Origin of the sequence: Bacteroides pyogenes (assembly GCF_014196225.1) — a bacterium.
Taxonomy (GTDB): Bacteria; Bacteroidota; Bacteroidia; order Bacteroidales; family Bacteroidaceae; genus Bacteroides; species Bacteroides pyogenes_A.
Map to the genome: position 1 here is coordinate 1 of NZ_JACIDI010000017.1, position 57,671 is coordinate 57,671.

Consider the following 57,671-nt stretch of genomic DNA (forward strand, 5'->3'; position numbering starts at 1 on the left):
GGTACTGCGTCACAGTGGGAGAGTAGGTCGCCGCCTTTTTTTGCTTGTATTCCCCTCTTTTCCCTTCAAAAGGAAGAGAGGGGAATCTTGTTTTTGGGGGGTGCCTTTTTCTTTTTGGGGCTTTGCTTAACTCTCCCGATAAACTATGGAAACTATGCATAAACAGTATTGCACGATGTGCCCACAAAAAACTTGATGTGGAAATTCTTATTAACACTTCGGAAGAAGATTTTGATATCCCATCTGCATTAATATAATTTAGTTACAAAGAGCACCTTGTTGCTGTCTCAAGCGTTAAGAGTTTTGTATTGAAGTATCCACGGTCACGAACCACGATGTCTTCAGTTTTCAGGCTTACATGCCTTGCCGTACTGTTATATGTTCCAATATATACATATTCAGGAAGTATGGTCTCAATGTTGAGCTTTACGGTACCTTTGGAGAGAGTATAATGCGCTCAGTCGAAAGCTGTTGAACATAAAGTAATAGTCGTGGAGTTGATCGCATGATAGCATTACTAAAGTGGAACTTCCTGCCGGAAAACTTTACCTGCTGTCGAAAATATTGAAGTAAGCTGTAATAGTACTCACCGAAGAATTCGCACGAGCGTTTCTCGTTCTGATAGAAAGTGTTGACTTGCTTGGTTGGATGGATGGTTAAGATTACCGTTGCTAGAATGCAGACTGTTGCTTATCTCGCAAAGCGATGCACAGTCCGCAAACTGACAGAATAACATGCTTATCAATAAGACCATAAGTTAAAACCCTTAGCATGATGGTCAGTGTCATACTTTTTACTAACGATTTAATCAATTTTTTGGGTAAACGTTGAATTATTTAACTGAAAAGTTTTATTTTTGCTTTTGAAGGAGGTTGGGGTGTTTGCAAATACTAAGATAAGAATTATTTGTCTTAGTGACTTCACTTCCTTTATTTTTCTTGCAAAATTATTTTGGACACTATTGACTTAAATCATAATTTATACGAGATTACATATAAAAATATCAGTTACTGACAGACTGATTAATTTTAATTATCAGCCTTTACTTACAGGTTGTGTGCACAAATGGCTGAGTGGGAATAATAATGAGCACGGAAAAATAAGTTTGTATTCTTTTTCGTGGTTGCAAAATGTTGATATCACCAATAAAGGTGTCAAATTAAGAAATGGTTCTTATTTTACTTTAAACTTTTATGACGTTCAACAGGTGAAGAATGTTGTTAAAAATATTTTGGAACAGCCGGAAATGTTTGCCGACGCACGGGTTGTTGTAGATATTCGTATTCAATATACTCCTCTATTTTCAGAAAAAGAACCATTTGGAATTGAAATTTGCCCAGCGCACCGGTGAGCTTTTCGCTCATCTTTCTTTTAATTGAACCATTTGGAATTGAAATTTATGAATCGTACTTAAAGCGGAGTGACCGTTTGGCCTTTTAATTGAACCATTGGAATTGGAATGATGAAAGCAAAGCTATCGCACATTCGGCAAGATATACTCTTACATTATTCTTCTTTGTTTCTGATTTGAAATCCGGCCGTTACCAAATCCTGCCAATAATTAGGATACGATTTAGAGACAACATTAGGATCTGCTATTTTAATTTCTGGGAAATAAAAGCTGGCAGGGGCAAATGCCATTGCCATTCGGTGATCTTCGTAGGTTTGGATAATGGGATTTTTCTCTGCTTCAATGCGTGTACCGTCCCATCTTAAGCTACAGTCTTTTTCATCTGTAAGTATGTAACCTAACTTCCTGAGTTCTGTTTTTAAAGCTTCTATTCGGTCCGTTTCCTTTATTCTTAGACTTTGTAGTCCTGTGAAGTGAAAAGGAATGTTTAACAGGGCACAGGTTACTACAAAAGTTTGTGCCAAATCAGGGATATCTACAAAATTCTCTTCAAGGTATTGAGGATGGATACCTTCGTTTTTAATAGCCACTCCTTTAGAAATGAATTTTGTTGCAATTCCTAAGCGAGAGAATAACTTCGCTCCACGACTATCTCCTTGGAAACTATTTTGGAAGAGGCCTGGTAGCTCGATTTCTGCTTTACCTGATAAAATGGCTATCTGATACCAATAAGAAGCTGCACTCCAATCATTTTCTATTGTAAAAGGAGTACTGCAATAAGGCTGTGGAGACACGGTGATGCAATTAGAAGTTGTCCACTCTGCTTTTGCACCAAAATCATTCATTATTTGTAGAGTGAGATTGATATATGGACGAGAAATTATTTCTCCAGTCAAATATAGCGTTAATCCGTTTTCAAGAACGGGACCTATCATGAGTAGAGCAGATATGTATTGAGAACTTATATTTCCTTTCAGTGTGATTACACGACCTTTTAACTTTGTACCTTTTATGAGCAACGGGGGAAAACCATCTTTCTCTATATATTTGATATCGGCTCCTAATTCACGGAGGGCGTCTACCAGTACTTGGATAGGGCGTTGTTTCATCCTTTCTGTACCTGTGATAATGTGCTCTCCGGGATTAACACTTAAATAGGCTGTGAGAAAGCGCATAGCTGTCCCGGCTGCCATGATATCAATTATTTTTTCTTTTTCATCTAATGCTTTTATTATTACCCGTGTATCATCACAGTCGGATAAGTTTTCGGGAGGGTATATCCCTTTACTCAACGCATTGATTATCAGTGCACGATTGCTAATGCTCTTAGAAGGAGGTAATTGAATATTTGTTTTGATTTCCGATGGAGCGAAGAGTTGATAAATCATTTTCTATATTTTTATATCCGGTGACAAAGATAACAATTATATTGTTTTATAAAGGAAGCATGCGAAGATTGGTTTTAAAGATTTCGCCCCTGCCACAAAAGGCTGCGACAGGGGTGAAATGATTTTAGAGACAAACAACCGGAAGGCCTTTATTATAAAGGGTCTTCAGATAGCTTTACTGTCTGTGTACTTCTTACATTAAGAATCCGAGTAAGATACCTGCTGCGACAGCAGAGCCGATTACTCCTGCCACGTTTGGCCCCATTGCGTGCATAAGCAAGTAGTTCGTAGAGTCGTACTCCAGACCTACTACTTGTGAAATACGTGCGGAGTCGGGCACGGCAGATACACCGGAATTTCCGATCAGCGGGTTGATTTTGTTGTCTTTGCCCAGGAACAGGTTGAATATCTTCACGAATATAACCCCCGATGCTGTGGCGATGATGAACGATAAAGCACCCAAAGCAAATATTTTGATAGAGTCGAATTTCAGAAACTCCGAAGCTTGAGTAGAGGCACCTACGGTAAGTCCCAGCAAGATCGTTATGGTATCGATCAGAGGCCCACTTGCCGTATTTGCAAGGCGACGTGTCACGCCGCTTTCTTTCAGCAGGTTTCCGAAGAACAACATTCCCAATAGAGGCAGGCCCGAAGGAACCAAAAAGGTAGTCAGCAACAAACCGATAATTGGGAAGATAACTTTTTCCGTATGGGATACGGCTCGTGGCGGTCGCATGCGGATAAGCCGTTCATGTTTTGTGGTGAGCAGACGCATTATGGGCGGCTGTATCACCGGGACTAACGCCATATACGAGTAGGCTGATACGGCTATAGCCCCCATCAGATTGGGCGCTAATTTCGAAGAAAGGAAGATTGCCGTCGGACCATCCGCACCTCCGATAATGCCTATGGCACCGGCTTGCATCGGATCAAACCCTATTTCCAACGCAATCATGTATGCTCCGAAGATTCCGAATTGGGCGGCAGCACCGATCAGCATTAGCTTCGGGTTGGAGATTAGCGCCGAAAAATCGGTCATTGCTCCGATACCGAGGAAGATAAGCGGCGGATACCATCCCGAGGTTACTCCTTGATATAAAATATTCAAAACAGACCCTTCTTCATAAATGCCGACTTTCAATCCGGCTTCCATATTGAAAGGAATGTTGCCGATCAGGATACCGAACCCGATAGGAATCAGCAACATTGGTTCAAACTCTTTGTCAACGGCCAAGTAGATGAACACCAAGCCAATTAGGATCATGATAATATGCCCCGCAGTCGCATTGTAGAATCCTGTATAGGTCCAGAAATCGGCAAGGTTGTTTCCTAAAAAGTCAATAAAATCTCCCATATTATTCAATAATTACGAGGTCAGTACCTTCAAGGACGGAATCGCCCTTGCTTACATTGATAGCGGTAATCTTTCCGTCTTTATCCGCATTGATGTTATTCTCCATTTTCATTGCTTCGAGAATGATAATTGTCTGTCCCTTTTTCACAGTGTCACCCACATTTACTTTGATGTCGAGAATTACACCCGGTAGGGGAGACTTAACACCCGATTTGCCGGTAGATGGTGTTGCCGGTTTTACTACGGGCGTAGCCGGAGCTGCCGGGGCGGTAGTTGCCGGGCGTACGACCGGTTTTACAACAGCTTTAGGCTGCTTCTCCAATTCTACTTCATAAGGTGTGCCGTTTACCTCTACGTGGGCTATATTATCTTCAATGTCGCCAATGGTTACTTGATACAAGTTTCCGTTGATTTTATATTTATATTCTTTCATTGTTTTATTTTTTTATGGAATGACTTACTTCTTATGGGGAGTTTCACGCAAAGTATAGATTTTCGAACTCCATGGAGAGTAACTGCGTTTTACTCGCGTCATCGTTAGTACCATCTCTTCGACATCGTGTACTTCGTTCTGCATTTCGTGCAGTGCCATGGAAATAGCTGCGTAAACTTCTCCCGGAGCTTCTGTGAGTTCTTTCGCTTCTCGCTTGTCGATGCCTTTTGCTTTCATGGCATTCCGTTTACTGAGGTTTACAGCAATTCGTCCGACAATCTTGAAAGAAATAAACAAAAGAATCAATCCGACGAATACCACGCTCATTGCCGAGATCGACATGCCGATACCGCTGGCATCGTGTTTTCTGAACTTCTCCATCTTTGCATTGCCGCTGATGGTTTTGTTGTTCGTACTTGGAGTAACATATTTATCTTTACTTTTGCCTTTCACTTCCCATGCATCCGCTCCGTCACTGATGCGTGCATACGATTGGTTCGCATTCAGTGTTCTTGCCGGTATGGCGACCTGATCGATCAGCTTGCGCCCGGAGTCGTATAATCCGATCCAGTTATCGGTTTCAGTGTTCAATTTGAAACTTGTGTGAAAAGTTCCCCGGTTCGGTTCGCCATCGGCCCAAAACAGAGCGTGTTGGCGCGGTTTTACCAAGGTGAGCACATCTCCTTTGGGGATAAAGTAGGTAGCCGTATCGCCGGGTTGACTGCTTGCTTTCAGCAAATAACCCGCCAAATCTGCGCTGCCGTATGATTTGTTAAATATTTCGATCCATGCGCTGTGCAGACCGTAGTCGTCCTGAAAGTTTTCCTGATTGTCAATCAAAATTTCATTCAGTATCAACTTGTTGTTTGATTTTTCCTCTTCACAAGAAGACAAACCTACCAACAGCAGCAAAGAAAAGAATATTCCGATTTTGCTTTTATTCATAATCGTTCTTGTTTTTAGTGTGACAGTTTGATTACAATGGAATATTGCCATGTTTTTTGGCCGGGTTGGCAAGTTTTTTCGTTTGTAATTGCTGCAAGGCTCGAATAATGCGGAAGCGAGTGTTTCGTGGTTCAATCACGTCGTCGATATAACCGTATTTTGCAGCGTTATAAGGATTGGCAAACAGCTTGGTGTATTCGGCTTCTTTTTCGGTCATGAATGCAACCGGATCTGTCGCTTCTTTCGCTTCACGGGCATATAATACTTCTACTGCTCCGGCCCCGCCCATTACGGCAATTTCCGCTGTAGGCCATGCATAGTTCATATCGCCGCGAAGTTGCTTACAACTCATCACGATGTGAGAGCCTCCGTAAGATTTGCGTAAAGTGATTGTAACTTTAGGAACAGTGGCCTCTCCATAAGCGTACAATAGTTTGGCTCCGTGAAGGATTACACCGTTGTATTCCTGCCCTGTTCCCGGAAGGAATCCCGGAACGTCTACCAATGAAACGATAGGAATATTGAATGCGTCGCAGAAGCGTACGAAACGTGCGCCTTTACGAGAAGCATTGCTGTCGAGCACACCTGCCAGATATTTCGGCTGATTGGCTACGATACCTACCGATTGCCCGTTGAAGCGGGCGAAACCGATGATAATATTCTTGGCATAATCTTTTTGAACTTCGAGAAATTCGCCATTGTCTACAATGGCCCCGATCACTTCGTACATATCGTATGGCTTGTTCGGGCTATCGGGAATGATATCGTTCAACGAATCTTCCAGACGATCGATAGGGTCGGTGCAATCTATATAAGGAGCTTCTTCAAGATTGTTTTGAGGAATGTAGCTTAGCAGTTTGCGAATCAATGCCAAACCTTCTTCTTCTGTTTTAGCGGTGAAATGAGTTACACCTGATTTTGTAGAGTGAACGCTTGCGCCACCCAGATTTTCCTGGCTGACATCCTCACCGGTCACGGTTTTTACTACTTTTGGCCCTGTAAGAAACATATACGAAGTTCCTTCCATCATGAGCGTAAAGTCAGTCAATGCCGGAGAATAAACAGCACCTCCCGCGCAAGGGCCGAAAATGCCGGAGATTTGAGGAATTACACCCGAAGCCAGAATATTGCGTTGGAAGATTTCGGCATATCCTGCCAATGCATTGATACCTTCTTGGATACGTGCGCCGCCCGAGTCGTTGATACCGATGCAGGGAGCGCCCATTTTCATAGCCTGATCCATGATCTTGCAAATTTTCAAAGACATGGTTTCCGACAAAGATCCGGCAGAAACAGTAAAGTCTTGCGCAAATACGTATACCAGACGCCCTTCGATAGTGCCGCATCCTGTCACTACTCCGTCGCCCGGATAGTGTTTTTTCTCCATTCCGAAGTTTGTACATCTGTGTTCGACAAACATATCCATTTCTTCGAAGCTGCCTTCATCCAACAACATCGCTATGCGTTCACGCGCTGTATATTTGCCTTTTTCATGTTGTTTGGCAATTGCTTTTTCTCCACCTCCGATACGTGCAACGGCACGGCGTTCGATAAGCTCTTTAATTTTTTCAAGTTGATTACTCATGTTATTTACAATTTGACTATAATTACAATTTGCTGTTCTTTTAATATGTCATTTGTTATCCGCCGTTTATCTCTTTATAATTTACATCTTTTTATTCCCGGATTGTCGATTCTTGTTTTGGATGAATTGAAATGAGAAATCCGTAAACCGGTAAGCAGCGGTTGTAAATTAAAAAGGTAATGGATTAATGCTCGCAAAGTTCTGTCAGCACACCCATTGTAGATTTCGGATGCAGGAATGCGATATTCAAACCTTCGGCACCTTTGCGGGGAGCTTTGTCGATGAGACGGATTTCTTTTGCTTCTGCTTCTGCCAAAGCATTGGCTACTCCATCCTCGACCGCAAATGCGATGTGGTGAACCCCTATGCCTTTGTTCTCGATAAATTTAGCGATGGTGCTTTCGGGACAAGTAGGCTCTAACAGTTCGATTTTCGTATCGCCTACTTTCAAGAAAGCGGTTCTTACTTTCTGATCTTCTACTGTTTCAATGTTGTAGCATTTCAAACCTAACACGTTTTCGTAGTAAGGAAGGGCTTCTTCGATGCTTTTTACAGCAATTCCCAAATGCTCGATGTGCGAAATTTTCATAAGAATATTTTTAATTGGGTTATTAATCTGTTTTTGCATGGTACAAAACATCCACAAAGAAAATCAATTATTGTATAATAATGAAATATTTCTCAATTTAATTGTAGGGGTAAAAAAGAGAAAAAGTAGGAATGAAGGAGAGAGTAAAAGAGTTTTGTAATGTCAACATTGCATTTTACGCATAGATTTTAATTAGCAAATTGTTCAGCCATGTCCACCGGACGCGTATCCAGCGTCTTGTACTGCTTTGTTTTCCGCCAAATCGCAGGACGAAATCGCGGTAGCCGTGTTTGCGGAAGGGAAGTCCCACATCCATGAATTCCATGTGGCGGAACCCCTCTTCGTGTGCGTTGTCCAGTGCTTTCCATACAGCCAGTATTCCGGGATATTGCAAGGCATAAGTCTTACGCATCCCTCCGGAGAACCAAAGATATGCGTTTTCTTCGGAATAGATGCAAACAGATCCTCCGATGATTTTCTTTTTGTATTTTACGATAAAGATTTTGGCTTTTTTCTTCTTAATGAGCAGGCGCTCCATGTGGTGAAAGAAATCGTTGCCGGGGAAGTAGCGGCGGATGCGGGAAGAATAAACTTTGTGAAGCATGCGCGAAAACTCCTTTATGTCTTTTTCCGCATGGGTTTCTTCTACCTTTGCTCCGTTTTTGATTCCTTTCTTTATCTGGCGGATGCGGGAAGGGCTAAAACGTTCTTCCACCCGCTCCATACTGTGAAGAGAATTCCTGACACGCAGCCAATTGACCGGAAAAAACAGGTTTGCCCGGAAGAATTTGTATCCGAACATGGGATTGTTCAGGTTGCGAAATTCAATAAGAAAGCAGGAGCGGGAAGCCTCCTGAGTGAGATGCTCCAACATTTCGCCGAATATTTCTTCTGCCTTTTCTTTGTCTGCGAGAATTGATTGATCCGTTATCTCGCCTGTGCCGTATACGACGCATTGCCTGGCAACAGATCCGGGCAACCATCTTTTGGCTTTATGTATAGCTGCCAGTAAACGGGCAACCGGCTGGCCGTTTTCGGTTGCTACAATTAATAAAGGCGTGTATCCGTGAGTTACTTCGTAGATTTGAAACAACTCTTTGGAGTGGAAAGTGTTGATGCCCGGCAGATCGGGAATATCTTTCCCTTCATAATATGTGGTCAGCTTGAGTGGCATTTTGAGAACAAAATTATTCTTTTGTTTCTTATTTCAACAAAAAATACGGGGATTTGTTTCCGCGACTGTTTATCCTTCGGTTTTTTGCTTTTTCTTGCTCTTCCCGAAGCGGAGTCTCGGGAAACTGTCCTGCATTGGTCATATGGGGCATCTGTTTCTTCAATCGCTGCCAGAGAGATGTAACGCTATTTGGCTTGCGTCGGCAGATAGCTGTCTCTCATTGCTTTCTGTGATGTGTCTGGATGTAACGTTATTTGGCTTGCGTCGGCAGGAAGTGTGAGACCGGTCTTCAAAACAACTGTTTAACCAGTGGAAAAAAACAATGAGATGATTGAAAAAAAAGGCGGCGGGCTTTGAAAAAAACACGGCGGGCTTTGAAATCAAACACGGCGGGCTTTGAAAAAAAGGCGGCGGGCTTTTTTTCGAACGTGGCGATGATTGCAATCGGGCAGTAAAGACGTTTTTTAATTGGCGAGATATTTTCTAAAAGGACGAAATGTGCGTATATTTGCATACGTAAATTAAACGAAACGAAAAACGGAATGGAAAACTTTAGTGAATTGATCAGAAACCGCCGAAGCATGCGTAAGTTTACCGATGAAGAGTTGTCGCAGGACGAAGTCGTTGCGTTGATGAAAGCGGCGTTGATGTCGCCCACATCGAAACGGACGAATAGCTGGCAGTTTATTGTGGTTGATGACAAAGAGACACTGAAAGAGTTGTCGCGCTGTAAAGAGCATTCGTCTTCTTTCATTGCCGATGCAGCATTGGCAATCGTTGTCATGGCCGATCCGCTGGAGAGCGATGTGTGGATTGAAGACGCGTCCGTCGCTTCCATCATGATACAGTTGCAGGCGGAAGATTTAGGCTTGGGAAGCTGCTGGGTTCAGGTCAGAGAACGGTTCACGGCAACGGGAATTCCGTCGGATGAATTTATTCACGGGCTTCTCGATATCCCTTTGCAACTTCAGGTGCTTTCGGTGATTGCCATCGGGCATAAAGGTATGGAACGCAAGCCTTTCGATGAATCGCATCTGCAATGGGAAAAAATTCATATCAATAGATTCGGAGGGAAGTAAGCTATGGTTGCTGCAAAGGCGAACAATAAAAAAGATACTTACAGGGCGACGGCCGTCTCTTTTATCGTGATCGGCCTGCTTTTTCTGATCGATAAGCTGGTACATTTCGCGTCGGTCGGGTTGCCTTGGGTGATGTATAAAGACAACTTGCTGTTGTACGTTTCCGTCTGTTTCCTGATTTTCAAACGCGACAAATCGGTCGGATTGGTGCTGCTCGGACTTTGGCTGGTGATCAACATCGGTTTGGTGACTTCATGGCTCGGTTCTATTTCCGGTTATCTGCTGCCGTTGGCATTGCTCGTGGCGGGCGGGATACTCTTGCTTGCTTCCAAACGATAAGAGGAGGGTGACGGATGAAGAGAAGTATTGAAGATACGCCGATTGTTTTTATCGGTGCGGGAAATCTGGCGGTGAATCTTGCAAAAGCGCTTTACCGCAAAGGTTTTCGCATCGTGCAAGTATATAGCCGTACCGAAGAGTCGGCTTTCGCTTTGGCAAAGGAAGTCGAAGCGAAACACACGACGGAGTTATCGGAGGTGGTGAACGATGCGGAGCTGTACATTGTTTCTCTGCGAGACGATGCTTTCGTGAGCCTTTTGCCCCGCATTGCCTGCGGAAAGGAGCGGGGGTTGCTGGTGCATACGGCGGGAAGCATCCCGATGGATGTGTGGAAGGGATATGCCCGGCGCTATGGAGTGCTTTATCCTATGCAGACCTTCAGCAAGAAGCGTGAAGTCGATTTCCGCGAAGTTCCTTTCTTTATCGAAGCGGGTGCTCCGGAAGATGCCGAATTGCTGAAGAAGGTTGCCACTGTGCTTTCGACCAAAGTGTACGACGCTACTTCCGAACAGCGGAAGAGCCTTCATCTGGCGGCTGTTTTTACCTGCAATTTTACCAATCACATGTATGCGTTGGCAGCCGCATTGCTCGAGAAGTATCATCTTCCGTTCGAGGTCATGCTGCCGTTGATCGATGAAACTGCCCGGAAAGTGCATGCGTTGTCGCCTCACGATGCCCAGACAGGGCCTGCGGTGCGCTACGACGAGAACGTAATGAACCGGCATTTGTCTCTTCTGTCCGATTCTCCGGAGTTGCAGGAGATTTATAAACTAATTAGCAAAAGTATCCATGAGCACCATTAATTACGATTTAGCCCGGATCAGGGCATTGGCTTTCGATGTAGACGGCGTACTTAGCTCCACTACCATACCGTTGCACCCTTCGGGCGAACCGATGCGTACGGTGAATATCAAAGACGGATATGCCATCCAACTGGCGGTTAAAAAAGGATTTCCCATTGCCATCATCACGGGCGGGCGGACAGAGGCCGTAAGGATTCGTTTTGCCGCTTTGGGCGTAACCGATATCTATATGGGTTCTTCTGTGAAGATACATGATTATCGGGCTTTTCGTAGCAAATACGGGTTGAAGGACGAAGAAATTCTTTATATGGGTGATGACGTCCCCGACATAGAAGTGATGCGCGAATGCGGATTGCCTTGTTGTCCCAAAGATGCCGTGTCCGAAGTTAAAGCGGTTTCCCGTTACATCTCTTATGCCGATGGAGGTCGCGGATGCGGTCGCGATGTGATAGAGCAGGTGTTGAAAGCGCATGGAAAATGGATGGCGGCCGATGCGTTCGGCTGGTGATTGTAAATAACGAATTCGTATTTTGATTATGCCTCTTGAAAACCTGAAGAAATATCAGATTATATTGGCTTCCAATTCGCCCCGTCGTAGAGAATTGATGTCCGGGCTGGGAGTCGATTACACGGTGCGCACTCTACCCGATGTGGATGAGTCTTATCCGGAACATCTTAAGGGCTGCGAAATTCCCGAATACATAGCCCGTGAAAAAGCGGCGGCTTACCGCGCTTCCATGAAGCCGGGAGAACTGTTGATTACCGCCGATACGATTGTCTGGCTCGACGGCAAACTGCTTGGAAAGCCTGAAGGCGGGGAAGGAGCGGCAGAAATGCTGCGTTCGCTTTCGGGAAAGGCGCATCAGGTCTTCACCGGTGTCTGTCTTACTACGACAGAATGGCAGAAAAGCTTCACCTCTTCTTCAGACGTCGTGTTCGATGAACTCTCCGAAGACGAGATTCAATATTACGTCGACGCATACCGGCCGATGGATAAGGCAGGAGCGTATGGCGTGCAGGAATGGATCGGATATATCGGTGTGAAGTCTATATCAGGGAGTTTTTATAATATTATGGGACTTCCCATACAGAGATTGTACGGAGAGCTGAAGCGTTTGTAAAAAAAAGGCCGGTGCCGGGAATACCGGAGGCAATGCCTTTGGAAACAGCCTGTGGTATGCGGCCCATCGCTTTTGAGTAATTTTCGATTGTCATGGATGAAACTTACAACAAATCGAGCATCAGCGGAATATCTTCTGCGCGGATGCCTTGTTCGAGAAGCGCGGCTTCATCTTTCCGGAACATAATAATAAATTGTTCTTTGCTTCCGCCCGCCGCAATCGCTTCCTTATAAAGGCCGGCCGCTTTCCGGATATTTCCCATTGCCCATGCCACATGCCCTGCATTCATGTAATCGATCGCCAACGGCTTTCTGTCGATAATTTTTTCATAATACTTCATTGCCTGCTCGTGTTTGCGCCCGATAAACGAACACCACCCGATTCCTCTCCAGGCTTTTATGCTGTTGTTTTGAATGAAGTCGAGCTTGAAGAAGTAGTTTAACGCTTCTTCGTTTTGTCCGAGTTCTGCCAGACAGTTGCCGATGTGAAAAATAATGTTCGCGTCTTCCGGGCTTACTTCTTCCGTTTTCTTATAATACGTCAACGCCTTCCGGTAATCTCTGTTCAGTCGATAGCAAACAGCTAAGTGCCTGTTGTTCCATATGTTGTCCGGCTTGAGCGTATCCGCTTTCAGGTAAGCTTCAATTGCTTCGGCATATTTTTTCTGTTTTTGCCGGGCATATCCCAGTTTTTGGTAACATTCGGCGGCATTTTCGGCGAACAGTCCGGCGGCTTCCATCTCTTTGTAAGCTTCGGTGGCTTCTTCCCACCGTTCTTTCTTCAGGTAAAAGTCGGCAATAGGGAGCAGCACGTCTTTTTGAGAAAGCATATTGCCGAGCGCAGGGATATGGTGCAAGTCGAGCTTCTCCTTGAAGAAATCTCTGAATTCCTGTCGCCGTGTGCTGAGTTTGAAGAAACGATACAAGTCTTGCAGGTATTGATTGCTGATGGTTCCGGGACGTTCGTTGAATTGTTTGATATTCTCCGCATTCGACTGTTCCGCCATTTCCGAGATCTGTTCCTGCTGGCTGCTCAGCTGGCTTAGCAACATCTCTTTTTGCACTTTGGGAAGTTGGTGGATTATGAATAAAAAGGAATATTTGTCGCTGTTGCTGAAGAAACCTGTTTCGAGAATGAAGTCCAGCGTGCCCTTCTTTTCTTTCGCCTCTTTCAATATCCGGTAAACATCCGGTTGTTGTTTGCTGAACGGATAGAACCAGTTGTGAATCTCGCTGAAGAATGGAAAGCTCTTCAATGCGGAAAATGTACTCATATATACATCGGCCCCCTCCATTTGCAATTCGCTCATCTCCCGAAGCTTGTCGCCAAGTCCGCTTTGTTCGAAAGCGTCCATCCAATCCGGGTTTTTATCATCGCTTTCATCATCGTTTTCTTCCAGGCCGAACCGCATGTCACGCATGGAGGAGACGCTTTTCATCATTTCCGGTATAATCTCCTCTCTCATCTTCTTGTCGATCTTTTCCGTTTCCTGAGAGAGTAACAACTGACGGTAGATGCGGGCGGCGTCTTCTTTGAAAGAACCGGTGTCTCCCATAAGTACGATTCTTTGTGTCAGTTCGGGATAAAGATAAATCCTATTCCGGTATATGTGCAGGATAATGAGCAGACCGACCATTGCTCTTTGCGATACGCTTACGTTGGGGTGCGTGTAGGCATCCAGCAGCCACATGGCCTTGCTTAAGTCGAAACATTCCATCAGGCTTAACGTCACGGCGCTGACAAACAAGCACAGGTCGTTTGCGCCGGACAATTCGGATGTAAGCATAGCCTGTGCATTCTTCTCTTCATCGTTGCTCCATGCGCTATTTGTCCATGTAATCAGGAAAAGATTCTTCAGGGCGTTTTCGTGACGCTTCAGTGCCTCACTTGTTTCTTCGTCCGACTTTAGCCCGCTAACGGCCAAATCGTCATCAAATCCTTCGAGGATGCGGAGCAACTGTGTCGGATCGTTTGTAGCGGAATCTGCCGTTTGAGCAGTATGCCGCACGATGTGATAGTATTTGGAGGATACGCCGTCGAGTGTGGACAACCTCGCCCGATCGGCAATTTCCCATGCCTCTTTCAACAGTTTACTATATACTTCCGGGCGTTCGGGGTCGTCTGCACCCTGAAGCATGTAATCCAACATGTAGTTGTACGAAGTTTGCAGTTGCTCCAAATGCGTTCGCAATTTCCAGTCGGCACACTGCCAGAGTAAAGATTCCAGTTGCGTCAATGCTTCCTTGAGTCTTCTTTCCCGGAGCAAAGCACTTATGCAGGCATATTGTTCGTTTATTGTTTTTTCATTCATCATGACCCTTGTATTTCTACTTTTCTTTATTCATTAAAAAAGTATTCTGTTTCGGTTATAAAAGTACAAAAAGAATGCCAAATACCCATAGACAAAGAAGGTGAAATCGAAAAAAAACGATGGAGAAAAGGGATGAAATATCGCATGCTTCCGGAATGTTCATATGTTGAACGGGAGAGTCCGGTTCTTATGGAAGAGAGGAAAAAGTAAATTGGCGGATTATTGAAGAAACCGATAAGGTGGGGTGGGAAAAGAGAAGAAAGTCGATGAGTTATTCCTTGGGGATGTATGGTTGAACCACCCGGTTATGGCTTCTGATACGGGGCGGTTGAAAATGCAATTACGGATTAATTTGTATCTTGACTGAATGTGAAAGTGTATTATAATTGGTGTGGAATAACCTTCCCACCGCCCGTAAAAAGCAAACCGGAGATACCGTTTCAGCTCTGCTTGCACAGGCGAAATAGTATTTCCGGCTATGGCTGAAGCCGATTGTCTGTAAAATCTGAATGCCGAACCGATTTTCGGCGTTCAGATCCGGCTTCTCAATTTATTATCTTCCGAGAATGGATTATTCTTGGATGGCAGCAATACCCGGAAGAACCTTTCCTTCGATCGCTTCGAGCAATGCGCCGCCACCGGTAGACACGTAAGATACACCGCCTGCAAGGCCGAATTTATTGACACAAGCTACGGAGTCGCCGCCGCCAACGAGAGAGAACGCGCCGTTTTTCGTAGCTTCTACAATAGCTTCGCCTACCGCGCGCGAACCGTGCGTAAAGTTTTCAAATTCAAATACCCCTGTCGGACCGTTCCAAAGAATAGTCTTGGAGTCTTTGATTACTTTTGCGAAAATTTCTTCTGTTTTCGGGCCGATATCCAAGCCTTCCCATCCATCTGGAATTTCATTCACTGCGCAGAATTTAGTGTTGGCGTCGTTAGAGAAAGCGTCGGCAATCTTTGCGTCTACAGCCAAAACCAGATTAACGCCTTTTTCTTTGGCTTTTTTCATCAGGTCCAAAGCCAAATCGAGCTTGTCGTCTTCACAAATAGAGATACCGATTTTGCCGCCCATTGCTTTGGTAAAAGTATAGGTCATACCGCCGGCAATAATCAGGTTGTCTACTTTGTTCAGCAGGTTTTCGATGATTTCGATTTTCGAAGAAACTTTAGAACCACCCATGATGGCGGTAAACGGACGCTTGATGTCGTTCAAAACCTTATCTACCGCTTTTACTTCTTTCTCCATCAGATAGCCGAACATTTTGCTGTCGGTATCGAAGTGTTTAGCGATCAGTGCGGTAGAAGCATGAGCGCGGTGAGCGGTTCCGAAGGCGTCGTTCACGTAGCAGTCGGCATAAGAAGCCAGCTTCTTGGTGAACTCTTTTTGGCTTTCTTTCACAGCTTTCTTTGCAGCCGCTTTCTCTTCATCCGTAGCGTCTTCTGCCAAGCCTCTCGGTTTGCCTTCTTCCTCTGCGTAAAAACGGAGATTTTCGAGCAACAATACTTCTCCGGGTTTCAATGCCGCCGACTTCTTGACAGCTTCTTCGCCCATGCAATCGTTGGCGAACTGAACTTCAACACCCAACAATTCGGAAAGATGTTTCAGGATATGCTTTAAGGAAAATTTGTCAGTCACGCCTTTCGGGCGACCCAAGTGAGAACCGATGATAATGCTTCCGCCGTCTGCAAGAATCTTCTTTAAAGTAGGAAGAGCCGCGCGCATACGTGTATCGTCTGTAATATTGAAGTTTTCGTCCAGAGGTACATTGAAATCCACGCGAACAAATGCCTTTTTACCGGCAAAATTGAAATTGTCAATTGTTTGCATAATACTCTATTTTTATTTAAAAGTGTTTTAAAAATCTTCTTCGATAGTCCGCAAAGTTACTATTTATTTCTGTTTCTTCGCAATTAATTCTTTATTTATTCGCAGCTTTAGAACCCTCTTTGGTTACTTTATAGGTGTCTGAGAAATGTTTGCACATCAATTGCAAACCACATATATCACATTTCGGGGCACGTGCCTGACAGATGTAGCGACCGTGCAGAATGAGCCAATGATGAGCGATGGGGATCAGTTCTTCCGGAATGTTTTGGGTCAACTCTTTTTCTACGCTAAGCGGTGTGGTGCATCTTTTCGGCACCAGACCGATACGGTGGCTCACACGGAACACATGTGTGTCTACCGCCATGGCTGCTTTTTTGAATACTACCGACCGGATGACGTTCGCCGTCTTTCGTCCCACCCCCGGAAGTTTAGTCAAGTCTTCGAGATTGTCGGGGACTTCACTACCGAACTTCTCGACCAGCATGCGTGCCATCCCGACCAAATGTTTAGCTTTGTTGTTGGGATAAGACACACTGCGGATATATTCAAAAATCACTTCGGGAGTGGTCGCTGCCAACGCCTCCGGAGTAGGAAAATCACGAACCAGAGGGGGAGTAACTATGTTTACCCGTTTGTCGGTACATTGGGCGGAAAGAATCACTGCTATCAACAATTCGTACGGATTGTTGTAATGCAACTCCGTTTCGGCTATCGGTACATTTGCCTTGAACCAGGCGATTACTTTTTCATATCGTTCTTTTTTTCTCATCGCAGTTTGTTTTTATGGTAATGGGGCGTTACTTTCAGGTTGAAGTAAAGCATGGAGAGTACTGTGAGGCAAGCGCCGAACAGATATGCTTTGCCGAATGTGCTGATTTCTGCAATGTACCCTCCCGTTAACATGCCGATGCCGATGCCGACATCCCATGATGTCAGATAAGTGGACGTGGCGGTTCCGCGTTTGCTGTTCGGCGCAAGATTGACAAACAGTGTATTGAACGCCGGAAACATGATGCCGAATCCGATGCCCAGCAGTAGAGCAATGCCGAAGAATACCGTGCGGCAGACGTTCTCGTCCCATCTTATCAGATATACGCAGGCGGAAAGCAGAAAGAAGCTGAACACAACGATGTACAGCCCGGTGGTGATCACCTGGGTAATTTTCCCTTTATCTACCAGTTTACCCGAAAATATTCGCGATACAGCCATTCCCAGGGCCATGAAAGTGAAGAAAAATCCTGTTTTCGTGTCGAGTCCTATCTCGCGGGCGTACATCGCCACGTAATTGGTGGTCATTCCGTAGGGAATGGACAGCAAAAGCAAACTGAAACCCGCAGGAATTCCTCTCAGCAGGATGAAGCGGTCGAGTGAAATCGGCTCTCTCTCTACCGGTGGTTTATACGGTGTTTTAACGATGCATGCGGCCAGCATTCCCAGCATACAGGAGGTAAAAGCATAAACGAATATGGTGGAAAAATCAACACCTGCATCGTGCAGGAACAATCCGAACATGGGACCGACTGACATGGCTATATTATTGGTCAATCCATAGTATCCCAATCCTTCTCCTCTGCGTGAAGAAGGCATAATGTCTATCACCACCGTGTTGCCTGCTACGGTTACTGTTCCGAACGAAACACCGTGTATAATGCGGAATATGATAAAAAGAGTGAGTGAGCCGGCAATGAGGTAGCCGGCGAACATCATTGTAAAGATAAAGTAGGCGAACAGATAAAGTGGCTTTCGGGAAAACGTGTCGAGCAGATAGCCGGAAAAAGGACGGATACAAAGAGCTGCCACCGTATAACATGAGAGCACAATGCCGATTGTGGAGTTTCCTGCCCCGAAAGATTCGGAAAGATAGAACGGGAGTACGGGAATCAACAGCCAGAAGCCAAAATATAATAAGAAATTGGCTGCCAGGATGAAACAGTAGCTGTAAGTTATGAGTCTATCCTTTGCCACTTTTTAAAAGATTAGAACGTTTTGTAACCGGCAACCAGTCATGCCGTTTTTCGCTGGTCGCCGACAGGCTGGTAAAGCATGCTGATAAGGTCGTTCGGAGATTTATTGTACTCTCTGCTTTTCGGCCGTTTCTCTGCTTGTTTCAGCTTTTCAGTCTTTTTGCACCATATATTATTATGATGTAAATTTTGTCTGTTTATTATCATTGAAGGTGTGTCTGCAAAAAAGAGACACACCCTCATCGCATTTCTTAATATGCTGCTTCGAATTCTTTCAGGAAGCGAGTATCGTTTTCAGAGAACATGCGGAGGTCTTTTACCTGATATTTCAAGTTAGTGATTCGTTCTACACCCATTCCCAAAGCATATCCGCTGTATATTTTGCTGTCGATTCCGTTGGAGTCGAGCACGTTCGGATCCACCATGCCGCAACCGAGAATTTCCACCCATCCGGTATGTTTGCAGAACGGGCATCCTTTTCCGCCGCATATATTGCAACTGATGTCCATTTCCGCGCTCGGTTCCGTAAACGGGAAGTACGACGGACGCAAACGTATCTTTGTGTCGGCGCCGAACATCTCTTTGGCGAAAAGCAACAATACTTGTTTCAGGTCGGTAAACGATACGTTCTTGTCGATATAGAGCGCCTCCACCTGATGGAAGAAGCAGTGCGCGCGGTAGCTGATGGCTTCGTTGCGATACACACGCCCCGGACAGATGATGCGGATGGGAGGTTGTGAAGTCTCCATCACCCGGCTTTGTACGGAAGATGTATGCGTACGCAATACCACATCGGGGTAAGATTCGATAAAGAACGTATCTTGCATGTCGCGTGCGGGATGATCCTCCGCAAAGTTGAGGGCGGAGAACACATGCCAGTCGTCCTCTATTTCAGGGCCTTCGGCAATGCTGAATCCCAGACGGGCAAAAATATCGATGATTTCATTGCGTACGATAGAAAGCGGATGGCGAGTACCCAATTTAACGGCCGATGCCGTTCTTGTCAGATCCAATCCTTCGCTGTCGTTATTCTGGCATTCGAACTGTTCTTTCAATGCGCTGATCGTTTCTTGCGCTTTGTTTTTCAATTCGTTCAATTTCATCCCGACTTCTTTCTTCAGTTCGGCAGGAACGTTGCGGAAGTCTGCCATTAAAGCGTTTATGGCTCCTTTTTTACTGAGGTATTTGATGCGGAGCGCTTCAAGCTCTTCGGCATTGGAAGCGTGCAAAGCCGCCACTTCTTGCAGAAGTTGTTCAATCTTAGCTATCATCTTTCTATATATTGTATTTCAGTTCGTAGATAAAAACCTTGCAAAGATACAACTTTATCAGAAACCATCGAAATAATTTAGGGCTTTGTGCGGATATATTCTTTTTCCGGCGCTGCAATCGGTTTTAAAAAACGAAAAAATATTGCGGGATACCGGAGAAGTCGCCGTAGGAATAAGCTCGTTCTGTTCTGTCTTATTTCTTCTTATGCGGAAGGAAGCTTCCGCTCTTTCCGATGCAAAAAAGATTGTCGTTCGCCATTTGCCAAAGAGGCAGTGCAATTCTCCGGTATATACCGGGCCTTACACTGCCTCTTTAACCGCAACTGCCGAAGTTTGTCAGGATTAGCTGCAAGTTTATTGTGAGAATTCTAATTGCTTTAGCTCCAACTGTCGAAGCTTATCAGTTGCTGAATACTAATCCGTCTTCACCGGCATCGACCATGACAGGCTTGCTTCGGTCTACCTCCTGCGAGAGAATTTTTTTCGACAAGTCGTTCAGCAAGTAGCGTTGAATTGCTCTCTTCACGGGACGTGCGCCGAATTCGGGATCATATCCCACTTGCGACAGGAAGTCTACGGCGGGTTCCGAAAGTTTCAGTTCCACTCCATTATCGGCAAGCATCTTTTGCACACTCTTAATTTGGAGAAGAACAATCTTCCTGATTTCTTTCTCCGTCAGCGGCAGGAACATGATTGTTTCGTCGATACGGTTCAGAAATTCGGGACGAATCGTCTTTTTCAGCATATTCATCACTTCTCTTTTCGTCTCCTCGATGATTTCTTCTTTGTTGCCGCCGTTCATTTTTTCCATCTGGCTTTGTATATAGCCGCTTCCCATGTTCGAGGTCATGATGATGATGGTGTTTTTGAAGTTCACCAGCCGGCCTTTGTTGTCTGTCAGCCGTCCGTCGTCGAGCACCTGTAGCAAAATATTGAAAACATCGGGATGCGCTTTTTCGATTTCGTCGAACAGTACTACCGAATACGGCTTCCGGCGGATCGCTTCGGTCAGTTGTCCGCCCTCATCGTAGCCTACATATCCCGGAGGCGCGCCCACCAAACGCGAAACGCTATGCTTCTCCTGATATTCGCTCATGTCGATGCGGGTCATCATGCTTTCGTCGTCGAAGAGGAACTCCGCCAATGCTTTCGCCAGCTCCGTTTTTCCCACACCGGTGGTACCGAGGAAGATAAACGAACCGATGGGGCGTTTCGGATCCTGCAAGCCTGCGCGGCTCCGGCGCACGGCATCGGATACGGCCTCTATGGCTTCATCCTGTCCGATTACACGTTTGTGGAGTTCTTCTTCCAGATGCAGCAGTTTGTCCTTTTCACTTTGCAGCATCTTGCTTACGGGAATTCCGGTCCACCGCGAAACCACATCGGCGATGTCCTCCGCGTCCACTTCCTCTTTGATCATCGCTTTGTCTCCCTGCATTTCATGCAATTGTTTCTGTGTCTCTTCGATTTCCCGGTTCAATTCCTGAAGTTTTCCGTAACGTATTTCGGCCACTTTCCCGTAGTCGCCTTCGCGCTCGGCTTTATCCGCTTCGAATTTCAGATTCTCTATTTCCACCTTGTTCTGCTGTATCTTGTCCATCAGCGCTTTTTCGCTTTGCCATTTCGCTTTGTACGAGGTTTCCTGTTCTTTCAGTTCGGCAAGTTCTTTGCCTATAACTTCGAGTTTAGGTATGTCGTTCTCACGTTTGATGGCTTCTCGTTCAATCTCCAGTTGTTTGATTTTCCGGGAGATTTCGTCCAGCTCTTCCGGTACGGAGTCGACCTCCATACGCAACTTGGCTGCCGCTTCATCCATCAGGTCGATGGCCTTGTCGGGGAGGAAGCGGTCGGTAATGTATCGACTGCTCAGCTCTACGGCAGCAATGATGGCATCGTCTTTGATGCGCACGTGGTGATGATTTTCATAACGTTCTTTCAGTCCGCGAAGAATGGAGATGGTGCTGAGCGTATCCGGCTCGTCGACCATCACAATCTGGAAACGTCTTTCCAAAGCTTTGTCTTTTTCAAAATACTTCTGGTATTCGTCCAAAGTCGTTGCCCCGATAGAACGGAGTTCCCCACGCGCCAACGCAGGCTTGAGGATGTTGGCGGCATCCATCGCTCCTTCGCCTTTCCCGGCGCCTACCAGCGTATGAATCTCGTCGATGAACAGAATGATGTCGCCATTCGACTTCTTCACTTCGTTGATAACCGACTTCAATCGTTCCTCAAACTCTCCTTTGTATTTTGCGCCTGCCACGAGAGCGCCCATATCCAACGAGTAGACCTGTTTGTTTTTCAGGTTCTCCGGAACGTCGCCCCGCAGAATGCGGTGAGCCAACCCCTCGACAATGGCCGTTTTACCCGTACCCGGTTCACCTATTAATATAGGATTGTTTTTAGTACGCCGGCTCAGAATCTGAAGCACCCGCCGTATCTCTTCGTCACGCCCGATCACCGGATCGAGTTTTCCGCTGCGTGCGGCTTCGTTCAGGTTGATGGCATATTTTTCGAGCGACTGATAAGTGTCTTCACTCGATTGCGACGTTACTTTCTCGCCCTTTCTGAGTTCGTTGATGGCATTGCGCAGTTCGCTCTCCGTCATGCCCGCATCTTTCAGAATGGTGGAGACGCTGCTTCTGACCGTCAGTAATGCCAAAAGAATATGTTCCAGAGAAACAAACTCGTCGCCCATCTCTTTGGAATACTGTGTCGCTTTTTGCAGCACTTCGTTCGTTTCGCGGCTCAGGTATGGCTCTCCGCCCGATACTTTCGGCAAAGATTCCGTCTGTCGTTCTGCTACGAGCGCTACTTGCTGCCCGTTCATTCCCAACTTCTGAAAAAGGAAATTGGTGACGTTCTCGCCTGTTTTCATTACTCCCAGCAAAAGGTGTGCGGGGTCGATAGCCTGTTGCCCCCGGCTTTGCGCCAGATTTACGGCTGCCTGTACCGCTTCTTGCGATTTAATGGTAAAATTGTTGAAATTCATATCTTTATTTCTCCTTTCTTTTCTATTTTTAATAACACCCTTCAACGCTCAAAAGATTTGCCAAGCGGGGGAAAACTGCCAATATTGCACTGTAACCAACCAGTTTATGGACAGAATGTCTCGATTTAACTATTTGGTTATGACAAAATTACATATCTTTTGCCTGCCCCAATACAGCCCTTTCCCATCAAAGCCGTTTTGACTCCCAATGGAGCTAAGACGGTGCGGAGGTGTTTTTCTCTTTCTTATAGATAAACAATTTCGATTCGAAACGATAAAAAATGGTGGGAATACACCATGTCATCAAACTATAAATAGTATCTTTACACTTTGTAATCAAAATAAGACTATGTGTATGACAGAGAAACCTCAGATAAAACTTTCGGAAACAGTGGTGCTGATAGACGCCGCTTTCTTGAATTTCGTAATCACCGATATGAAAGCCTATTTTGAAGCTCATTTACAACGTAGCTTGCAAGAGATTGATCTTTCCGCATTGGCCATTTACCTGACTTTGGACGCCGGAATTGCAGAAGGGGATAACGATGTGCAATTCATATTCGTGTACGATAAAGATTCCGACCGCCTGGTTCATTGCCAACCCTCCGACTTGAAGGAAGAACTGAACGGGGTTGCTTTCCGATGTCCGTACGGGGAATACAGTTTTGCCGGTGTCTCTTCCGAAGGAATGGTATCGCGCGAAGAATTGTTTATGGATATTCTGGCGATAATTTCCGATTCTGCCGAAGTGAAAAAGATGATTGTAGTTTCGTTCAACGAGGAATATGGCGACAGAGTAAGTGCAGCTTTGGATGAAGTAAAGAAAAAGGAGGTGATTCAGTTGCGGATGAACGAGCCGGAAAATACGTTGGAATACAAGTGGGATATGCTGGCTTTCTCTGTGATGCAGGCGATGGGAATCAGGGCCGAAGAACTTTAGGGCAGACTATCGTCTCGATGTGCTGTTGCAGCGTGGGGGCGGAATCAGGGCCGAAAAACTTTAGGGCAGTCGGCAGGCGAGACTTTCAAAAAGAAAACGTGAAAACGTTAATACAGGCTTGCCGGGATGCTCTTTTACAGAATATGCTTAAGAATAACCCCCACAAACATTTGTTTTTTAGTCATGCGGTAGCTGAATGCCCAAGCGTGAACCGCAAAACACCCCCACAAATAATTATTTTTTAACCACCCGATTACCAAAATTTAATAATCCGTGTCCGATTTTCGTTTGAAAGTATTTCGAAGCGTAGCGAAGAATCTCAGCTTTACCAAGGCTTCGCAGGAGCTGTTCGTCAGCCAGCCCGCCATCACCAAGCACATTCAGGAACTGGAGAGCTGCTATGAAGTGCGATTGTTCCACCGCGAGGGAAACAAAATCTCTTTGACGGAGGCGGGCAAACTATTGCTGAAGCATAGCGAGAAAGTGCTCGATGATTACAAACAGCTGGAATATGAGATGCATTTGCTGCACAACGAGTTTATAGGCGAGCTGAAGCTCGGAGCCAGCACCACCATTGCACAGTATGTGTTGCCTCCGTTGCTTGCCAACTTTATCGAAAAGCATCCCAAGGTGAACCTTTCTTTGCTCAACGAAAACTCCCGTGAAATTGAAACTGCTTTGCAGGAACATTGCATCGATTTGGGATTGGTGGAGGGAATCTCGCGCCTGCCCAACCTGAAATACACCCGGTTTTTGGAAGATGAACTGGTAGCTGTGGTCAATGCCCGCAACCGCCTGTCTCTTCCCGAAGAAATAACTCCCGAAGACTTGCGGCGAATTCCTTTGGTTCTTCGCGAGCGCGGTTCGGGAACGCTGGATGTGTTCGAACGCGCGCTTTCGCGTTTCGGCATCAAGCTCTCGTCGCTCAATGTCCTGATGTATCTCGGCAGTACCGAAAGCATCAAATGTTTTATAGAACATACCGATTGCATGGGCATTATTTCCGTCCGTTCCATTTGCCGGGAGTTATCGGCGGGACAGTTGAAGGTGCTTGAAATAGCAGGCATGCCCATGATGCGCGAGTTCGACTTCGTGCAATTGCAGGGAAAAGAAGCCGGACTGGCACAACGGTTTATGGATTTTGCAATCGGTTGCGGCAAGAAATGTTGAGGGGCTTGGGCGGGCTTTTCAAAGCCCGCTGCCTTTTTAAAAAAAGCCCGCCGTGTTTGTTTTCAAAGCCCGCCGCCTTTTTTTCAAAGGCCGCCGTGTTTTTTTCAGAGCCCGCCGCCTTTTTCTGCGAACCCACAGTCCTTCCTGCGAGAACCCTCCACCTCTTCTGTGAAAGCCCACTGCCTTTCGCGAGAAATCTTCCACCTTCTCTGCAAAAGACCTCGACCCTTTTCGCGAAAACCCTCGACCCTTTTTCTTTTCCGGGCAATGGGCTGTTTCCGTACATACGGATTATGCCTGAAATGGATTCATTTCCGCTATCTTGAGACGGATTGCCCAATATTATTTTCTTTACCGATATAAAAACGGATTCGGTTAAATCAAGATTGAACCGATGTCGTGTTTTTTATCGCGTTCGGCTTTTCGTGGTTCGTCTAATTTTCTACCTTTGTAGTCTAAACCAATATTTGTGTGGCGATGAAGTATAAATTGTTAGTTCTCGACGTAGACGGAACGCTTCTCAATGAGGCAAAGGAAATCACGAAGCGCACATTGTCGGCTTTGCTGAAAGTTCAGCAAATGGGAGTGCGCATTGTTTTGGCTTCGGGCAGACCTACGTATGGTTTGATGCCCTTGGCTAAAGCTTTGGAGCTGGGGAATTACGGCGGTTTTATCCTCTCTTATAACGGTTGCCAGATTATCAGGGCGGAGAACGGCGAGGTGTTGTTCGAACGGCGCATTAATCCTGAGATGCTGCCGTATCTGGAGAAAAAAGCCCGTAAGAACGGATTCGCCATATTTACTTATCACGATGATACCATTATCACGAACGACTCGGACAACCGGCATATCCGTAACGAAGCGCTTCTGAATAATCTGAAGATTATCAAGGAAGAAGAGTTTTCCACTTCGGTAGATTTTGCTCCATGCAAATGTATGTTGGTGAGCGACGACGAGGAAGCGCTGATCGGCTTGGAGAACCATTGGAAAAAAAGGTTGGACGGAGCGTTGGACGCTTTCCGTTCGGAGCCTTATTTCTTGGAGGTGGTGCCGAGTTCCATCGATAAGGCGAATTCTTTGGGAGCGTTGCTCGAGCAGTTGGGCGTGAAGCGTGAAGAGATCATCGCCATAGGAGACGGGGTGTGCGACGTAACCATGATTCAATTGGCGGGTTTGGGCATTGCGATGGGGCATGCGCCCGATTCGGTAAAAGCGTGTGCCGATTTTGTCACCCTCTCGAATCAGGAAGACGGCGTGGCCATAGCGGTTGAAAAAGCCATTCTGGCGGAAGTGCGGGCGGCGGATGTTCCGCTCGACGAACTGAACGCCCGGGCGCGTCATGCTTTGATGGGAAATCTGGGTATTCAATATACGTATGCCGCCGAAGACCGTGTGGAAGCGACGATGCCGGTAGATCACCGCACGCGCCAGCCGTTCGGTATCCTTCACGGGGGCGCTACGCTTGCGTTGGCGGAAACGGTGGCGGGGATGGGCTCGATGATTCTTTGCCGCCCCGATGAAATGGTTGTGGGGATGCAAGTCAGCGGTAGCCACATCTCATCGGCCCACGAAGGCGATACGGTGCGTGCCGTGGGCACTGTGGTACATAAAGGACGTTCGTCTCATGTATGGAATGTGGATGTATTCACATCTACCAATAAACTGGTGTCTTCCATACGAGTGACCAACAGTATTATGAAAAAAAGATGATTGTTGAGGAAAAAGAGTTGTCGGTAAGGATAGAAGCATTGGTGGGGGAGAAGCGTCCGTTCGCATGTTATCGTCTGCCCGGCGAAGAGAATATCCGCCTGCTGCAAGGAAACATACATACCCTCCGCTTGCTTTCCGGTTTCGACGAACTGAACGGAAAGAGAGGATTCGTTATGGCGCCGTTCGAGGTGAATGGAAATTCTCCGCTTGTGCTGATGGAGTGCGAACAGGAGCCGGAGACGGTCTATACGAATTGGCAGGACGGGGGGAGGCTTACCGGTTATGATGGCGATGAAAACGGCTGCAAAATCTCTTGCACGAAAGAATATGAAGCATGCTTTCGTCTTTTTATGGAGAAGTTGGGCGAAGGGGTATTCGATAAGTTGGTGCTTTCACGCAATCAGACCGTAGAGCGGACGCCCGGTTTCTCTCCGGTCGGGGCTTTCCGTGCCGCTTGTGTCCGTTACAAGCACTCGTATGTTTATTTATGCTACACTCCTCATACCGGGCTATGGCTCGGAAGCACTCCCGAGATACTTCTGTCGGGCGAACGCAACGAATGGCATACGGTGGCCCTCGCAGGCACATTGCCTTTGCAAAACGGAGGTTTGCCCCATGCCTGGAGCGAAAAGAACCGGAAAGAACAGGAGTACGTATCGGCCTACATACGGAAGCAATTGCATTCGCTGGGCATTCATGCTGCGGAAGAGGGGCCTTATCCGGTTTATGCCGGAGCTTTGTCGCACCTTAAGACAGACTTTCGTTTTTCATTGCATGACCGGATTCGTCCGGGCGACTTGCTTGCGCTTCTTCATCCCACTCCGGCCGTATGTGGCCTGCCCAAAGAACGGGCTCACGCCTTTATTTTGGAGAATGAAGGTTACGACCGCAGCTATTATTCGGGTTTTATCGGCTGGATGGATCCCCGGGACCGGACAGACTTGTACGTCAATCTGCGCTGTATGCACATTGAAGAGGAAAACCTCGTGTTGTATGCCGGAGGCGGACTGATCGCTTCTTCGGAACTGAATGACGAATGGATGGAAACGGAAAAGAAAATGCAAACGATGAAGCGTTTGACTCAATAAACTAAAACAACAAAAGATATGTATTCGGATAAGAAAAATGTACTTCAACTGGTCGCTTTGCTCGAAGCGCACGGAATTACAAGAGTGGTGTTGTGCCCCGGCAGCCGGAACGCTCCGCTTGTGCATACGCTTTCCACTCATCCGGGCTTTACGTGCTATTCCATGACGGATGAGCGGAGCGCAGGCTATTTTGCAATAGGGCTCGCTTTGAACGGCGGGAAGCCGGCGGCTGTCTGCTGTACTTCGGGAACGGCTTTGCTGAATCTTCATCCGGCCGTGGCGGAAGCCTTTTATCAACATATCCCCTTAGTCGTTATTTCGGCAGACCGTCCCGGCGCATGGATCGGACAGATGGACGGACAGACCGTGCCGCAGCCGGGAGTGTTCCGTTCGCTGGTGAAGAAATCGGTCGACCTGCCGGAGATTCATACGGAGGAAGACGAGTGGTATTGCAACAGGCTGGTGAACGAAGCATTGCTCGAAACGAACCATCATGGAAAAGGCCCGGTGCATATCAATGTTCCTATTTCGGAACCTCTCTTCCGCTTTACCGTCGAATCGCTTCCTGCGGTGCGCGCGATTACACGCTATCAGGGGCTGAATGTGTACGACCGTGATTACAACGGATTGATCGACCGGCTCAACCAATACAACCGGAGAATGATTGTCGTGGGTCAGATGAGCCTGATTTATCTGTTCGAAAAAAGATATGTGAAACTGCTGTATAAGCACTTTGCCTGGCTCACGGAACATATCGGCAATCAGACGGTTCCCGGCATTCCGGTGAAGAATTTCGACGCGGCGCTGTCATTCATGCCCGAAGAGAGGGCGGAACAAATGGCTCCGGAGCTGTTGATTACGTACGGAGGACATGTGATTTCCAAACGCCTGAAGAAGTTCTTGCGCCAACATCCGCCTAAAGAGCATTGGCACGTTTCGCCCGACGGCGAAGTGGTAGACCTATACGGGGCGTTGACCTGCGTCATCGAAATGGATCCTTTCGAGTTTCTGGAGAAGATAGCCGGCTGGCTGGACAACCGTACGCCCGAATATCCCCGCGTGTGGGAGAATTATTGTAAAACGATTCCCGAACCGGAGTTCGGATATTCCGGCATGTCGGCGGTCGGGGGCTTGATAAAATCGTTGCCGGAATCGTGCGCCCTGCATTTGGCCAACAGTTCGGCAGTTCGGTACGCGCAATTGTATCCGATTCCTTCTGCGGTGGAAGTGTGCGGCAATCGCGGAACAAACGGAATCGAGGGCTCTCTTTCCACGGCAATCGGCTATGCTGCCTGTTCGGATAAATTGAACTTTGTCGTTATCGGCGATCTGAGCTTCTTCTACGACATGAATGCTTTGTGGAATGGACATATCGGCGCCAACTTGCGCATTCTGTTGCTCAACAACGGCGGCGGAGGGATTTTCCATACGTTGCCCGGATTGGAAATGTCGGGCACTTCGCATAAGTTCATCACGGCCGTTCATAAAACATCCGCCAAGGGATGGGCGGAAGAGAGAGGTTTTCTCTATCTTCGTGCCGAGAATGAAGAACAATTGACGGAAGCCGTGCAGATTCTGACCCGGCCTGAGCCGATGGAGCAGCCGGTGCTGGTGGAAGTGTTTACCAATAAGAACAAAGACGCGCGCATCTTGAAAGACTATTTTAAAAAGAATCAATAAACTTACTCATTATGTCGACACAGAAAAGAGAATGGACAACTATCAGGGAATACGAAGATATTCTTTTTGATTATTATAACGGGATTGCCCGTATCACAATCAACCGCGAACGTTACCGTAACGCCTTTACTCCGACCACTACGGCCGAGATGAGCGATGCGTTGCGCATCTGTCGCGAAGAGTCGGATATCGATGTGGTGGTGATTACCGGAGCGGGCGACAAGGCGTTCTGTTCGGGAGGCGACCAGAATGTGAAAGGACGCGGCGGATATATCGGTAAAGACGGTGTGCCCCGCCTGAGCGTATTGGATGTTCAGAAGCAGATACGGAGCATCCCGAAACCGGTGATTGCCGCTGTGAACGGTTTTGCCATCGGCGGCGGCCATGTGCTTCATGTGGTGTGCGACCTTTCCATCGCTTCCGAAAATGCCATCTTCGGACAAACGGGACCGCGCGTGGGCAGCTTCGACGCCGGGTTCGGAGCGTCTTATCTGGCACGTGTGGTCGGTCAGAAAAAAGCAAGGGAGATTTGGTTCCTGTGCCGGAAGTACAACGCGCAGGAAGCCCTCGATATGGGGCTGGTGAATAAGGTAGTGCCTTTGGAACAGTTGGAGGATGAATACGTTCAGTGGGCAGAGGAGATGATGCAGTTGAGTCCGTTGGCCCTGCGCATGATTAAGGCAGGCTTGAACGCCGAGCTCGACGGGCAGTCGGGTATCCAGGAATTGGCGGGAGACGCCACTCTGCTCTATTATCTCACGGATGAGGCGCAGGAGGGAAAGAACGCTTTTCTGGAAAAGCGCAAGCCCAATTTCAAGCAGTATCCCAAGTTTCCTTAGGCTGCCATTATCTTTCGGAAAGAATGAAGTATAGAATAGAAATTATTCCGCGAACCTTGTTTTTCAAGCGTCCGGCGGGAACTTCGAGAGGGGTGTATACCGAACGGAAAGTATGGTATGTTCGTCTGACCTCTCCCGACGAACCCGGAAGGGTGGGCATAGGCGAGTGCGCTCCGTTGCCGGACTTGAGCTGCGACGACCGTCCCGATTACGAACAACTATTGTCCGATATTTGCCGGCAAACGGAAGAGCGCGGAGAAAGGCTTTCGGAGGAGGAACTGGAGAACTATCCGTCCATCGCTTTCGGGCTGGAGACGGCTTTCAAACATTTCGACGCCGGGACGCCGGGGTTCGGGGATTCGGCTTTCACGCGCGGAGAAAAGGGTATTCCTATCAACGGTCTTATTTGGATGGGCGACCGCGAATTCATGTTTCGTCAGATTACGGAGAAGATAGAAGCCGGCTTTCGTTGCATCAAACTGAAAATCGGGTCGATCGACTTCGAGGAGGAATTGGGATTGCTGCGCTACATCCGCAGCCGTTTTTCGGCCCGTGAGATAGAACTGCGGGTGGATGCCAACGGAGCTTTCGCTCCTTCGGACGCGCCGGAGAAGTTGAAACGCTTGTCGGAGCTGGAACTGCATTCCATCGAACAGCCCATTCGCGCCGGACAGTGGGAGGAGATGGCGAAACTGATCAGCGAGACTCCTTTGCCCATTGCATTGGATGAGGAGTTGATCGGTTGCAACAGTTGCGCGAAACAGGCCGAACTGCTGCAAACCCTTTCGCCGCAATATATCATTATCAAACCTTCGCTTCATGGAAACAGGGATCGATGGATAAGGCTGGCGGAAGAAGCGGGAATCGGCTGGTGGGCGACTTCCGCTTTGGAGTCGAACATCGGTCTGAATGCCATCGCCCAATGGGTGAGCACGTACGACAATCCCCTGCCTCAGGGATTGGGGACGGGGCATTTGTTTGTGGAAAACGTAGCTATGCCACTCGCTCTGAGGGGCGATGAGCTTTGGTTTTATCCGCATCGGCAACGGACGCCCGTTATCTGACTTTCTTGCGGATGTTTTATCAAACGAAAAGATGGAAGTAAATATCGAACGGCAGTTTTTGTATCTCGACGGTAGAAGAGTCGACGCAGGGAACTATAAGTTATGGTCGACGGAGATAATGAGCGACGGCAACCCTGCTCTGGCGGATGTTTTTCGGTTTCTGGAGAGTTGGTTCGACGGCTCGCCCACGGTAACCGTCCGCACTTCCGGTTCTACGGGCGCCCCCAAAACACTGGTCGTTCGCAAGGAACAGATGGTGCAAAGCGCCCGCATCACCTGCGGGTATCTGCATTTGCAAGAAAGAGACACCGCTCTGCTCTGCATGAACCTACGCTACATCGGAGCGATGATGGTTGTCGTGCGTGCCTTGGTCGCCGGTCTGGAACTCCTTGTCCGGGAACCTTCCGGACACCCTTTGGCAGAGCTCGCGACACCCGTTCGCTTTGCTTCCATGGTTCCTCTTCAGGTTTATAATTCCCTTCAGGTGCGCCAAGAGAAAGAGCGGTTGAAGCAGATCGGAACGCTGCTGATAGGCGGGGGAGCCGTCGATGAGGCTTTGGAGAATGAGCTTCGTGACTTTCCGGGAGCTGTTTACTCGACTTACGGAATGACCGAAACGCTTTCTCACATCGCGCTGCGGAGGCTTAGCGGCGTCGAGGCTTCCGAGTGTTATTATCCGTTTCCTTCGGTGAGGCTTTCCCTGTCTGCCGAGAACACGCTGGTCATCGACGCCCCCCTTGTCTGCGACGAAGTGCTGACGACCAACGACATCGCCCGTATTCGTCCCGACGGCGGTTTTTTCATTCTGGGACGAAAAGACAACATCATCAATAGCGGAGGCATTAAGATTCAGCCCGAAGAGGTGGAAAAGAAACTGCGTCCGTTCATTCGCGCCCCGTTTGCTGTCACCTCCGTGCCCGACAAGCGGTTGGGCGAGGCTCTTGTCCTGCTGGTGGAAGATTCGGGCGGGCGTCTCGAAGTATGCCCCGATTGGTTGGCGCAACTGCCGCCTTACCATCGTCCCAAGCGCATCCGCTACGTAAAAGAACTGCCCGGAGCGGGAAACGGAAAGGTAGACCGTGCCGGATGCCGCAGGCTGGCGCACGCACTGTTTGCCTCGAACGGCGCAGATGAAGCTCAGCGGACGGAGTAAACCTCTTTTGCAAAAGACTGAATTTGTCGGGTTGTTTTGGGGAGAGAGTGTTTGTGTGGTCGGGTAGCCGCTATTGTAAAGACTGAATTTGCCGGATTGTTTTGCAGAAAGAGTGTTTTGTGTGGTTGGGCAACCGCTATTGCAAAGACTGAATTTGCCGGGTTGTTTTGGGGAGAGTGTGTTTGTGTGGTTGGGTAGCCGCTATTGTAAAGACTGAATTTGCCGGGTTGTTTTGGGGAGAGAGCGTTTGTGTAGTTGGGTAGCCGCTATTGCAAAGACTGAATTTGCCGGGTTGTTTTGCAGAGAGAGTGTTTTGTGTGGTTGGGTAGCCGGCCCCGTATCTGTCTTCTTACAGGGCGACGGATTTTCTTCTTTATACCTTCCTTTCAAGTTCAAAGAACCCCGTCGGGACTATGACTGAGTAATAAACAAGTGAGCATCGTGTACAGGCAAGGGCGAACTGCGACAATCTATATTATTCATCAGACTGAGAGTCGTCGGTTAAAGGGTTGGCTGGTAGCGGGAACAGAAGTCTCGTTCGTATGCAATAGAGTCTCGCTTTCAGTGAAACAGAACTTCTGTTGCGATACAATAGAGCCTCTGTTTGCGTGTAACGAAGGCCCTGTTTCGATGCAATGGAGTCTCTGTTTCGATGAATGGAGCCTCTGTTTGCGTGCAATGAAGGCTCTGTTTCGATGCAATTGAATCTCTGTTTCGATGAATGGAGTCTCTGTTTGCGTGTAACGAAAGCTCTGTTTCGATGCAATTGAATCTTTGTTTCGATGAAACAGAAGCTCTGTCCGAACGAAATAAAAGCTCCGTTTCGTCGTAGCGGAAGCTCTGCGCAGATTGGCGGAACTTTCGTTCGGACACAACCGTGTCCCTGTGCCGATAAACCGCCTGTTCCGTCTGAGTGAAACGGTTCAAACGGAACGGTCGTTTGCCTTCCCTCCTTCGGTATGAAAAAGGAAAGATAAGGGGAAACAAAATCTTCCGAAAGTCGATTTTATTCCTTTTTTTTGCTTTTTACATTAAAAGCATCTACTTTTGACTGCCGTATCAATGGCGTAATTGTGTAATTTTCTAATGACCTCTCTCAGCGAACAACAAAAGAAAAAGAAATTCGAGCAATTCTTTATTGCCACTTTCCCGAAGGTGAAAGCCTTTGCCTGGAAGGTCCTCAAGTCGGAAGGCGACGCCGAGGACATAGCTCAGGATGTGTTCGTAAAGCTGTGGGATAATCCGGAGATCTGGGAATCGCGGGAGACGTGGAACGGCTATATCTACACCATGGTTCGCAACCATATTTACAATTTCCTGAAACATAAGTCGGTGGAATACACCTATCAGGAGCGTTTGGCGCAGGAAGACTCTTCGGCTTTTGAAGTGGATATTCACGATCAGATCTACGCCAAAGAGATCGAACTCCTGGTGAAGCTGGCTTTGGAGAACATGCCCGAGCAACGCAGGAGGGTCTTCGTGATGAGCCGGCAAAAGGGGATGAGCAATCAGGAGATAGCCGACCGGCTCCAACTTTCCGTACGTACAGTGGAGCGTCACATCTATTTGGCGCTTCAGGATTTAAAGAAAATCATTTTAATCGCATCTTTTTTCTATTTCTGTTGAGTAGTCCGTTTCGGGTAGTTGTCTTTATATTGAAAGGCAAGTACAAGTATGAAAGATTACGTTCAGAAAATAATACGCGCGTTTGCAGCTTCCCGGCACGATCGGAAACTGACTGCGGAAATACACCGGTGGTTGGTGGATGAGACGCATGCGGATGAAAAGGAAGCCGCCCTGTACGACCTGTGGGAAGAGACGGAAGCAACGAAAGATGCTTCTACACGAGCCTCTTTATCGAAAGTGTACGAACGCTTGGGAGTGAACGAACGGCATGCAACCGCGTCGAATACTTTCTCTATACGTAGATTCCGGTGGTATGCCGCCGCAGCGGTCGTGCTATTGGCCGTGTCGATATCGGGCACGTTCTTACTGACGAAGAATATGTATTCTGAGATTGCGATGGTGGAGCAGTTCACCCCCGCAGGTGATATGGAAGTGATCGAGTTGCCCGACGGAAGCGCCGTGCAAACCAATTCGGGGACGCTTCTGCTTTATCCCGAAGCCTTTAAAGGCAATACGCGCACGGTATATCTGATCGGAGAAGCGAATTTTAAAGTAAAGAAGAACCCCGACCGGCCGTTTGTCGTAAAGTCGGGCACGATGGCAGTTACCGCTTTAGGCACGGAGTTTAATGTTTCCGCCTACCCCGAAAACGAGAAGATGATTGCCACATTGATTCGTGGAAAAGTGAAAGTGGACTGCAACAACGGTGCCGAAAGCTATATCCTGAATCCCGCCCAACAAGTCGTTTACTATTCCTCTACCAAACAAAGCACATTGGGCGAGGCCGATCTCGAAGATGTGACCGCTTGGCAGCGGGGAATGTTCGTCTTCCGCGGATGCACCGTGAAAGAGGTGCTCTCTACTTTGGAGCGTCGCTATGCCGTCACGTTTCAGTACAATGCAAGTTCATTCAATGATGACAGATATAACTTCCGCTTTCGCGAGAAGTCGGATATCGGAGATATCATGGCAATTATCCGGGAAGTCGTGGGTGGATTCACCTATAAGATGGAAGGAGATACTTGCTACATAAAAAGCGATAAGAGAAAATAGAGATAAATTATTTGTTAACCTTTTAATAAAGAGTGTGTATGAAAAAAAGTATCCGGAACAAGGATGCCGCCTCGTTCCGGATGTGAAATCGTATTTTTAGCATTAAAAAAATATGCTTATTCCGCGAGAAATAAAATATATTATGATCTAACACTAAAAAATTGCTCTAATCTATGAATTATTATCGATTTAAAGCTTTTCTTTTTATGTTTTTTAGCTGTTTTGTTATACAGACAGCGCTTTTTGCCCAGAGCAACGCCAAAATAACAATAAAAAAGAAGAATATTACGTTGCAGGAGGCTTTACAACAAATAGAAAAACAATCAACTTACCTGGTAGCCTTTAATGAATCTAAACTGGAAAAAACCAAACGGGTCGATTTGGATATCAACGGCGAATCGCTTGACAAAGCCCTTTCCGCTATTCTGTCAGGAACCGGGTTCTCTTACAAAATCAAAGACAATTATATCATGATTGTTCCGCAAGCCAAGCCTGTGGGCGAAAAGAAAACTGTGACGGGAGTGGTGAAAGATGTTCACAATGAACCGATAATTGGAGCCACTGTCTCGGTTAAAGGCACAGGAAGCGGAACAGTGACTGATCTTGATGGAAACTTCTCTCTTGCCAATGTGCGTAAGGGGGATATTTTAGTGGTGTCTTTTGTCGGATATCAGACCAAAGAGTTTGCTTGGAACGGAGAGAAATTGAATATTGTCTTATCCGATGATGCCAAGGTGCTGGATGAAGTAGTTGTAACTGCTCTCGGTATTAAACGCTCTGAGAAGACATTGAGCTATAATGTTCAGAAAATCAGTAATGAGGCACTAACTACAGTGAAAGATGCCAACTTTATCAATTCGTTGAATGGTAAGGTGGCGGGTGTAAATATCACTCGTTCTTCTTCGGGAGTCGGTGGAGCTACAAGTGTTGTTATGCGTGGCTCCAAGTCTATCTCAGGTACTAATAATGTACTCTATGTAGTAGACGGTATGCCTATTGGTAATGCCAATCGTGCAGGTGACGGTAGTGAATACGGACGTCCCGGAGGCGGAGAAGGTATTTCCGACTTTAACCCTGAAGATATTGAGTCTATCTCCGTTCTGACCGGTCCGTCTGCTGCTGCCCTTTATGGCGCTGCTGCCGCTAATGGGGTAATTATCATCAATACCAAAAAAGGAGCGGCCGGTGCTTTGAAAGTAAACTTCTCTTCCAATACGGAGTTTCTCACTGCCGGTGTAATGCCCGAGTTTCAAAATACCTATGGTACGGAGAAAGATACTTATCGCAGTTGGGGTGAAAAACTTGCGACACCTTCTAAATTCAACCCTAAAGATTTTTTCCAAACCGGTTACAGTACGATTAACTCGTTGAATATTTCCGGCGGTACGGAGAAAAATCAAACGTTTATTTCTGTTGCGACTACTCATTCGGAAGGAATTATCCCTAATAATGAATACTATAGATATAATTTCAGCGGTCGCAACACTTCAAACTACTTTGATAACAAACTACACCTTGACATCGGTGCGAGCTACATCGTTCAGGGAGACCAGAACATGATGTCGGGAGGGCGTTACTTTAACCCGCTTCGTCCTTTATATCTTTTCCCACGCGGGGATGACTTTGAGAGAGTAAAAGTATGGGAGCGCTATGACTTGGAACGTCGTTTCCCTACTCAGTACTGGCCTTATGGAACTCAGGGAGAAGACTTTGAAAATCCGTATTGGATCATCAACCGCGAAATGTTCACGAGCCGCAAACACCGCTACATGTTTAATGCTCGTGCGCAATACGATATCTTCGATTGGCTGAATGTGGCCGGTCGCGTACGCTTGGACAACACTTATAACACCATTAAGAATAAGTTTTATGCAACGACAAATCCTTTGTTTACAGGTGATGTCAATCTGGAAAGCGCCAAGGGAAGTTTCGGACTTACTGAGCAACGCTATAACCAAACGTATGCAGACTTTATGGTGAATGTTAACAAAAGATGGGAAAATGATTATTCGTTGACTGCCAATGTCGGTACCAGCTTTGAAGACCACCATACGACGGGAGTTAGCGTCGGAGGTCGTTTGAAGACCGTACCCAATCTCTTCTCTACGGCCAATGTCGATCCCGATGTTACCGGTGGAGGCGGTCAGGAATATCGCAGGACACGGAATGTCGCTTTATTTGCCAGCACGGAATTCGGATGGAAAAACATGCTGTTCTTGACTGCTACCGGACGCCTTGACTGGGCTTCGCAATTGGTGAGCAACGGAAAGACTCCTGTAATTCCATATCCTTCGATCGGACTTTCGGGCATCCTCTCCGAGATGATGAAAATGCCGGAATTTATTTCATACCTGAAGCTTCGCATGTCGTTCACAGAAGTCGGTTCGCCGATTTCACAGTTAGGTATTACTCCCGGTACCATTACCTATAATATGTCGGGTGGTAAGGTGACTCCTATATCTACTTATCCTTATCCTGATTTCCGCCCGGAGCGTACCCGCTCGTGGGAAGCAGGTTTGAATGCACGCTTGTTCGACGGAAAAGTCAGCTTTGATGCTACTGTTTATCAATCTAATACATATAATCAGACTTTTATCCAGAATATGTCAGACGGTTCGGGTTATACAGGCTTCTATGTGCAAGCCGGAGATATTCGCAACCGAGGTATCGAACTTGCTATCGGATTCGAAAATACATGGAGAAATGTACGTTTCAGTTCTAACCTTACTTATACGAGAAACGTGAATAGGATTATGGAACTTGTGAAAGGATACAAGAATCCCATAGACGGCTCTGTGTTCGATATCAACGTATTGACTTCTCCTAAATATATGCGTCCGGGTGATTCTATGAATGATATCTTTGTCCAGGGGATTTTGGTGAAAGGGAAAGACGGTAAGCTGATTGAAGAAGGAGATGGCTACAGAATAGACAAGTCACAACGATTGAAAGTAGGCTCTTCGGCTCCGGATTTTATGATGGGATGGAATAATACAGTGAACTTGTATGGTGTAAATATCAATTTCCTGATTTCTGCGCGTGTAGGCGGTCATGTAACATCGGCTACACAAGCCATGATGGACAGTTATGGTGTATCTAAGGTGACGGCCGATGCCCGTGATGCAGGAGGTGTTATGATAGACGGTCATACATATGATGCTAAACGCTATTATACCACTATTGGTCAGAACAGACTTGGCGCCTATTACTTGTATGATGCTACCAATATAAAATTGCAGGAACTTTCAATTGGCTACAGTCTACCTAAGAAATGGTTTGGAAATGTTCTGTCTGATATGACAGTTTCACTTATTGGCCGTAACTTGTTCAGTATATATAGAGCGGCACCTTATGACTCGGATATGGTCGGAGGAACTGGTACTTATTCTGCCGGGGGCGATAACTTCATGCCTCCAAGCATGAGGAGTTTTGGGTTTAATATTAAGATCGGACTATAATTATAACGCAGAAATAATAATCATATGAATAATAGAAGAAATATATTTAAGTCGGTGATGGCAGCATGCTTCGGCTTGCTAATGTTTTCATCTTGTACCGATAACTTCGAAGATATAAATAAGAATCCGCTTTTACCTGATGATGAAATGTTGGGAAAAGATGGAGTACTAAACGGAACGTTTCTTCCTACTCTTCAATTTGCTCCTATTCATACAGGAACGGGTGGGACGGACTTTGTGAATGATTATCAGGTTACGAATAATCTGACCTCAGACAGCTGGATGGGTTATATGGCGCCTCGCGACGCAAAATGGCCCGGAAGAAACCTTTCTCAATTCTTTTTTGATGAAGGATGGACTAATGGAACTTTCGCAGCTGGTATTTCTCAGATTTTTTCTCCTTGGATTCAGCTTAAGAAACTGAACTATGATGTGAAAAACAAGAATCTTGAAATATGGTCTATCGCTCAGATATCTAAGATTATGGGATTGCATAGAACTACCGATAAGTATGGAGCTATTCCATATTTTAATGTAGGAAGCGGTTCATTTAAAGTTACTTATGACTCTCAGGAGGCAATCTATAAATCATTTTTTACAGAGTTGGAAGAAGCTGTTAACCATCTATATGCTTTCAGTCAGGCTACTCCTATTGTACCGAAGGCATCGGATGTGGTATATGAAGGTAACGCTTTGAAATGGGCAAAGCTGGGTAACTCTCTTATGCTCCGTTTGGCTATGCGACTGCGTTATGTAGATGCCGATTTATCAAGAACTTGGGCAGAAAAGGCCATGAATCATAAAGCCGGAATGATTGAGACAGTAGCCGATATTGCCAAGCTGGAGTATGGGGCAGGATTTAAAACGAAAAATGCTCTTTTTACTATTAAAGGGTCGTATAATGATACCCGGATAGGAGCTACTATTCAGTGTTATCTTAAAGGTTTTGCAGATCCACGTATTAATAGTTATTTTGAGGGAAATACAAATATAGCTGTACCGCCTGCAATACCTCCTACTGGAGATGCATATAATGAAGCTGCTAAGCCCAATGTGGAAGAGTTTTCTCCAACCTATTGGTTTAAGGCTTCGGAGACAGCATTTCTGCAAGCGGAGGCTGCTTTGGTAGGCTACAATACAAACGGACGGAAAGCAAAAGATCTTTACGAAAAGGGTATTCGCCTTTCTTTTGAAGAAAATGGCATTTCGGATGGCGTAGAGCAATATCTTCAAGGAACTACTACTCCTGCTTCTTTTGTGGATTCAAAGAAACCTCAATATAGCGCAACATCTCCTTCTAATGTAACGGTGGCATGGAACGACGGTTTGCCAGAAGAAGAAAAGTTGGAAAAAATTATAGTGCAAAAATATCTGGCTATCTTTCCTGATGGTATGGAAGCTTGGAGTGAATGGAGGCGTACAGGATACCCGAAACTTATTCCTGCTAACACTAATATCTCAAACATGGGAGTTATTACTTCTGATGGGCATAAAGATGGCGTGCGCTGTTGGCCTTATCCTCAAAAGGAGATGACTGAAAACGGAGTCAATGTTCAAGATGCTATAACTAAATATAGAGGTGGGGCCAACTCTGCCAATGTAAATGTTTGGTGGGATGTTAAGATTAAAAAGTAATAATTTTGTATGATGTTTAATACTTTAATAAATAGTTTTATGGCTTATTTAAATAAAAAAATATATGGTATGATGGTAGCTGTCGGCTTGCTGGCTATTGTTTCATGTACCGATATCACTCCTATCGATGTGGATGACATTCCACAAGAAGAGTTATTTAAAAGAGATTCTAAGAAATGGGCTGAAGAAGAAGAGGCCTTAAAAAAGAATAAGGCAGATTCGGCAGCTATCGCAGAAGAAAACAAAAGACTTCGCGAAGCGTATTTAGCTGATTTACGTGAGTATAAGAAGAGTAAACATATGGTTATGTTCGGTTGGTTTGCTTATTGGAATCCGACTTCGCCTGATAATACTTTCTCGCTTGACCATTTACCGGATAGCGTTGATTTTGTTTCCAATTGGGGAGCTTCGTGGAACTTAAGTGAGGAGAAAAAAGCCCAACTTGCTAGACTCCATGAGAAAGGAACAAGAATGACTGTCGGATGGATCATTGAGAACATCGGCGACGGGCTGAGCAATAAACCTGAAGGAGGATGGTCTAACGAGCCTTATATAGCGATCGAACAGTACGCAAAAGCAATCTGTGATTCTATTGAAAAATATGGTTACGATGGTATAGATATTGATTATGAACCGCAATTCGCTTCTCCTTTTAAACCGGGAATGCATTGTGGGGATTGGTCTGATCCTTGGGAAAAGAATAAAGCTTTGATTTCTTGTAGCCGTACTTCCAATAAGGAGTATGAGAACCATTTTTTTAAGAAAATCAGAGAATTCCTGCCTGAAGAAAAAATGTTGAATATCAATGGCTCTATCGGATGGATTGATCCGAAGGTAGCCGATTTGTTCGATTATTTTGTGTTCCAGTCGTATAACGGAACCGGAGGAAGCTGGGTATCGACTGCAAATACACTGATGCAGCAGCAGCCAAAGGTTAAACCGGAACAGTTTATTTATACCGAATCATTCCAAACCAGTCCCAATAACGCTAATGATTTCTCGAGATACGTAAAACTTGTGACTCAAAACCTTAAAGGTAAAGCCGGAGGAATAGGTGCATTTCACATCAATGAAGACTATTTGTACGGTCCGGATTATAAAAACGTGAAAGCCGCGATTTCTGCAATGAATCCTCCATTTAATAATTAATTTAATAGATATATCGCTATGAGAAATATATATGCTACTTTAAAATATTGTATATTGATACCCCTCCTCGCTTCTTGTTCCGTTTTAGATGAAGATGGGTTGGCTGATGGTGTGGGAGGTAATCCTTCTAATGCTGTCTACATGGGTAATGTTAATCGGACAGGGGTTATTGCCGTGTTGGCTTCAGATCAGGACGGGGCCTCATTTGCCATCACACCGCGTTTGGCAAACGCTACCGATGTTCCTGTGACTGTAACGGTGGAGGTTGACGTTGCTACGCTTGAAAAATATAATGAGGAAAATGGACTCAATGTCAGACCCGTAAGCCCGGAAGATATACGTTTTGTTAATGCTGAAGGTGAAGAAGGGGCAGGAAAAATCTCTGCAACCATTAAACCCGGTAACATAGTGGCTACTATCGAGGGGCGCCTGATGTCTCTTGATGCGACGAAATATCCTTACGATGGCCGTTATGCGATACCCGTAAAAATTACTGATGTCAAAGGTCCTTTGAAACTATTGTCTTCTCCGGTGACCACTATTGTGAATTTAAACCGGAAAATTAAAACTTCCGTTTTTCATATGCGTGCTCCCGGTGGAGGCGGGTATACTATGAGGTTTGCTCCTAAAGTTCCCTATAAGGAAGAAATGAGCGAATGGACTTTCCAATACATTGCCCAGTTCAACAATATTCATGGTAATAACCAAACTACAGGCTCGTTGTCGAGCAGTGCAGGCTTTTATAATCGTATTAGTAAAACAGCGGGGCTGCAAGTGAAGAGTGAAGGACGTGACGGAGTAGATACTTGGACAAATAAGCCTGTAAATGAAGGAGAATGGCTACACGTCAGCTATGTATATCGCAGGAGTGGACTTGTGGGCAAACTATCCGTCTACGTCAATGGAGAACTTCAGAAAACATTTACAACTTCTCGTCTTTATATTGATAATAAAGAGGGCTCCGGATGGGGATTTGGCAATGAGAATGTAAGAGACTATTACTTGCGTGAAGTACGCTATTGGAATAGAGCACTTACAGGAGCTGAGATTTTGGATAAGTATTATCTGCCTGAAGACCCACAGGCTAATGGCTTGGAAGCTTATTTCCCTATGACAAAGGAATCTTATGATGAAAAAAGCAAAACATTTACCGATCTTACGGGAAAATGGACTTGGACAATTAGAGAAAATGCTGATTATGAGATTACGGAAGATGTAGTGTTCCCGGCCCAAAAGTTGAAGATAGAAAAAAACGAAAACTGATATTGGTTCGGAGAACGAACTCAAAGAGTTTATTTTAATAATAAGAATTTTATAGTATGAGAAATATATTTAATTTGTCTATTGCAGGGCTGGCTTTACTCGCTGTTGCATGTGATGATCCGAGTGTTGAGATCGTGGAGCAGAATAATTCTTATAAACTCGATCCAAATGCGATACATGTCGATATGCCCGAAAAATTTGGTCATAATACTTCTAATCTGATTAGAAATGAAGGTGGTACGGAAGCTGTACTCTATGCCTCCGAAATAGAAGGAGAGATCCAAATACCTGTTACTGAAATCCCTCTTGTTTTCAAGTTGAAGAGAAAACTTAAACAAGCCACTAAATTCGTTTTTTCTCCCGATGAGGAATTAATGAAACTTTATACCGGCGTGAAAGAAGGGTTTAAGCCCTTTCCTGAAAATGCTTTCTCAGGTATGGAGTTTACCATTCCTCCCGGTATTACAGACTATAGAACTACAATAAGACTGCAAGAGGGGATAGCCGGGTTAAATCAAAAACCGGGGTTTCTTTCTTCCTATCGCTTGAAACCACTTTCGGGAGGTGATGCGGACATCAAAGTATCGGAAGCCTCGAAAGGGTTGTATATCAAACTCAAATTCAGCTTGCTCAAAGATGGGGAAAATGTCAGCCTGGCAGAGAGTATAGAAGACGATTGGAATAAGATACCTTCGAATCAGATTACCCCGGAAAGTAATTATCAGGCGGGACGTTTACCTAATATCGTAGACGGGCAGAAGTATCCTTGGAGTGCTAATTGGTGGGTACCCGGTGGTGGATCGGAGACGTTGGAACTTGGATTTGCCAAGCAAAAAGTCGCTGGGGTTGTGTTTTATACAAACAGCAGTTATCAGAAAGTTATCCGTTCCGTTCGGGTCTCGGTGTCAGAGGATGGTGGCGCCACCTATTTTAATCAGGGAGTTGTACAACCAGAAAGAGCGAGGGTGGTTTATATAGCTTTTGATGAGCCGGTTGAGATTAATAAGATCAAATTCTCGAACTTCGAGTCTTGGAACGCTATGGACCCCTATATAGATATCCACGAAGTAGAAGTGTACACGGTGGAGTGATTAAACTGTACCCTAAAAGTTGGACAGTAAATTAGTAACTGGTTTTTGAGAAAGAGTCCGGTGCAATACCGGACTCTTTCCTTTTCAGCGGGCATTCTATTCTTTTATTGCTTTACCGGCAGGCCTTCGGTAATCCGTTCGAAAACAACAGGTATGGAGTCATGCGTCAGTAGCATCATTACGGAGTCGTTAAGTACTTCGAACAATAAAGACGATTCTCCCGTTTTTTCATTTATAAAAAGTGTGTCGCCGTTCACATTCCATTCTCCCGGACGTGCTTTCCCTCCTCCGTGTTGAAATTCAAAGTATTGGGTCAATCGATGGTCCGGATGGAATGTTACTGTACAAGTTACACCGTTGTTTATTTCACTATATTTCCAACTGCCAATCAGTAATTCCTCATAATTCTTACTGTGTTGCTTTTTGTTTTGGCATCCCATTCCTCCTATCAACAGTAAAAAGCAGTATCCTGCAATGATCATTCTTTTGTTTATCTTTTTTATCCCTGTGATAACTTTTGTTGGTATATTACACCTTTTGGCTTTCATAACATGCTTTTGAATAAGGGTTAAAACGTATATTTAATAGAGATTGCTAATTTATATAAAAAAAAGACTATGAGTAAAGAATCTGAATAAAAAAATCATCATTCTATTTGAATAAGATAGGTATTATGTCGAATAAAGCTTTATCATGCGGACAATCAGTAGACCTGTTTCTTCTCCATAGGTTTAGTTTCCGGTCTTTGTTCCTGTTTTTTTGTTTATCTCATCTAGCCTGCGCCCTCATGAAAAGAGAAATGCGTCCTTAAGAAGAAGTCCTAAAAGAATACTAAGGAGAATCTAACACAGGTTCCGGTTGTAAACTCATAGTGAATGATTGGTATTGTCAAACGATTTTCAATGGAGAAAAATTTCGAAAAGTATTGGCTGTAGCCGGAAATGTTTTTTACTTTTGTGCTTCGATAGAATATTTTTTAAGAAACTATGATAAATAAAGAGGTCGATTTGTCTGTCTCGTGTTACGGGAAGGTGAAAGGATGTATGTACGATTTGGTGATATTGCCGTGGGGAGCTACGGAACCCCATAATTTGCATTTGCCTTATCTGACGGATTGTATTTTATCACACGATGTGGCGGTGGAAGCTGCTTTGTTGGCAAAACAGATGTATGGTATCCATTGCATGGTGATGCCGGCGGTGACTATGGGCTCTCAGAATCCGGGACAACGGGAGTTGCCGTTCTGTATTCATACTCGCTACGAGACGCAGAAGGCGATACTGACGGATATCGTTGCGTCGCTTTACGCGCAGGGATTCCGCAAGCTGGTGATTGTCAACGGGCATGGAGGCAATACGTTTAAAAGCATGATTCGGGATTTGTCTGTCGATTATCCCGATTTCCTGATTGCCTCGAGCGAATGGTTTACCGTACTGAAAGCCGGGGATTTCTTCGAGGATCCGGGCGATCATGCCGATGAATTGGAAACATCTGTGATGATGTATTATCATCCGGAGTTGGTGAACTTGCAGGAGGCGGGAAAGGGTGATTATAAGAAGTTTGCCATACAGTCGCTGAATGAGAAAGTAGCATGGATTCCGAGAAACTGGAGTAAGGTATCGGAAGATACCGGAATAGGTAATCCGTGTAAGGCTTCTGCTGCGAAAGGGGAGAGGTTTGCTAAAGCGATGGCGGAAAAGTATGCGAAGCTTTTCGAGGAATTGGTAAACCAAGAAATCTATCCTGAATAGTTTTGATTTGTAGCCGGACTTCTCCGCCCATATAAAAAATGAGCCCTCGCTTACTTCCCAGTGAACGAGGACTTATTGCTTGGAACTGGCTGAAAAGTCTATTCCTTTTGGCAGTAACTTTTCTTGAAGAAGAAGTGTGCTTGTCTGCCAGCTCCTTTTAGTTAAGGTTTAGGTTTTTCAGGTCTGATTAAATGTTTCTATTGATTAAATACATAATATATCAGAATATTGCATTCTCCTGCTTCTTCTTTTGAAAAAAATGAGTCTGATTCAATTGCAGCATTCTTTTTTGATTGTTTTTTAAAGTTATTGAGTTGCTTTTCTTTACTTTTTTATATCTTTGTTTCTGTCTTTGAGACATATTTATCACATAAATTTTTATATACTATGTTTAAAGCTCCTTTTTCTTTGAATGGTCGCATCCGGAGAATCGAATATTTTCTTTCGGGCTTAATTGCCGCTTTGATTCTCTGGGCAGCCATACTCCTCGCAGCTCTTTTATGGATAATTCCCGCTTCGGATTCTAATCTCAGTTTAGGGATCGGGGCCACTTTGGGGAGTCTGCTTGCCTGTTCCGTCTGGGGCGCTATCATTTGGTTCTCTTTGGCGCAGGGCGTAAAGCGGTTGCATGATTTGGATAAATCCGGTTGGTTTATTCTATTATGTTTCATTCCTGTGGTCGGTTGGATATTTGCACTTTATATGTTGTTTGCCGACGGTACGGTAGGCCCGAACAGATATGGCGATGATCCTAAAAACCGGATGCCGTATCACGTGCAACCTGCGCCGGTGAACGTAACGGTGAATATAGCAAAAGACGGAACAGTGAGGACAGAAACCCAATCGGTAACTCCCGATGCAACGCCCTCTTCCGGCGAAATACATACGGATGTTTCCCGCGAATAAGCTTCAATGCTTCTGATGCTGTGCGGGTTGATGTCGGAAAGCTTGAAAACACAGAATGTGGTGAGGTTGAAATTCGGTAATGACGAAAAGAGCGTACTAAGAAAGTTGTGTGGGGCATAGAAAAAGATGCGAAAGCATATCTCCCATAAAAGTACTGATTTTTTAGTGCCTTCTTAAATTGAGTTCGCAGGTAAAATGAACGATTAAATATTTATATTATAATGAAAAAAGTAATTTGCAGTGAAAAAGCTCCGGGAGCCATCGGCCCTTACAGTCAGGCGATAGAGGCTAACGGAATGGTATTTGTGTCGGGGCAGTTGCCTATCGACCCCGTTACCGGAAACATGGCGGAGGGTGTGAAAGAGCAGTCGCGCCGGTCATTGGAGAATATGAAACATATTCTGGAAGAGGCCGGTCTGACGATGGCGAATGTGGTGAAAACAACCGTATTCCTTGCAGACATGAGTCTCTTTGCCGAGATGAACAGTGTTTACAGCACGTATTTCGACGGAGCTTTCCCGGCACGTTCGGCTTTTGCCGTGAAAGCCCTGCCTAAAAACGCGTTAGTCGAGATCGAGTGTATAGCGGTTCGCTAACAAATCGGCTACAATGAAGGTACTGCCTCCCACAAAGATAAAATCTTCCGGGAGGCATTTTTCTTGGGCTGCCTTCACCGCTTCCGGCACATTCGGGTACGCTTCTCCTTTTAATCCGGCTTTTCGTGCCATTTCCATCAGGTCGTTCTCCGGCAAAGCCCTTTTGACGCCGGCTTTCGTGAAATAGTAGGTGGCATAGGGTGGAAGCAACGGAAGCACTCCGCTGATATCTTTGTCGTTTACCATGCCGAATACGATATGAAGCTCCTTTTGTTGCTTCCGGTGGATGTCGTCGAGCTGCTGTGCGATCCACTTGATTCCGTCTTCGTTATGTCCCGTATCGCATATCAGGTCGGGGTGCGAACGGAGTTTCTGCCAACGCCCCATGAGGCTTGTCATATCGCATACATGAGCAAAGCCATTCAGGTAATCTTTTCTTCTCAGTTTATATCCGCGTTGCTCCAGAAGTTGCAGGGCGGTGAGAATCGTCAGGCAGTTTTCCGTCTGATAGTGTCCTCCCATTTCCATAAACAACCCGTGCGGGAATCTCGATGTGCGGATGGCCACTACGCTTTTCTGTTTTTCAAGTATCTCATCTATGGCCTTGAAGTATTCCATGGGAGGCAATCCGGCAAAGAACGCTTCGGTTTCACATGGGGCACGGTGCGTTCCTTTCAGGTCGGCAAACGGCGCGTTCTTTTCCAACGCTTCCCCCAATCGCTCCCTATACGCTTTCAGTTCCTCCCGTTGCATGGGGCGGGCAAAGTATTCGGCGTCTGTGTCTTTCGCCTCTTCGGCATAGAAGCAAGGAGCACTCATTTGCCGGGCCTTGTCGCTCAATACTTTTTTGACGTCTCCTTCCGCCCTGCCCACAACCACCGGAATGCCTTCTTTGATGATGCCGGCCTTCTCTTGCGCTATCTCGGGCAGCGTACCTCCCAAATACTGCATGTGGTCGTAGCCGATGTTGGTGATGACGCACAGGTCGGGACGGATGATGTTCGTACAGTCGAGCCGTCCTCCCATGCCTACTTCGATCACCGCCACATCTACTTCTTCGTCGGCGAAATAACGGAGCGCCATGGCGGTGGTCAGTTCGAAAAAGGAAGGGTGAAGCGGCTCGAAAAGGGCACGATGTTGCTCCACGAAACGGACTACGTATTCTTCGGAAACCATTTCTCCGTTTACCCGGATGCGCTCCCGGAAGTCGATCAAGTGGGGAGAAGTGAACAAACCGACCCGGTAGCCCGCCGATTGAAGCACTGCCGCAACGGTATGCGAGCATGAACCTTTTCCGTTTGTTCCCGCTATGTGGATGGTCTTGAATTGCCGGTGCGGATGGTTAAAGTATTCGTCCAGTTTATTCATCGTAGCCAATCCCGGTTTATATGCGGATGCGCCTATCTGCTGAAACATAGGTATGCTTTCATATAAGTATTTTAAAGTGTTCTGATAGTCCATGTTTTGTAATATTTAACTACCGGGAAATCTTTATTACCCGTTAATTTGTTTATCTTTAAAATTGTCAATCATACGGAATAATATGACCGTAGTTGATTGGTTAATTAATGGAATTGCAAATATCAACATTAAAATCTAAGAAATCATGGGAACCAAGAAAAATTTTGTGCTCGACACGAATGTAATCCTTCATGACGCTAATTGTTTGAAGAACTTTCAGGAAAATGATATTTATCTGCCTATTGTCGTACTGGAAGAGTTGGACATGTTCAAGAAGGGGAATGAACAAATAAATTATAATGCCCGTGAATTTGTACGCGAAATAGATTTGCTCACCGGAGACGAACTTTTCACTAAAGGGGTAAGTCTGGGGCAAGGATTAGGCAATTTGTTTATTATCACAGGTGCTCCGGAAGCTCCGAATGTAGAGGAGTCGTTTCCGGCGAGGAAACCCGACCATTTGATTCTTGCCACAGCCGAATATCTTATGGCGAAGTATCCGAAAATGAAAACGATCTTGATAACCAAAGACGTGAATCTGCGTGTGAAAGCTCGTTCTATCGGTATTGTCAGCGAAGATTACATTACCGATAAGGTGATAAATGTAGACATCTTCGAAAAGTCGAATGAAATATTCGATAGTGTAGACCCGGCACTGATAGATCGCATTTATTCCACCAAAGAGGGTATCGATATAAGTGAGTTCGATTTCAAAGAGTTGATTCATCCCAACGAATGCTTCGTCTTGAAGAGCGACCGCAACAGCGTGTTGGCGCGTTATAATCCCTTTACCCGTACCATCGGGAGGGTGACGAAAGGAAGAAATTATGGGATAGAGCCTCGTAATGCCGAGCAGAGTTTTGCTTTCGAGTTGCTCAACGATCCGGATGTGAAGCTGGTGGCATTGACAGGAAAAGCGGGGACGGGGAAAACGTTGCTGGCGTTGGCGGCGGCTCTCCACAACGTGAACGACTATAAGCAAGTGTTGCTGGCACGCCCGATTGTCGCTCTTTCCAACAAAGACATCGGGTTCCTTCCCGGAGACGCTCAAGAGAAGGTAGCTCCCTACATGCAGCCGTTGTTCGATAATCTGAATGTCATCAAACGCCAGTTTGCTTCTAATTCGCCCGAAGCGAAACGCTTGGAAGACATGCAGAAGAACGAGCAACTGGTGATCGAGGCTTTGGCTTTTATTCGCGGGCGCAGCCTGAGCGAGACTTACTGTATCGTGGACGAAGCGCAGAATTTGACTCCGAATGAGATAAAAACCATCATAACACGTGCCGGCGAAGGAACCAAGATGGTATTCACCGGTGATATCCAGCAGATCGACCAACCCTATCTGGACAGCCAGTCGAACGGACTGGTGTACATGATCGACCGGATGAAAGACCAGCATATTTTTGCTCACGTGAATCTGGTAAAAGGAGAACGCAGTGAATTGAGCGAATTGGCAAGCAATCTTCTGTAATTCCGCATCTTGTTTGCCGGAACCACAGATAGCGGGCATTTATATTTGAAGCCGAATGATGTGTGAGACGAACCGGAAAGGTTCTGTAACATACATCATTCGGCTTCAAAGCCCGCCGTCTTTTTTTCAAAGCCGCAGCAGAGCGATTATTCTTTCTTTCCGAAGTATCTCAGGAATTGTGTACGCTCGAACATATTGATGCCCTGAATATCCGCGGCATTCAGCTTTCCTTTGAATTGCCCGATGCTGCTGAACCCTTTGCTCTCCATCCATGAGCCGAGGAAAGCGGTGGCCTCTCCGATAAAAGCGTTCGTCTTCAGGTAGACGGCGCTGCAAACTTCCACGGCAGATGCTCCTGCAAGGATGGCTTTCACAACGGCTTCGGGAGTGGACACGCCTCCGGAGGCGGCATAGTCTATTTGGTCTACCGACGCAGAGGCTATCCCTATCCAGCGAAGCGGAGTGGAGAGGTCGGAAGGGTTGCTGAACACTTCGCCCGAGACGTGCTCCATTTTCTCGATATCGATGTCGGGCCGGTAAAAGCGGTTGAACAACACTACCGCAGCCGCCCCGTTCGCATACAGTTGGTCGATCAATGCCACGGGATTGGTGAGGTTGTCGCCCAGCTTCATGATTACGGGTATACCGACCGTTTTCCTGATGTGCCGCAAGATGTCGATGTGACGTTGTTCGAATGAACCGTAAGTGTACTGTACATCTGATTGAAGGGCCAGAATATTAATCTCCAGTGCGTCGGCTCCGGCTTCTTCTATCTGTTTGGCGAAGTCGATCCACTCCGAGTCTGTATAGCAGTTGATGCTCGCAATGATAGGAATGTTGCAGACCTTCTTGCTTTCTTTGATTAAAGTAAGATATTCCGACAGCTTATGTTCGCGGATATACTCCTCCAGGTAATCGCTGCCTTCGGGGTAGTAAACGGGATCTTTCAACTGTTCGGCTTCCATCGTGATCTGCTCTTCGAACAATGATTTCAATACAATCGCTCCGGCTCCGGCGTCTGCCAGCCTTTTATTCTTGCCGGCGTTGTTGGTCAGTCCCGAGCTGCTGATGATAATAGGGTTTCTAAGCGAAAGCCCTGCAAAAGTCGTTTTTAAATCGGTCATGGTAAATAATGCTTTATTAGCTGATTGCCCCGTATGCGGATGCTTCTGCGGAACATGATGATGGCAAGACACATGGGCAAACAGGTTGATTACTTGTATTCTCTTTCTCCGAAGATATTGCTTCCCACTCGTATCAATGTGCTTCCTGCGGCTATGGCTTCGTGGTAGTCGTGAGACATGCCCATCGATAGCTCGCGGAAATCTGTCGAGCCGGCAAACCAGGCCGCCTTTATTTCCTGAAAAAGACTATTTAGAAAACAAAATTCGGCTTTTATTTGTTCGACGTCGTCGGTATTGCTTGCCATTCCCATCAGGCCGCAGATGCGCACGTGCGACAACTCTTTCCATTGAGCCCGGTTCAGCATGTTTCTGCATTCCTCCGGAGTGAAACCGAACTTGGTATCTTCCCGCGCAATATGGATTTGCAACAGGCAGTTGACTTTGCGCCCCGCTTTGGCGGCTTGCTTGTTTACTTCTTCCAACAGCCTGTAAGAGTCTATTCCGTGAATCATCGCCACATAGGGTATCATGTATTTGATTTTGTTGGTTTGCAGGTGCCCGATGAAGTGCCATTCAATGTCTTTCGGCAGACTTTCGTATTTAGCTGTCATTTCTTGCGCTTTGCTTTCTCCAAAAATACGCTGTCCCGCTGCGTAGGCTTCCTCTATCGCTTCGTTGGGATGGAACTTTGAAACGGCAACCAGTCGGACTCCTTGCGGAAGTCCGGCTGTCACTTGCTTTAAGTTGTCGGCAATACTCATGGCCGGTTATGCTTTATTCGGATCGAACTCCGGTTTGTCATTCGGCTCTGCGCTGTAAGGATACACGTCCATGATGGGAGTTTCCGCCACCGCACCGATTTGATAGTCGGCCATAGTGCCTTTCATGCCTTCGTCGAGCTTTTTCACCGCGTCGCGCAAGTCTGCCGCCTGCACCAAGACCTGCGTGGAAGTCTTTTTCTCCGCTCCGCTCTTTTCATCGAGTGTGATAAAGATGAGCTTGCATTTGAACCATCGGTCTGCACTCTCTTCATCGCTGGCGAAGAGTTCGCTGTAGTTGGCGCGTTTTATGTCCGAAACGGTAAATTCGCCGGTAATAAACGGTGTTATTTCTTCAATGATGCGTGCCTCCGCCTCTGTAAAGCTGAGCGCATCCACCAGATAGGGTTCCGTTACTTTCTTCTGCATTCCGTTTTCCATCACCTTTTCATAACGGATTTTGCACTCGAACCAAGTATGCATTGCCATAATTTTTTCTTCTTTATTCGTTTTTTTTGAATGTTGTAATTTGTCTACAAAGATAAACAAAATACCGATGTATGTACCGAAAGCTTTTTCAAAAAACGCTAAATCTTTCTTTTCCTCCGGCCGGCGGGGAGAAGATTTTTCGATGAACATATTCGCCGATTCGGTTGTTTCGTATATAAAGCATTTTTAAAATAATAACTAAATTATGGCAACAACGAATTTTAAAGGACAACCGGTGAAACTGATCGGTGAATTCATACAAGTAGGTAAGATAGCTCCGAATTTCGAATTGGTAAAGACAGACCTTTCTTCTTTCTCATTGAAAGAACTGAGTGGCAAGAATGTGGTTTTGAATATTTTCCCCAGTCTGGATACCGGGGTTTGCGCCGCGTCTGTGCGTAGATTCAACAAAGAGGCGGCAGGATTGAAAGACACGGTGGTACTGGCTATTTCGAAAGACCTGCCTTTTGCGGCAGCCCGCTTCTGCTCGGCAGAAGGCATTGATAATGTTATTTCTTTGTCCGATTTTCGTTTCTCTGATTTTGACGAATGCTACGGGGTACGCATGGCAGACGGTCCGCTGGCAGGGTTGCTGGCTCGTGCCATTGTGGTAATCGGCAAAGACGGGAAGGTGGCTTATACGGAATTGGTGCCTGAAATCACTCAGGAGCCGGATTACGATAAAGCCTTGGCAGCCCTTAAGTAAGGTGACGAAGGATAAACAAAAAGCGGAAATGCACGATAGTCTTTTCTATCTGCATTTCCGCTTTTTATATTTCGCCATCATACTCGGCTTATGCGGGCTTTTTCATGCCTTTATATACCAGAAAAGACACAATCAGTATGCCTGCCCCGATAAAGAGATAACCTATTTCGTGGCTGTATTCGGTTACTTTCGTCAACAATTCTTCTTCGCTTTTGACAACGGCCGACAGGCTGTATCCGATGGCTGCGAGAATGCAGTTCCAGATTCCCGCTCCTAAGGTGGTATAGAGCAAAAAAGTGGAAAGTTTCATTTTGGCCAGTCCCGCCGGAATGGAAATCAATTGGCGTACGGCAGGAATCAGACGCCCGATGAAAGTGGACAGAGCGCCGTGCCTGTCGAAATAGTTTTCGGCACGTTGAACTTTGGCTTCATCTATGAGGCATATGTGTCCGATCCTGCTGTTGGCGAACTTATAGACAATGGGGCGTCCCAGCCATTTGGCCAGATAATAATTGATTACTGCTCCGATATCGGCTCCCAACGTTGCGAACACAACCACCAGAAACACATTAAGTTCGTCGTTTACGGCAGCTTTATATGCTGCGGGCGGAACCACAACCTCCGAAGGGAAGGGGATAAACGAACTCTCTATTGCCATCAGCAGGCTGATTGTCCAATAATTAAGATGCTCCAGACACCATTGGATAAAGGCTACCGATTCCATATGTAATATCTATTTCTGATTTGGGTTGTTATTTGATTATTTTTTGTTTTCTTTTATTCGCTCCAAGATTTTATGGAGCTTTTCTTTTTCTCCTTCTGTGCGGTCGATCAGGGTCAGCAGATCTTTGATGCCGGCCTCATCGATGGGATTGGCAGTTTCGGCGTTGTATTTTAGAAAATCGCCGATTTCGTTGTTTATTAGACAGATTGCGCTTAACCTTTCGGCAACATCCACATAACGGGGGAATATCCGGAATGCTTCTTTATAATACGTTTTAGCCTCCTGAAGCATGCCGGAATCAGTATAGGCCAGACCGATGAGGTATTGGATTTCAAAGCCTGAATCATATTTCAGCGCGAACTTGAATGACTCGGAAGCTTTTTCCGGCAATCCGTCTTTGAGATATAATTTCCCTTCTGTCAGATATATGTCCGCTTTGTCCGGAAAAATATATTTGGCTTTTTCACACAATTCGTACGCCTCTTTATTGTTGCCGAGTTCGAAAGTGACTTTCGCTTTATAAGTATAAATATCCGCCAAAAATGGAGAGTGGTTGTCTTTTTCTTCTTCGAACAAATCGATTATTTTCTGGAAGTAGGAGTTGGATTTTTCCCAGCTTTCTTCGTTCATATAAGCGAGTCCGATGAACATGTAGCCCAACTTCGGAGCTATGGAGTTGTATTCCATGGCTTTTTTATAATTGGGAATGGCCATTTTCGAATTATTCATGTAGAAAAAAGCGTGTCCCCGGTATAAATAGGCCTCCCCGTATTTTTCGTTAATGGCCAATGCGAAATCGCAAGCCTCGATGGCCTTTCCGCAATCGCCTTTCGAAAAGCAGCATTTTGCCATTTCCACCCAATAAAACGCGTTGTACGGGTCTATATCCAATAGCCGGTTATACTGACTGACGGCCTCTTCGAATTGCTCGGTTGTTGCTAAAAAGTTAGCTTTCATCGCTATGAATTCTTCTTTCTCTCCATATTCGGCTTCTCCCTTGTCGAGCCATTCCCAAGCTGTTTCCGAATATTCCAGATCTGAAAAAAGATAAATAATATCGTTCAATGTATCGATATTTATTTCCGACAGGTCTATGCTACTCAACAAATCGTTGGCTGCCTCCGGTTTTTCTTCGTTCAAAAGCAGCTCAGCTTTCAGCAGTTTTACTTTCGGGTCGTAATCTTCTTTGATCGAGTCTGCTACTTCTTGCGCCAACTCGTTCTGTTGCAAATCCAGATAAAGATATGCCTGCTCTATCAGCAGGCTTGTGTTGCCCGGATGTAAGTAAAGGCCGTATGTGATAGCTTCTTGCGCTTTTTCGAAATTTCTTTGAAGCGCATATTGGTCGGCAATGTTCGCTAATTGGTCCGGGTCCAGATACAAATTCCGGTCTTCGGCTTTTGCTGCTTCGTATTGGGCAATTAGTTGCACGATTTCCCTGTCTTTGGGTGACAAATTCTCTTGTTTCATTTTTGCGTTATTTGTTAATTTTACCCCAACTGTCCTTTAATCCTACCGTGCGGTTAAAAATCATTTTCTCCGGAGTAGAGTCTTTATCGATGTTGAAATAGCCGATGCGCTGGAATTGCAGGTAAGAGAGATTGGGCAACGTGGCCGCGAACTTCTCGATATAGCAGTTTGACAGAATCTTCAGTGAGTCGGGATTGATGATTTCTTTCATTGCTTCCGGCGCGTCACAATTTTTCGTCTCACGGATATACGCCAACTCATCTCGGGGGTTCTCCACTTTCCAAAGCCGATCGTACAGACGAACTTCTGCCGTCAGGCTGTGGGCGCAGCTTACCCAATGTAGCGTGCCTTTTACTTTGCGTCCCGCGTCGGGCATGCCGCTGCGCGTGTTCGGATCGTATTCGCAGTAAACCTCAGTGATTAATCCGTTCTCGTCTTTTTTACATCCGGTGCATTTTACAATGTATGCGTTTTTGAGTCGCACTTCCTGTCCCGGAGTCATGCGGAAGTATTTCTTCGGCGCATTTTCCATGAAATCTTCCCATTCTATCCACAACTCACGGCTAAATTCGATAAGGTGGTTTCCGTCTTCCGGACGTTCGGGGTTGTTGATGGCTTCCATTTGCTCTACCTGATTCTCCGGATAGTTGGTGATAATCAGCTTCACCGGGTTTATTACGGCAGACACGCGTATGGCACGGCTGTTCAGATCTTCACGCACAGAGCTTTCCAGCAATGCGATATCATTCAGGGCGTCGTAAGTGGTGTAGCCGATTTTATCGATGAACTTATGGATGGATTCGGGTGAATAACCGCGTCGGCGGAACCCGCAAAGAGTGGGCATGCGCGGATCGTCCCAACCGTTTACCATTCCTTCTTTTACCAAAGCAAGCAGGTTGCGTTTGCTCATCAGCGTATAGCTGAGGTTCAGCTTGTTGAACTCGGTCTGGCGGGGACGGTTGTCGTTCAAGTCTTTTCCGTCTTTCAGCCAGTCGATGAAAAGATCGTAAAGCGGGCGGTGCGCTACAAACTCGAGAGTACACAAAGAGTGGGTCACTCCTTCGAAGAAGTCGCTTTGTCCATGTGCGAAGTCGTACATCGGATACGCTTTCCATGCGGTTCCCGTGCGATGGTGCGGATGTTTCACTACCCGATAGATGATAGGGTCGCGGAAGTGCATGTTCGGATTTGCCATATCTATTTTGGCACGGAGTACCATAGCGCCTTCTTCTATTTCGCCGGTGTTCATTTTCCGGAAGAGCTCCAGACTCTCTTCTGCCGGACGGTTGCGGTACGGGCTCTCTATGCCCGGCTGTGTAGGAGTTCCTTTTTGTTGTGCGATCTGTTCGGAACTCTGCTCATCGATATAGGCTTTGCCTTCCTTGATAAGACGGACGGCAAAATCCCATAATTGTTGAAAATAGTCGGAAGCGTAATATTCGTTTCCCCATTCATAACCTAACCATCGGATATCGTCTTTGATGGCTTCTACGTACTCCACATCTTCTTTAGTCGGATTCGTATCGTCGAAACGAAGGTTGCATATGCCACCATGTTTGGCAGCAATGCCGAAATCAAGGCAGATGGCTTTCGCATGTCCGATATGAAGGTATCCGTTCGGTTCGGGCGGAAAGCGGGTTTGCACTTTTCCGCCGTTCTTTCCTTCCCTCAAATCTTTTTCTACCATTTGCTCAATAAAGTTCAGGCTTTTCTTTTCGCCTGATTCTTCGTTTTTAATCTCTGTCATAACGATAAATGTTAACTGTCTATTGAATTGCAAAAGTAGGGGATTTTTTTAATTTTCCTGAAATATATCCGCTCTTTTTTCTTTCCCTTGCATTTCGTATGCCGAATATCCGAAAGGAGTAACTGTTTTCGTTTAATCGTTCATTCGTCTGCCGGACGTGTTTTATTCGTCTGTCGAACGGGAGACGAATAAAACACGTCCGGCAGACGAATGAGACGCAAATGGCAGACGAATAACTTTGTACTGAAAAACCGGTAAACTATTGCGAAAAGGGAGTTAATATGTTACGCATGCGTTTTTTAAATTTCCGGAAAGAAGGAATCTTATATCTCTTTAATCAAAGATCAGCTCGATTTAGAAAAATGTTATATATTTGCCCCTTGTAACGGTTGAACGATTGCAGCTTTTACATAAAATGACAATAAATTCAAATATATTTCAAAAATATGTTATAAGACATGTTTTAGGATTTGGATAGTATCATTAAAAGCAAGTATCTTTGCACCGTTATCCTGAAAACAATCTTTTTACCTTAAAAAAAACTAATACCTATTGAAAACTGAAAAATGGAGCTTTGTGAAAAGCTCCATTTTTTATTTCCATTCTTTTCTTTCTAACTTTCTTCCGATTTTGTATCTTTGAAGCCTGAAATAATTGATAACTAATAACCATAATTCATATGTTCTCGGGAATTGTAGAAGGATATGCCACACTGGTGGCTCTGGTGAAAGACCAGGAGAATATACATTTCACTTTTAAGTGTTCATTCGTTGATGAGCTGAAGATCGATCAGAGTATTTCACACAACGGCGTCTGCCTGACGGTAGTGAGCTTGACGGACGATTCGTATACGGTTGCCGCCATGAAGGAAACGCTCGAACGTTCCAATCTGGGATTGCTGAGAGTGGGAGACAAGGTAAATGTGGAGCGCAGCATGATGATGAACGGGAGGCTCGACGGACACATCGTGCAAGGGCATGTCGATCAGACGGCTACGTGCATAGACATTAAAGATGCGGAAG

Annotated in this window: 50 protein-coding genes (1 of these 50 running past the window's edge); 27 read left to right on the forward strand and 23 right to left on the reverse strand. The window is 45.9% G+C overall.

The genetic code is table 11. The features are described from left to right. Positions 1-586 precede the first annotated feature (586 nt). Complete coding sequence (locus GGR07_RS14190; protein WP_394357303.1) at positions 587-754, reverse strand: DUF4372 domain-containing protein; 168 nt, start codon at positions 752-754, stop codon at positions 587-589. Positions 755-1,057: 303 nt separating this feature from the next. Between GGR07_RS14190 and GGR07_RS10800 the strand changes: the two genes are divergently transcribed. Continuing rightward, on the forward strand, positions 1,058-1,351 hold the full coding sequence (locus tag GGR07_RS10800; protein WP_021644914.1) for a hypothetical protein: 294 nt from the start codon (positions 1,058-1,060) through the stop codon (positions 1,349-1,351). A 155-nt stretch (positions 1,352-1,506) separates the two neighbouring features. On the opposite strand, the gene GGR07_RS10805 is transcribed toward GGR07_RS10800, so the two are convergent. The 7 genes from GGR07_RS10805 to GGR07_RS10835 form a co-directional block, all read right to left on the reverse strand. After that, positions 1,507-2,739, reverse strand: a complete 1,233-nt coding sequence (locus GGR07_RS10805; protein ID WP_122056646.1) for a 3-phosphoshikimate 1-carboxyvinyltransferase — start codon at positions 2,737-2,739, stop codon at positions 1,507-1,509. Between the two features lie 193 nt (positions 2,740-2,932). Continuing rightward, complete coding sequence (locus tag GGR07_RS10810) at positions 2,933-4,093, reverse strand: sodium ion-translocating decarboxylase subunit beta (RefSeq protein ID WP_021644917.1); 1,161 nt, start codon at positions 4,091-4,093, stop codon at positions 2,933-2,935. A 1-nt stretch (position 4,094) separates the two neighbouring features. Beyond that, positions 4,095-4,526, reverse strand: coding sequence for an acetyl-CoA carboxylase biotin carboxyl carrier protein (locus tag GGR07_RS10815; RefSeq protein WP_021644918.1), 432 nt, complete (start codon positions 4,524-4,526; stop codon positions 4,095-4,097). A gap of 24 nt (positions 4,527-4,550) precedes the next feature. Then, complete coding sequence (locus tag GGR07_RS10820) at positions 4,551-5,471, reverse strand: OadG family transporter subunit (RefSeq protein ID WP_034543760.1); 921 nt, start codon at positions 5,469-5,471, stop codon at positions 4,551-4,553. A 31-nt stretch (positions 5,472-5,502) separates the two neighbouring features. After that, entirely contained in the window at positions 5,503-7,056 is a 1,554-nt protein-coding gene (locus GGR07_RS10825; protein WP_021644920.1) for an acyl-CoA carboxylase subunit beta, read from the reverse strand. Between the two features lie 184 nt (positions 7,057-7,240). After that, the gene (mce, locus tag GGR07_RS10830; RefSeq protein WP_034543762.1) at positions 7,241-7,645 is read right to left on the reverse strand and encodes a methylmalonyl-CoA epimerase; all 405 of its coding nucleotides are present in this window, start codon (positions 7,643-7,645) and stop codon (positions 7,241-7,243) included. A 175-nt stretch (positions 7,646-7,820) separates the two neighbouring features. After that, positions 7,821-8,819 (reverse strand): GNAT family N-acetyltransferase, encoded by a 999-nt coding sequence (locus GGR07_RS10835; protein ID WP_021644924.1) that lies wholly within the window; start codon positions 8,817-8,819, stop codon positions 7,821-7,823. 542 nt (positions 8,820-9,361) lie between these two features. Between GGR07_RS10835 and GGR07_RS10840 the strand changes: the two genes are divergently transcribed. Genes GGR07_RS10840 through GGR07_RS10860 form a run of 5 tightly spaced genes read left to right on the forward strand, consistent with a single transcriptional unit; the run spans position 9,362 to position 12,161 of the window. Further along, positions 9,362-9,898 (forward strand): nitroreductase family protein, encoded by a 537-nt coding sequence (locus GGR07_RS10840; protein ID WP_034543758.1) that lies wholly within the window; start codon positions 9,362-9,364, stop codon positions 9,896-9,898. A gap of 3 nt (positions 9,899-9,901) precedes the next feature. Beyond that, positions 9,902-10,237 carry a hypothetical protein gene (locus GGR07_RS10845; protein ID WP_021644928.1) on the forward strand — a complete coding sequence of 112 codons (336 nt, stop codon included), beginning with the start codon at positions 9,902-9,904 and terminating at the stop codon, positions 10,235-10,237. Between the two features lie 14 nt (positions 10,238-10,251). After that, positions 10,252-11,040, forward strand: a complete 789-nt coding sequence (locus GGR07_RS10850; protein WP_021644929.1) for a Rossmann-like and DUF2520 domain-containing protein — start codon at positions 10,252-10,254, stop codon at positions 11,038-11,040. Beyond that, positions 11,027-11,548, forward strand: coding sequence for a KdsC family phosphatase (locus tag GGR07_RS10855; protein ID WP_034543757.1), 522 nt, complete (start codon positions 11,027-11,029; stop codon positions 11,546-11,548). The genes GGR07_RS10850 and GGR07_RS10855 overlap by 14 nt, the downstream gene beginning before the upstream one ends. A gap of 28 nt (positions 11,549-11,576) precedes the next feature. After that, positions 11,577-12,161, forward strand: coding sequence for a Maf-like protein (locus GGR07_RS10860; RefSeq protein WP_034543756.1), 585 nt, complete (start codon positions 11,577-11,579; stop codon positions 12,159-12,161). 103 nt (positions 12,162-12,264) lie between these two features. On the opposite strand, the gene GGR07_RS10865 is transcribed toward GGR07_RS10860, so the two are convergent. The 6 genes from GGR07_RS10865 to clpB form a co-directional block, all read right to left on the reverse strand. Continuing rightward, positions 12,265-14,472 carry a tetratricopeptide repeat protein gene (locus GGR07_RS10865; RefSeq protein WP_034543761.1) on the reverse strand — a complete coding sequence of 736 codons (2,208 nt, stop codon included), beginning with the start codon at positions 14,470-14,472 and terminating at the stop codon, positions 12,265-12,267. A 571-nt stretch (positions 14,473-15,043) separates the two neighbouring features. Beyond that, positions 15,044-16,303, reverse strand: coding sequence for a phosphoglycerate kinase (locus GGR07_RS10870; RefSeq protein ID WP_034543754.1), 1,260 nt, complete (start codon positions 16,301-16,303; stop codon positions 15,044-15,046). 91 nt (positions 16,304-16,394) lie between these two features. Further along, positions 16,395-17,072, reverse strand: a complete 678-nt coding sequence (gene nth / locus GGR07_RS10875) for an endonuclease III (RefSeq protein WP_034543753.1) — start codon at positions 17,070-17,072, stop codon at positions 16,395-16,397. Continuing rightward, entirely contained in the window at positions 17,069-18,268 is a 1,200-nt protein-coding gene (locus tag GGR07_RS10880; RefSeq protein WP_034543752.1) for an MFS transporter, read from the reverse strand. Before GGR07_RS10880 ends, nth begins: the two co-directional genes overlap by 4 nt. A 250-nt stretch (positions 18,269-18,518) precedes the next feature. After that, on the reverse strand, positions 18,519-19,538 hold the full coding sequence (gene pheS / locus GGR07_RS10885) for a phenylalanine--tRNA ligase subunit alpha (RefSeq protein ID WP_034543751.1): 1,020 nt from the start codon (positions 19,536-19,538) through the stop codon (positions 18,519-18,521). 400 nt (positions 19,539-19,938) lie between these two features. Further along, entirely contained in the window at positions 19,939-22,527 is a 2,589-nt protein-coding gene (clpB, locus tag GGR07_RS10890; RefSeq protein ID WP_039972527.1) for an ATP-dependent chaperone ClpB, read from the reverse strand. Positions 22,528-22,882: 355 nt separating this feature from the next. Here clpB and GGR07_RS10895 point away from each other — a divergent pair, with 355 nt between their 5' ends. After that, positions 22,883-23,467 (forward strand): DUF6621 family protein, encoded by a 585-nt coding sequence (locus tag GGR07_RS10895; RefSeq protein ID WP_034543749.1) that lies wholly within the window; start codon positions 22,883-22,885, stop codon positions 23,465-23,467. Between the two features lie 273 nt (positions 23,468-23,740). Beyond that, a complete protein-coding gene (locus GGR07_RS10900) occupies positions 23,741-24,637 on the forward strand; it encodes a LysR substrate-binding domain-containing protein (RefSeq protein ID WP_122056645.1) in 897 nt (298 codons plus the stop codon). Here the strand turns inward: GGR07_RS10900 and GGR07_RS10905 are convergent. Further along, positions 24,600-24,923, reverse strand: coding sequence for a hypothetical protein (locus GGR07_RS10905; protein WP_147298167.1), 324 nt, complete (start codon positions 24,921-24,923; stop codon positions 24,600-24,602). The genes GGR07_RS10900 and GGR07_RS10905 overlap by 38 nt on opposite strands. Before the next feature lie 191 nt (positions 24,924-25,114). Between GGR07_RS10905 and GGR07_RS10910 the strand changes: the two genes are divergently transcribed. The 13 genes from GGR07_RS10910 (at position 25,115) to GGR07_RS10970 (ending at position 43,446) form a co-directional block, all read left to right on the forward strand. Further along, positions 25,115-26,347, forward strand: coding sequence for a Cof-type HAD-IIB family hydrolase (locus GGR07_RS10910; RefSeq protein ID WP_122056644.1), 1,233 nt, complete (start codon positions 25,115-25,117; stop codon positions 26,345-26,347). Then, positions 26,344-27,435, forward strand: coding sequence for an isochorismate synthase (locus GGR07_RS10915; RefSeq protein ID WP_027324946.1), 1,092 nt, complete (start codon positions 26,344-26,346; stop codon positions 27,433-27,435). Before GGR07_RS10910 ends, GGR07_RS10915 begins: the two co-directional genes overlap by 4 nt. Positions 27,436-27,453: 18 nt before the next feature. Further along, positions 27,454-29,115 (forward strand): 2-succinyl-5-enolpyruvyl-6-hydroxy-3-cyclohexene-1-carboxylic-acid synthase, encoded by a 1,662-nt coding sequence (menD, locus tag GGR07_RS10920; protein ID WP_034543747.1) that lies wholly within the window; start codon positions 27,454-27,456, stop codon positions 29,113-29,115. Positions 29,116-29,126: 11 nt separating this feature from the next. Continuing rightward, positions 29,127-29,954, forward strand: coding sequence for a 1,4-dihydroxy-2-naphthoyl-CoA synthase (gene menB, locus GGR07_RS10925; protein WP_021644948.1), 828 nt, complete (start codon positions 29,127-29,129; stop codon positions 29,952-29,954). A gap of 23 nt (positions 29,955-29,977) precedes the next feature. Further along, positions 29,978-31,018 (forward strand): o-succinylbenzoate synthase, encoded by a 1,041-nt coding sequence (locus GGR07_RS10930; protein ID WP_034543746.1) that lies wholly within the window; start codon positions 29,978-29,980, stop codon positions 31,016-31,018. Positions 31,019-31,049: 31 nt separating this feature from the next. Next, positions 31,050-32,171, forward strand: a complete 1,122-nt coding sequence (locus GGR07_RS10935; RefSeq protein WP_034543745.1) for an AMP-binding protein — start codon at positions 31,050-31,052, stop codon at positions 32,169-32,171. A gap of 1,086 nt (positions 32,172-33,257) precedes the next feature. Continuing rightward, the gene (locus tag GGR07_RS10940; RefSeq protein ID WP_021644953.1) at positions 33,258-33,797 is read left to right on the forward strand and encodes an RNA polymerase sigma-70 factor; all 540 of its coding nucleotides are present in this window, start codon (positions 33,258-33,260) and stop codon (positions 33,795-33,797) included. Between the two features lie 48 nt (positions 33,798-33,845). Beyond that, positions 33,846-34,850, forward strand: a complete 1,005-nt coding sequence (locus tag GGR07_RS10945) for a FecR family protein (RefSeq protein WP_034543704.1) — start codon at positions 33,846-33,848, stop codon at positions 34,848-34,850. A gap of 173 nt (positions 34,851-35,023) precedes the next feature. Beyond that, entirely contained in the window at positions 35,024-38,308 is a 3,285-nt protein-coding gene (locus GGR07_RS10950; RefSeq protein ID WP_034543705.1) for a SusC/RagA family TonB-linked outer membrane protein, read from the forward strand. A gap of 24 nt (positions 38,309-38,332) precedes the next feature. Then, positions 38,333-39,943, forward strand: coding sequence for a SusD/RagB family nutrient-binding outer membrane lipoprotein (locus GGR07_RS10955; RefSeq protein WP_034543706.1), 1,611 nt, complete (start codon positions 38,333-38,335; stop codon positions 39,941-39,943). Between the two features lie 9 nt (positions 39,944-39,952). Next, positions 39,953-41,092, forward strand: coding sequence for a glycoside hydrolase family 18 (locus GGR07_RS10960; protein ID WP_260168186.1), 1,140 nt, complete (start codon positions 39,953-39,955; stop codon positions 41,090-41,092). An 18-nt stretch (positions 41,093-41,110) separates the two neighbouring features. Further along, positions 41,111-42,355 (forward strand): LamG-like jellyroll fold domain-containing protein, encoded by a 1,245-nt coding sequence (locus GGR07_RS10965; RefSeq protein ID WP_021644958.1) that lies wholly within the window; start codon positions 41,111-41,113, stop codon positions 42,353-42,355. Between the two features lie 56 nt (positions 42,356-42,411). Beyond that, on the forward strand, positions 42,412-43,446 hold the full coding sequence (locus tag GGR07_RS10970) for a hypothetical protein (RefSeq protein ID WP_021644959.1): 1,035 nt from the start codon (positions 42,412-42,414) through the stop codon (positions 43,444-43,446). Between the two features lie 104 nt (positions 43,447-43,550). Here the strand turns inward: GGR07_RS10970 and GGR07_RS10975 are convergent, their stop codons facing one another. Next, positions 43,551-43,928 carry a hypothetical protein gene (locus tag GGR07_RS10975; RefSeq protein WP_039972523.1) on the reverse strand — a complete coding sequence of 126 codons (378 nt, stop codon included), beginning with the start codon at positions 43,926-43,928 and terminating at the stop codon, positions 43,551-43,553. A gap of 507 nt (positions 43,929-44,435) precedes the next feature. Here GGR07_RS10975 and GGR07_RS10980 point away from each other — a divergent pair. From GGR07_RS10980 to GGR07_RS10990, 3 genes are all read left to right on the forward strand, one after another. Beyond that, positions 44,436-45,197: a creatininase family protein gene (locus GGR07_RS10980; RefSeq protein ID WP_034543713.1), complete on the forward strand. Its 762-nt coding sequence runs from the start codon at positions 44,436-44,438 to the stop codon at positions 45,195-45,197. Positions 45,198-45,584: 387 nt separating this feature from the next. Next, positions 45,585-46,103, forward strand: a complete 519-nt coding sequence (locus tag GGR07_RS10985; protein WP_021644965.1) for a DUF805 domain-containing protein — start codon at positions 45,585-45,587, stop codon at positions 46,101-46,103. A gap of 221 nt (positions 46,104-46,324) precedes the next feature. Beyond that, complete coding sequence (locus GGR07_RS10990; protein WP_021644966.1) at positions 46,325-46,699, forward strand: RidA family protein; 375 nt, start codon at positions 46,325-46,327, stop codon at positions 46,697-46,699. Here the strand turns inward: GGR07_RS10990 and GGR07_RS10995 are convergent. Beyond that, a complete protein-coding gene (locus GGR07_RS10995; protein ID WP_021644967.1) occupies positions 46,667-48,160 on the reverse strand; it encodes a bifunctional folylpolyglutamate synthase/dihydrofolate synthase in 1,494 nt (497 codons plus the stop codon). The two genes, GGR07_RS10990 and GGR07_RS10995, sit on opposite strands and share 33 nt — an antisense overlap. Positions 48,161-48,305: 145 nt before the next feature. Here GGR07_RS10995 and GGR07_RS11000 point away from each other — a divergent pair, with 145 nt between their 5' ends. Beyond that, positions 48,306-49,631 carry a PhoH family protein gene (locus tag GGR07_RS11000; protein ID WP_021644968.1) on the forward strand — a complete coding sequence of 442 codons (1,326 nt, stop codon included), beginning with the start codon at positions 48,306-48,308 and terminating at the stop codon, positions 49,629-49,631. A gap of 146 nt (positions 49,632-49,777) precedes the next feature. On the opposite strand, the gene GGR07_RS11005 is transcribed toward GGR07_RS11000, so the two are convergent. The 3 genes from GGR07_RS11005 to GGR07_RS11015 form a co-directional block, all read right to left on the reverse strand. Beyond that, positions 49,778-50,755: a dihydroorotate dehydrogenase-like protein gene (locus GGR07_RS11005; protein ID WP_021644969.1), complete on the reverse strand. Its 978-nt coding sequence runs from the start codon at positions 50,753-50,755 to the stop codon at positions 49,778-49,780. 89 nt (positions 50,756-50,844) lie between these two features. Continuing rightward, positions 50,845-51,516 (reverse strand): YggS family pyridoxal phosphate-dependent enzyme, encoded by a 672-nt coding sequence (locus GGR07_RS11010; RefSeq protein WP_021644970.1) that lies wholly within the window; start codon positions 51,514-51,516, stop codon positions 50,845-50,847. 6 nt (positions 51,517-51,522) lie between these two features. Then, positions 51,523-52,002, reverse strand: a complete 480-nt coding sequence (locus tag GGR07_RS11015) for a DUF4494 domain-containing protein (protein ID WP_034543715.1) — start codon at positions 52,000-52,002, stop codon at positions 51,523-51,525. A gap of 205 nt (positions 52,003-52,207) precedes the next feature. Between GGR07_RS11015 and tpx the strand changes: the two genes are divergently transcribed. Beyond that, positions 52,208-52,708 carry a thiol peroxidase gene (tpx, locus tag GGR07_RS11020; protein WP_021644973.1) on the forward strand — a complete coding sequence of 167 codons (501 nt, stop codon included), beginning with the start codon at positions 52,208-52,210 and terminating at the stop codon, positions 52,706-52,708. Positions 52,709-52,796: 88 nt separating this feature from the next. Here the strand turns inward: tpx and GGR07_RS11025 are convergent, their stop codons facing one another. From GGR07_RS11025 to GGR07_RS11035, 3 genes are read right to left on the reverse strand one after another with little or no spacing between them, the layout of a single operon-like run. After that, positions 52,797-53,432: a DedA family protein gene (locus GGR07_RS11025; protein WP_021644974.1), complete on the reverse strand. Its 636-nt coding sequence runs from the start codon at positions 53,430-53,432 to the stop codon at positions 52,797-52,799. Between the two features lie 36 nt (positions 53,433-53,468). Beyond that, positions 53,469-54,902, reverse strand: coding sequence for a tetratricopeptide repeat protein (locus tag GGR07_RS11030; protein WP_021644975.1), 1,434 nt, complete (start codon positions 54,900-54,902; stop codon positions 53,469-53,471). A gap of 7 nt (positions 54,903-54,909) precedes the next feature. Further along, entirely contained in the window at positions 54,910-56,649 is a 1,740-nt protein-coding gene (locus tag GGR07_RS11035) for a glutamine--tRNA ligase/YqeY domain fusion protein (RefSeq protein ID WP_021644976.1), read from the reverse strand. A gap of 679 nt (positions 56,650-57,328) precedes the next feature. Here GGR07_RS11035 and GGR07_RS11040 point away from each other — a divergent pair. Next, positions 57,329-57,671 carry the 5' portion of a riboflavin synthase gene (locus GGR07_RS11040; protein ID WP_034543708.1) on the forward strand. 260 nt of this gene lie beyond the right edge of the window, so 343 of the gene's 603 nt are visible here — the first part of the coding sequence; it begins with the start codon at positions 57,329-57,331; the stop codon falls past the right edge of the window.

Bases quoted from the DNA above. Each gene is read 5' to 3' on its own strand.
- GGR07_RS14190 (WP_394357303.1), bottom strand. From the start codon at position 754: ATGGTCTTATTGATAAGCATGTTATTCTGTCAGTTTGCGGACTGTGCA.
- GGR07_RS10805 (WP_122056646.1), bottom strand. From the start codon at position 2,739: ATGATTTATCAACTCTTCGCTCCATCGGAAATCAAAACAAATATTCAA.
- GGR07_RS10810 (WP_021644917.1), bottom strand. From the start codon at position 4,093: ATGGGAGATTTTATTGACTTTTTAGGAAACAACCTTGCCGATTTCTGG.
- GGR07_RS10815 (WP_021644918.1), bottom strand. From the start codon at position 4,526: ATGAAAGAATATAAATATAAAATCAACGGAAACTTGTATCAAGTAACC.
- GGR07_RS10820 (WP_034543760.1), bottom strand. From the start codon at position 5,471: ATGAATAAAAGCAAAATCGGAATATTCTTTTCTTTGCTGCTGTTGGTA.
- GGR07_RS10825 (WP_021644920.1), bottom strand. From the start codon at position 7,056: ATGAGTAATCAACTTGAAAAAATTAAAGAGCTTATCGAACGCCGTGCC.
- mce (WP_034543762.1), bottom strand. From the start codon at position 7,645: ATGAAAATTTCGCACATCGAGCATTTGGGAATTGCTGTAAAAAGCATC.
- GGR07_RS10835 (WP_021644924.1), bottom strand. From the start codon at position 8,819: ATGCCACTCAAGCTGACCACATATTATGAAGGGAAAGATATTCCCGAT.
- GGR07_RS10840 (WP_034543758.1), top strand. From the start codon at position 9,362: ATGGAAAACTTTAGTGAATTGATCAGAAACCGCCGAAGCATGCGTAAG.
- GGR07_RS10845 (WP_021644928.1), top strand. From the start codon at position 9,902: ATGGTTGCTGCAAAGGCGAACAATAAAAAAGATACTTACAGGGCGACG.
- GGR07_RS10850 (WP_021644929.1), top strand. From the start codon at position 10,252: ATGAAGAGAAGTATTGAAGATACGCCGATTGTTTTTATCGGTGCGGGA.
- GGR07_RS10855 (WP_034543757.1), top strand. From the start codon at position 11,027: ATGAGCACCATTAATTACGATTTAGCCCGGATCAGGGCATTGGCTTTC.
- GGR07_RS10860 (WP_034543756.1), top strand. From the start codon at position 11,577: ATGCCTCTTGAAAACCTGAAGAAATATCAGATTATATTGGCTTCCAAT.
- GGR07_RS10865 (WP_034543761.1), bottom strand. From the start codon at position 14,472: ATGAATGAAAAAACAATAAACGAACAATATGCCTGCATAAGTGCTTTG.
- GGR07_RS10870 (WP_034543754.1), bottom strand. From the start codon at position 16,303: ATGCAAACAATTGACAATTTCAATTTTGCCGGTAAAAAGGCATTTGTT.
- nth (WP_034543753.1), bottom strand. From the start codon at position 17,072: ATGAGAAAAAAAGAACGATATGAAAAAGTAATCGCCTGGTTCAAGGCA.
- pheS (WP_034543751.1), bottom strand. From the start codon at position 19,538: ATGATAGCTAAGATTGAACAACTTCTGCAAGAAGTGGCGGCTTTGCAC.
- clpB (WP_039972527.1), bottom strand. From the start codon at position 22,527: ATGAATTTCAACAATTTTACCATTAAATCGCAAGAAGCGGTACAGGCA.
- GGR07_RS10895 (WP_034543749.1), top strand. From the start codon at position 22,883: ATGACAGAGAAACCTCAGATAAAACTTTCGGAAACAGTGGTGCTGATA.
- GGR07_RS10905 (WP_147298167.1), bottom strand. From the start codon at position 24,923: ATGTACGGAAACAGCCCATTGCCCGGAAAAGAAAAAGGGTCGAGGGTT.
- GGR07_RS10910 (WP_122056644.1), top strand. From the start codon at position 25,115: ATGAAGTATAAATTGTTAGTTCTCGACGTAGACGGAACGCTTCTCAAT.
- GGR07_RS10915 (WP_027324946.1), top strand. From the start codon at position 26,344: ATGATTGTTGAGGAAAAAGAGTTGTCGGTAAGGATAGAAGCATTGGTG.
- menD (WP_034543747.1), top strand. From the start codon at position 27,454: ATGTATTCGGATAAGAAAAATGTACTTCAACTGGTCGCTTTGCTCGAA.
- menB (WP_021644948.1), top strand. From the start codon at position 29,127: ATGTCGACACAGAAAAGAGAATGGACAACTATCAGGGAATACGAAGAT.
- GGR07_RS10930 (WP_034543746.1), top strand. From the start codon at position 29,978: ATGAAGTATAGAATAGAAATTATTCCGCGAACCTTGTTTTTCAAGCGT.
- GGR07_RS10935 (WP_034543745.1), top strand. From the start codon at position 31,050: ATGGAAGTAAATATCGAACGGCAGTTTTTGTATCTCGACGGTAGAAGA.
- GGR07_RS10940 (WP_021644953.1), top strand. From the start codon at position 33,258: ATGACCTCTCTCAGCGAACAACAAAAGAAAAAGAAATTCGAGCAATTC.
- GGR07_RS10945 (WP_034543704.1), top strand. From the start codon at position 33,846: ATGAAAGATTACGTTCAGAAAATAATACGCGCGTTTGCAGCTTCCCGG.
- GGR07_RS10950 (WP_034543705.1), top strand. From the start codon at position 35,024: ATGAATTATTATCGATTTAAAGCTTTTCTTTTTATGTTTTTTAGCTGT.
- GGR07_RS10955 (WP_034543706.1), top strand. From the start codon at position 38,333: ATGAATAATAGAAGAAATATATTTAAGTCGGTGATGGCAGCATGCTTC.
- GGR07_RS10960 (WP_260168186.1), top strand. From the start codon at position 39,953: ATGATGTTTAATACTTTAATAAATAGTTTTATGGCTTATTTAAATAAA.
- GGR07_RS10965 (WP_021644958.1), top strand. From the start codon at position 41,111: ATGAGAAATATATATGCTACTTTAAAATATTGTATATTGATACCCCTC.
- GGR07_RS10970 (WP_021644959.1), top strand. From the start codon at position 42,412: ATGAGAAATATATTTAATTTGTCTATTGCAGGGCTGGCTTTACTCGCT.
- GGR07_RS10975 (WP_039972523.1), bottom strand. From the start codon at position 43,928: ATGATCATTGCAGGATACTGCTTTTTACTGTTGATAGGAGGAATGGGA.
- GGR07_RS10985 (WP_021644965.1), top strand. From the start codon at position 45,585: ATGTTTAAAGCTCCTTTTTCTTTGAATGGTCGCATCCGGAGAATCGAA.
- GGR07_RS10990 (WP_021644966.1), top strand. From the start codon at position 46,325: ATGAAAAAAGTAATTTGCAGTGAAAAAGCTCCGGGAGCCATCGGCCCT.
- GGR07_RS10995 (WP_021644967.1), bottom strand. From the start codon at position 48,160: ATGGACTATCAGAACACTTTAAAATACTTATATGAAAGCATACCTATG.
- GGR07_RS11000 (WP_021644968.1), top strand. From the start codon at position 48,306: ATGGGAACCAAGAAAAATTTTGTGCTCGACACGAATGTAATCCTTCAT.
- GGR07_RS11005 (WP_021644969.1), bottom strand. From the start codon at position 50,755: ATGACCGATTTAAAAACGACTTTTGCAGGGCTTTCGCTTAGAAACCCT.
- GGR07_RS11010 (WP_021644970.1), bottom strand. From the start codon at position 51,516: ATGAGTATTGCCGACAACTTAAAGCAAGTGACAGCCGGACTTCCGCAA.
- GGR07_RS11015 (WP_034543715.1), bottom strand. From the start codon at position 52,002: ATGGCAATGCATACTTGGTTCGAGTGCAAAATCCGTTATGAAAAGGTG.
- tpx (WP_021644973.1), top strand. From the start codon at position 52,208: ATGGCAACAACGAATTTTAAAGGACAACCGGTGAAACTGATCGGTGAA.
- GGR07_RS11025 (WP_021644974.1), bottom strand. From the start codon at position 53,432: ATGGAATCGGTAGCCTTTATCCAATGGTGTCTGGAGCATCTTAATTAT.
- GGR07_RS11030 (WP_021644975.1), bottom strand. From the start codon at position 54,902: ATGAAACAAGAGAATTTGTCACCCAAAGACAGGGAAATCGTGCAACTA.
- GGR07_RS11035 (WP_021644976.1), bottom strand. From the start codon at position 56,649: ATGACAGAGATTAAAAACGAAGAATCAGGCGAAAAGAAAAGCCTGAAC.